At 41.2% G+C, this 57671-nt stretch carries 42 protein-coding genes and 4 CRISPR repeat arrays (1 of these 46 running past the window's edge); of the genes, 18 read left to right on the plus strand and 24 right to left on the minus strand.

The window, feature by feature from the left end; translation table 11 throughout:
* The 18 genes from G1O98_RS02600 to G1O98_RS02685 form a co-directional block, all read right to left on the minus strand.
* A partial coding sequence (locus tag G1O98_RS02600) for a RecQ family ATP-dependent DNA helicase (protein ID WP_163927038.1) occupies nt 1-3296 on the minus strand: 3296 nt, incomplete at its 3' end.
* Nucleotides 3297-3741: 445 nt separating this feature from the next.
* Nucleotides 3742-6004: a CRISPR direct-repeat array (repeat unit 37 nt; unit sequence GTTTCAGTCCCCGTGAGGGGATTTGGTCAATGGAAAC).
* 262 nt (nt 6005-6266) lie between these two features.
* Complete coding sequence (cas6, locus tag G1O98_RS02605) at nt 6267-7418, minus strand: CRISPR-associated endoribonuclease Cas6 (RefSeq protein ID WP_163927039.1); 1152 nt, start codon at nt 7416-7418, stop codon at nt 6267-6269.
* A gap of 149 nt (nt 7419-7567) precedes the next feature.
* Nucleotides 7568-10644: a CRISPR direct-repeat array (repeat unit 37 nt; unit sequence GTTTCAGTCCCCTTGCGGGGTAATAGGCTTTGGAAAC).
* Nucleotides 10645-10863: 219 nt separating this feature from the next.
* Nucleotides 10864-11157 (minus strand): CRISPR-associated endonuclease Cas2, encoded by a 294-nt coding sequence (gene cas2, locus G1O98_RS02610; RefSeq protein ID WP_163927040.1) that lies wholly within the window; start codon nt 11155-11157, stop codon nt 10864-10866.
* A gap of 25 nt (nt 11158-11182) precedes the next feature.
* On the minus strand, nt 11183-12160 hold the full coding sequence (gene cas1d, locus G1O98_RS02615) for a type I-D CRISPR-associated endonuclease Cas1d (RefSeq protein ID WP_163927041.1): 978 nt from the start codon (nt 12158-12160) through the stop codon (nt 11183-11185).
* Nucleotides 12161-12478: 318 nt separating this feature from the next.
* Nucleotides 12479-13078, minus strand: a complete 600-nt coding sequence (cas4, locus tag G1O98_RS02620; RefSeq protein WP_163927042.1) for a CRISPR-associated protein Cas4 — start codon at nt 13076-13078, stop codon at nt 12479-12481.
* A gap of 27 nt (nt 13079-13105) precedes the next feature.
* A complete protein-coding gene (gene cas6 / locus G1O98_RS02625; RefSeq protein ID WP_163927043.1) occupies nt 13106-14131 on the minus strand; it encodes a CRISPR system precrRNA processing endoribonuclease RAMP protein Cas6 in 1026 nt (341 codons plus the stop codon).
* On the minus strand, nt 14109-14876 hold the full coding sequence (locus G1O98_RS02630) for a hypothetical protein (protein ID WP_163927044.1): 768 nt from the start codon (nt 14874-14876) through the stop codon (nt 14109-14111). The genes cas6 (G1O98_RS02625) and G1O98_RS02630 overlap by 23 nt, the downstream gene beginning before the upstream one ends.
* The gene (locus tag G1O98_RS02635) at nt 14857-15819 is read right to left on the minus strand and encodes a DevR family CRISPR-associated autoregulator (protein ID WP_163927045.1); all 963 of its coding nucleotides are present in this window, start codon (nt 15817-15819) and stop codon (nt 14857-14859) included. Before G1O98_RS02635 ends, G1O98_RS02630 begins: the two co-directional genes overlap by 20 nt.
* Nucleotides 15812-17698, minus strand: coding sequence for a hypothetical protein (locus G1O98_RS02640; RefSeq protein WP_202985776.1), 1887 nt, complete (start codon nt 17696-17698; stop codon nt 15812-15814). Before G1O98_RS02640 ends, G1O98_RS02635 begins: the two co-directional genes overlap by 8 nt.
* Nucleotides 17699-17858: 160 nt before the next feature.
* Nucleotides 17859-19907 carry a CRISPR-associated helicase Cas3' gene (cas3, locus tag G1O98_RS02645; RefSeq protein WP_163927046.1) on the minus strand — a complete coding sequence of 683 codons (2049 nt, stop codon included), beginning with the start codon at nt 19905-19907 and terminating at the stop codon, nt 17859-17861.
* On the minus strand, nt 19888-20514 hold the full coding sequence (locus G1O98_RS02650) for a DEAD/DEAH box helicase (RefSeq protein WP_163927047.1): 627 nt from the start codon (nt 20512-20514) through the stop codon (nt 19888-19890). The genes cas3 and G1O98_RS02650 overlap by 20 nt, the downstream gene beginning before the upstream one ends.
* 237 nt (nt 20515-20751) lie before the next feature.
* Nucleotides 20752-23247: a TIGR03986 family CRISPR-associated RAMP protein gene (locus G1O98_RS02655; protein ID WP_163927048.1), complete on the minus strand. Its 2496-nt coding sequence runs from the start codon at nt 23245-23247 to the stop codon at nt 20752-20754.
* On the minus strand, nt 23237-23845 hold the full coding sequence (gene csx19 / locus G1O98_RS02660) for a CRISPR-associated protein Csx19 (protein ID WP_163927049.1): 609 nt from the start codon (nt 23843-23845) through the stop codon (nt 23237-23239). Before csx19 ends, G1O98_RS02655 begins: the two co-directional genes overlap by 11 nt.
* Nucleotides 23842-25392 (minus strand): RAMP superfamily CRISPR-associated protein, encoded by a 1551-nt coding sequence (locus G1O98_RS02665; protein ID WP_163927050.1) that lies wholly within the window; start codon nt 25390-25392, stop codon nt 23842-23844. Before G1O98_RS02665 ends, csx19 begins: the two co-directional genes overlap by 4 nt.
* The gene (locus G1O98_RS02670) at nt 25385-27055 is read right to left on the minus strand and encodes an RAMP superfamily CRISPR-associated protein (RefSeq protein ID WP_163927051.1); all 1671 of its coding nucleotides are present in this window, start codon (nt 27053-27055) and stop codon (nt 25385-25387) included. Before G1O98_RS02670 ends, G1O98_RS02665 begins: the two co-directional genes overlap by 8 nt.
* Complete coding sequence (locus G1O98_RS02675) at nt 27052-27744, minus strand: RAMP superfamily CRISPR-associated protein (RefSeq protein ID WP_163927052.1); 693 nt, start codon at nt 27742-27744, stop codon at nt 27052-27054. The genes G1O98_RS02670 and G1O98_RS02675 overlap by 4 nt, the downstream gene beginning before the upstream one ends.
* Nucleotides 27707-29389 (minus strand): hypothetical protein, encoded by a 1683-nt coding sequence (locus G1O98_RS02680; RefSeq protein WP_163927053.1) that lies wholly within the window; start codon nt 29387-29389, stop codon nt 27707-27709. The genes G1O98_RS02675 and G1O98_RS02680 overlap by 38 nt, the downstream gene beginning before the upstream one ends.
* Nucleotides 29386-30858: a DUF1887 family CARF protein gene (locus tag G1O98_RS02685; protein ID WP_163927054.1), complete on the minus strand. Its 1473-nt coding sequence runs from the start codon at nt 30856-30858 to the stop codon at nt 29386-29388. The genes G1O98_RS02680 and G1O98_RS02685 overlap by 4 nt, the downstream gene beginning before the upstream one ends.
* A gap of 115 nt (nt 30859-30973) precedes the next feature.
* On the opposite strand from G1O98_RS02685, the gene G1O98_RS41045 reads away from it, so the two are divergent.
* On the plus strand, nt 30974-32386 hold the full coding sequence (locus G1O98_RS41045; RefSeq protein ID WP_163927055.1) for a TIGR03985 family CRISPR-associated protein: 1413 nt from the start codon (nt 30974-30976) through the stop codon (nt 32384-32386).
* A 40-nt stretch (nt 32387-32426) separates the two neighbouring features.
* Nucleotides 32427-34236: direct repeats of the CRISPR family, unit length 37 nt; unit sequence GTTTCAGTCCCCTTGCGGGGTAATAGGCTTTGGAAAC.
* Between the two features lie 311 nt (nt 34237-34547).
* Nucleotides 34548-35946: direct repeats of the CRISPR family, unit length 37 nt; unit sequence GTTTCAGTCCCCGTGAGGGGATTTGGTTAGTGGAAAC.
* A gap of 238 nt (nt 35947-36184) precedes the next feature.
* Here the strand turns inward: G1O98_RS41045 and G1O98_RS02695 are convergent.
* Together G1O98_RS02695 and G1O98_RS02700 are read right to left on the minus strand one after the other, a co-directional pair.
* On the minus strand, nt 36185-37123 hold the full coding sequence (locus tag G1O98_RS02695; RefSeq protein ID WP_163927056.1) for a hypothetical protein: 939 nt from the start codon (nt 37121-37123) through the stop codon (nt 36185-36187).
* A 227-nt stretch (nt 37124-37350) separates the two neighbouring features.
* A complete protein-coding gene (locus G1O98_RS02700) occupies nt 37351-37677 on the minus strand; it encodes a helix-turn-helix transcriptional regulator (RefSeq protein ID WP_163927057.1) in 327 nt (108 codons plus the stop codon).
* A 211-nt stretch (nt 37678-37888) separates the two neighbouring features.
* On the opposite strand from G1O98_RS02700, the gene G1O98_RS39640 reads away from it, so the two are divergent.
* The 11 genes from G1O98_RS39640 (at nt 37889) to G1O98_RS02760 (ending at nt 47080) form a co-directional block, all read left to right on the plus strand.
* Nucleotides 37889-38797: a hypothetical protein gene (locus tag G1O98_RS39640; RefSeq protein ID WP_243458323.1), complete on the plus strand. Its 909-nt coding sequence runs from the start codon at nt 37889-37891 to the stop codon at nt 38795-38797.
* A 174-nt stretch (nt 38798-38971) separates the two neighbouring features.
* Nucleotides 38972-39298 (plus strand): hypothetical protein, encoded by a 327-nt coding sequence (locus G1O98_RS02715; protein ID WP_163927058.1) that lies wholly within the window; start codon nt 38972-38974, stop codon nt 39296-39298.
* Nucleotides 39291-39494: a hypothetical protein gene (locus tag G1O98_RS02720; RefSeq protein WP_163927059.1), complete on the plus strand. Its 204-nt coding sequence runs from the start codon at nt 39291-39293 to the stop codon at nt 39492-39494. Before G1O98_RS02715 ends, G1O98_RS02720 begins: the two co-directional genes overlap by 8 nt.
* A gap of 25 nt (nt 39495-39519) precedes the next feature.
* A complete protein-coding gene (locus tag G1O98_RS39645; RefSeq protein WP_243458324.1) occupies nt 39520-39918 on the plus strand; it encodes a hypothetical protein in 399 nt (132 codons plus the stop codon).
* 243 nt (nt 39919-40161) lie between these two features.
* Nucleotides 40162-41013, plus strand: a complete 852-nt coding sequence (locus tag G1O98_RS02730) for a hypothetical protein (RefSeq protein ID WP_163927060.1) — start codon at nt 40162-40164, stop codon at nt 41011-41013.
* A gap of 66 nt (nt 41014-41079) precedes the next feature.
* Entirely contained in the window at nt 41080-41316 is a 237-nt protein-coding gene (locus tag G1O98_RS02735) for a hypothetical protein (protein WP_163927061.1), read from the plus strand.
* Nucleotides 41313-41711, plus strand: coding sequence for a hypothetical protein (locus tag G1O98_RS02740; protein WP_243458325.1), 399 nt, complete (start codon nt 41313-41315; stop codon nt 41709-41711). Before G1O98_RS02735 ends, G1O98_RS02740 begins: the two co-directional genes overlap by 4 nt.
* Nucleotides 41708-42166 carry a DUF1392 domain-containing protein gene (locus G1O98_RS02745; RefSeq protein WP_163927062.1) on the plus strand — a complete coding sequence of 153 codons (459 nt, stop codon included), beginning with the start codon at nt 41708-41710 and terminating at the stop codon, nt 42164-42166. The genes G1O98_RS02740 and G1O98_RS02745 overlap by 4 nt, the downstream gene beginning before the upstream one ends.
* A 152-nt stretch (nt 42167-42318) precedes the next feature.
* On the plus strand, nt 42319-43050 hold the full coding sequence (locus tag G1O98_RS39650; protein WP_163927063.1) for a BRO family protein: 732 nt from the start codon (nt 42319-42321) through the stop codon (nt 43048-43050).
* A 34-nt stretch (nt 43051-43084) separates the two neighbouring features.
* The gene (locus G1O98_RS02755; RefSeq protein WP_163927064.1) at nt 43085-43684 is read left to right on the plus strand and encodes an alpha-ketoglutarate-dependent dioxygenase AlkB; all 600 of its coding nucleotides are present in this window, start codon (nt 43085-43087) and stop codon (nt 43682-43684) included.
* A 114-nt stretch (nt 43685-43798) separates the two neighbouring features.
* On the plus strand, nt 43799-47080 hold the full coding sequence (locus G1O98_RS02760; RefSeq protein ID WP_163927065.1) for a plasmid replication protein, CyRepA1 family: 3282 nt from the start codon (nt 43799-43801) through the stop codon (nt 47078-47080).
* 84 nt (nt 47081-47164) lie between these two features.
* On the opposite strand, the gene G1O98_RS02765 is transcribed toward G1O98_RS02760, so the two are convergent.
* Genes G1O98_RS02765 through G1O98_RS02780 form a run of 4 tightly spaced genes read right to left on the minus strand, consistent with a single transcriptional unit; the run spans nt 47165 to nt 52983 of the window.
* Entirely contained in the window at nt 47165-47905 is a 741-nt protein-coding gene (locus tag G1O98_RS02765; RefSeq protein WP_163927066.1) for a peptidylprolyl isomerase, read from the minus strand.
* Between the two features lie 42 nt (nt 47906-47947).
* Entirely contained in the window at nt 47948-49330 is a 1383-nt protein-coding gene (locus tag G1O98_RS02770; RefSeq protein ID WP_163927067.1) for an HlyD family efflux transporter periplasmic adaptor subunit, read from the minus strand.
* 37 nt (nt 49331-49367) lie between these two features.
* Nucleotides 49368-52397 carry a peptidase domain-containing ABC transporter gene (locus G1O98_RS02775; RefSeq protein WP_163927068.1) on the minus strand — a complete coding sequence of 1010 codons (3030 nt, stop codon included), beginning with the start codon at nt 52395-52397 and terminating at the stop codon, nt 49368-49370.
* Between the two features lie 25 nt (nt 52398-52422).
* Complete coding sequence (locus G1O98_RS02780) at nt 52423-52983, minus strand: helix-turn-helix domain-containing protein (RefSeq protein ID WP_345940519.1); 561 nt, start codon at nt 52981-52983, stop codon at nt 52423-52425.
* Between the two features lie 456 nt (nt 52984-53439).
* Between G1O98_RS02780 and G1O98_RS02785 the strand changes: the two genes are divergently transcribed.
* The 6 genes from G1O98_RS02785 to G1O98_RS02810 form a co-directional block, all read left to right on the plus strand.
* Nucleotides 53440-53643, plus strand: coding sequence for a hypothetical protein (locus G1O98_RS02785; RefSeq protein WP_163927069.1), 204 nt, complete (start codon nt 53440-53442; stop codon nt 53641-53643).
* Between the two features lie 64 nt (nt 53644-53707).
* Nucleotides 53708-53959 carry a hypothetical protein gene (locus G1O98_RS02790; protein ID WP_163927035.1) on the plus strand — a complete coding sequence of 84 codons (252 nt, stop codon included), beginning with the start codon at nt 53708-53710 and terminating at the stop codon, nt 53957-53959.
* Between the two features lie 56 nt (nt 53960-54015).
* On the plus strand, nt 54016-54231 hold the full coding sequence (locus G1O98_RS02795) for a hypothetical protein (protein ID WP_163927070.1): 216 nt from the start codon (nt 54016-54018) through the stop codon (nt 54229-54231).
* A gap of 127 nt (nt 54232-54358) precedes the next feature.
* Nucleotides 54359-55525, plus strand: coding sequence for an aminoglycoside phosphotransferase family protein (locus G1O98_RS02800; RefSeq protein WP_163927071.1), 1167 nt, complete (start codon nt 54359-54361; stop codon nt 55523-55525).
* A 44-nt stretch (nt 55526-55569) separates the two neighbouring features.
* Entirely contained in the window at nt 55570-56661 is a 1092-nt protein-coding gene (locus G1O98_RS02805) for a T3SS effector HopA1 family protein (protein ID WP_163927072.1), read from the plus strand.
* Nucleotides 56658-57671, plus strand: the 5' portion of a protein-coding gene (locus G1O98_RS02810; protein ID WP_163927074.1) for an aldo/keto reductase. The gene runs 3 nt beyond the window's last position; the window shows 1014 of its 1017 coding nt (coding positions 1-1014); its start codon is at nt 56658-56660; the stop codon falls past the right edge of the window. The genes G1O98_RS02805 and G1O98_RS02810 overlap by 4 nt, the downstream gene beginning before the upstream one ends.

A 57671-nucleotide genomic window follows, 5' to 3' on the forward strand; every position in this document is an offset into this window, starting at 1 on the left:
AAAATACGCTTCGGCTCAACTCGCTTAACCTTTACAAGATAAGCAATTCGGTGAACAATAGTTCTTGTTTTACCAGAACCAGGGCCTGCTATCACTGCCATCGCTGGGTCTGAAGCTAGAACAATTTCTTTTTGAGCAGGATTTAGCACTTCTAGAATACGCTTGTAATCTTCTGGAAGAATAGGTTCGATAATATCTTTTCCAGAAAATTCGTACTTTGAAATAAATTCTTCTTTATTTGTGCCAAAGTAATCACTAACGAATTGCTGACGTTGTTCTGCTGACTTTAGTTTTCCATATTGCACCATGTAATGAGTGCGACGAGTTTGTTCATCATAGTGAGCTTCAACTTCATGGTAATGGCGTTTTACTGTGGAAACACTTGCATTTTTTATGACACGGATTTTCAACGACTGTTGAAAGAGATTCAGCCCATCACTTAATCGAATGATTTTTCTCTGGTGCAGCCATAAAAGAATAGCTTCTAACTCTTCATTATTCCAGTCAAGTTGAATTTTTTGGGTAACTTCTTTAGCAAGTTTACCTAATTCATACTTCAAAGGTAATCTTGCCCCTGTTGTATCTCCCAATGCTTGATATAAAACTTCCAATACTGTAGTTGTGAGAATTTTATGCTCAGGTAAATGCTCTGCAACTTCCATTTCTCCTAAGCGAATCACATCACTAGAAATTCTACTTAACTTTAACCATTTTTGAGCAACCCAACCTTCCAAAATATCTATGATGTTGGATGCTCTGATTTTTTTACTGTTGTCTGGGTCAAGTCGAGAAGCAAGTCCCCGCAGATTTATTTGTATTTCGTTTTCATTACCAAATAACTCATTAAGCGCTTGGAGTAATTGATCTTCTAACTGGCGAATGCGTTCATGATTATTACGGGCATCTCCTCTTACACCCTTGGTAATCACAAGTGTAATCGGTATTTCAAAAGAACAGACTTCAGCCTTTTGCAGTTCACGGATTCTGGCAGTCAGGTCATGTAAGCTAATTCCAGCTTCATCACTGAGGCGGTCGAGGGGAAACGGTTCATCGTTGCTATTACAATAAGCTTTCGCAATGTGCATTGCTTGAATCAGCCGCTCAAAGTTGTCTGCTTCAAACCGGGATAAATCCTTCATCCGGCTGTATTCCTCAAACTGCTCTATAGACTCAGCAAAGGTATTATGGCTTAGTTCAAATTCGATAAAGCTTGAAAAGTTCTCGGCTCGTTCTAATAAACCAAATTTTTCTAAGTAATGCAATCCTGCTTTTATCTTAGTATTTTGTTGTTCTGATTCTTCACCAAATTCTTCATCAAAGTCACCCATTTGATAAATTTCATTGGTTGTCACCCAAAACCAATCATCTCTAGCACTACCAAACGTACACTTACGAATATGTCTGGTCGAGATCAAGACATTTTTTAAATCTTGTTCGCTCAGTTGATTCAAACTTTGCAAACGAAAAACTGTATCAGCATCTTTTGGATCAAAGAGTAAAGTACAAATTGATGGCTCTCCATCACGTCCTGCCCGTCCAGCCTCTTGGATGTAACCTTCTAAATTGGCGCTCATGCAATGGTGAATGACAGCGCGTACATCTTTACGGTTTATGCCCATGCCAAAGGCACAAGTTGCAGTAACTACATTCAATTTACCTGATTTGAATTCTTGCAAAACTTGTTGTTTTTGTTCTTTTGCAAGTTTCCCATGATAATATTTAGCTTCAATGTGACTTTGTTTAAGAGTTTCTGCTAGCTTTTGGGCATTTTTACGTGTAGTAGTGTAAATCAGTGTACTACCACCTAGTTTGAGAGCTTCTTTGACTTGATTCAACAAAACTTGCTCTTTATTCCCTGCTACTGGAATCACATTAAAAGTTAGATTATCTCTTGTTGTTGCCCCATCAATTGTACGATTAATATTTAGTTCGTGTTGGGCAAATAGCTCTTTAATATCTTCAATAACAGCGACTGTTGCTGTTGCTGTCATCAAAGCTAACAAAGGCATTGCAATCTGCCGCTCTTGATATAATTCATAAATAAATTTCGGGATGTAACGGTAATCTGGTCGAAAATCGTGGCCCCATTGGCTAACACAGTGAGCTTCATCAATCACCCAAAGAACCGGAGGACGCTGTTCTAACAATGCTCGAATACTCATTGACCGCAATTGCTCTGGACTGATATACAGCAAACCTTTGGAACCAGAACGCAGTTCTGATAATCGCTGACGACGTTCTGCTGCTGAGAGATTACCATTAATGAAGGTGGCGAAGAAAAACCCAGCTTGTTCTAAATCTGCTACCTGATCTGCCATTAATGCTTGGAGCGGCGAAATCACGACAGTCAGCGCTTTGTGCCTTTCGTGGAACATGAAAGCTGGTAATTGATAGCATAAAGATTTACCACCACCAGTAGGCATTAGAACAAGCGGACGCTCATTATTAATGATTGCTTGCACAGCTTCTTCTTGCAAAGGTCGAAAACTGGGAATTTCAAAATATTCCAAGTAAGAGCTGATAGCGAATTCATCTGTACTTAAAGGACGCAAATTCTCAAGTACAGCTTGAAAACCATTTAAATGTCTGAGCCAATCACAAAAAACCTGCTTTGATTCATTGATATTGCACTCATAGTTCCAAGCCAGTAATCCCGCCACGCATAATCTTGTCTCAAAATCATAAGTTTGTGGACTAGACCATACCTGCTGCAAATAGGATTGATTTATTCCCTTTAGCATTGTGTCTGGCAGCATTTCTATCGTAGGTTGTTCAATCTTCAAACCAAGGCGATCGCTGAAAAATTGTTGATATGCAAGGTCTGCATCTTCGTAACCACAAGTAAGGAGCCAAATATATACCTGTTGTACTTCATCAGGCTTTTTAAATAGTGCTTCTAATTGTTGACCAAGTAATAATCGAGTTGCCTGTGCGTCTTCTAGAGGATTATTACTTGAATATTCACTTTGCTTATAATCTTTATTTAGCTTATGCGAATGCTGTAGAGGGAAAGCGAGTATTGATAGTTCTAAAGTGTCAATTATGTGCCAAGAAGATAATTGGGGTTCTTGCTCAATCAGATAAGGGTAATCAAAGCGGCGGAAGTTGTGACCGCATACTGCTAAATTACTATTTTTCAGCTTCTTCATTTCTTCGTAAGCTTGATTTAGATTCTCTTGATAAAAATCTTTTGTTAAGTTCAGAGATACCAATCCGATGCGGTATATATTATTTTCACTATTAATTTCTAAGTCTAAATAAGCATAAAATAAGTCAATATTTGATAAATCTTGCATGAGAATCCCTGATTAGATTGCTTTTTCGCAATTTCATTTCTAAAAAATTACTAACTAAACTTACCCTGACTTTGTTCAAAGATTTTAGCAACAAGTACTTATTTGTCAATAAATAGTACACAAATACTATGAATTGAACTTATGTATGCGTTGCCAATTCTGTTATGTAATTTGTAGCCTTCGGCTGATGAATTACAATCAAAGTCTTCAAAACAGGGCCTTGTTTTCAGTTTTCCCTCAGCAGTAGCGTTTCTAACACAAAAGCTCCCAAACCTAATCCTCACGCTAGATTTCCTACCAATGCCACACATCAGCAGAACTTTCGGCAGTAAGAGAGAAAATCGATTGGCTACGCTTTGCTTTAAGAGCGATGTCTACGACGGGCTGTCCGGTGTCGCTACTTTCTCATCCCCGGATTTCCTTACTAGCAACCAGTCTGTCACCTGCCAAAGTCCCAGTTAGGGGATTTGGTCAATGGAAACCCAAGCTCCAGCGACTTCCAAACTTTTGCGATCGCGGTTTCAGTCCCCGTGAGGGGATTTGGTCAATGGAAACTGACAGACATACTGCTAGTTCTTCCGCCCTTGGCAATCCTTGTTTCAGTCCCCGTGAGGGGATTTGGTCAATGGAAACCCCATACCCATCATCTCGCAAGCCAGGAATAATTTTTATGTTTCAGTCCCCGTGAGGGGATTTGGTCAATGGAAACTTTCTACAATTTGATTTTTGTCGATGTACACTGTTTGTTTCAGTCCCCGTGAGGGGATTTGGTCAATGGAAACCTATCAGCTAGTTCATCTGAACAAGTAAACCCTAGAGAAGTTTCAGTCCCCGTGAGGGGATTTGGTCAATGGAAACCTAAAGCATTAATCTGTTTGAGCATAGTTTTCTATGTTTCAGTCCCCGTGAGGGGATTTGGTCAATGGAAACATTAAAACCTATGGTTAGTTACCTATCTGCCACCTCAGGTTTCAGTCCCCGTGAGGGGATTTGGTCAATGGAAACCTCTGTATGCCCTGCATGGTGAATAACGATGATTGTTACTCCGTAAGGTTTCAGTCCCCGTGAGGGGATTTGGTCAATGGAAACAGTCTGGAGAAGCGATCGCTCGTTTATCCGATTTAATGTTTCAGTCCCCGTGAGGGGATTTGGTCAATGGAAACCTGAGGAGAACGGTGTAGATGAAAAGGGTGAAAGAAAGGTTTCAGTCCCCGTGAGGGGATTTGGTCAATGGAAACTTCGCGTGGTTCCATCCCTAGCTCTTGGCGAAGTTTCAGTCCCCGTGAGGGGATTTGGTCAATGGAAACCTAGTAAAACCATTACTGCGAAACAGATTTGTAACGGTTTCAGTCCCCGTGAGGGGATTTGGTCAATGGAAACTGACTAGTCAGCCTTTGTTTGCAAATAACGACAATGTGTTTCAGTCCCCGTGAGGGGATTTGGTCAATGGAAACTCATGTTGTTCTACTTTGACGCATTGGATGCCATGTTTCAGTCCCCGTGAGGGGATTTGGTCAATGGAAACAACAAGGTAGTTAGCGGCTTCAGATTCTTTTATGAGTTTCAGTCCCCGTGAGGGGATTTGGTCAATGGAAACTTGGGAGGAATATTCGGGGAAAGTTGCGAAAATTATGTGTTTCAGTCCCCGTGAGGGGATTTGGTCAATGGAAACATTATAGGAGAACGACTCGCTGCTTTTCCACAATCAACGTTTCAGTCCCCGTGAGGGGATTTGGTCAATGGAAACGTTATAGCACCTTTAATCTTGGCTTGAGTTTCAGTTAGTTTCAGTCCCCGTGAGTGGATTTGGTCAATGGAAACCAGTCGTTATGTTCATAGTTAAGTCCCCTAATAGGGGAGTTTCAGTCCCCGTGAGGGGATTTGGTCAATGGAAACCTGGGGAAATTATCGGATGGATGTATATGCCTGAATGTTTCAGTCCCCGTGAGGGGATTTGGTCAATGGAAACAAAAACCTATGAATTTGTAGTGAAAGGAATTTATGTTTCAGTCCCCGTGAGGGGATTTGGTCAATGGAAACAACAGTTAATCTAGATATTAGGAAATACGTAGAAGAAGTTTCAGTCCCCGTGAGGGGATTTGGTCAATGGAAACTTTGACCGTTAATCCAAGTACCATTCCTACTTTTATGTTTCAGTCCCCGTGAGGGGATTTGGTCAATGGAAACTGGGTTTCGTAGGCTTCAAAGCCTGATCCCCCTATGTTTCAGTCCCCGTGAGGGGATTTGGTCAATGGAAACCTGAGTCAACTGTGACGGGAGCTTCCACAGGAACCCACACACGTTTCAGTCCCCGTGAGGGGATTTGGTCAATGGAAACTTGCAAGCATGGCAAAAAATTGAGACTCGCAAAGCAGGTTTCAGTCCCCGTGAGGGGATTTGGTCAATGGAAACTAGCTTTTGATGGCAATGGTGACTATTTAATATCTAGTTTCAGTCCCCGTGAGGGGATTTGGTCAATGGAAACCCACTTTTTATGTAAGTTAGGCGACCTATAAATGCAGGTTTCAGTCCCCGTGAGGGGATTTGGTCAATGGAAACCTTGTTGAGACTCTCTCCTGTTCCTGGGTGGGTTATCAAGTTTCAGTCCCCGTGAGGGGATTTGGTCAATGGAAACTTAGTCTTCTGTCTATTTCTTCTTGTGATTTTATATGTTTCAGTCCCCGTGAGGGGATTTGGTCAATGGAAACCGCTCGGTGCTGAAACTTAATCAGAGCAGGCTTCCTGGGAGGCTTTTTGGCAGATCGGAAAAAAAGGTCATTTTCAGCCGCTCTTATTGCAACTAATTTGCAACTTCTTGAATTGTTGAAACGCTGTAATCATTTAATTGTCTAGGTTCTGGCGATTTTGGCAGAACCCCTAGGGTTTTAGACCCCGCTTCGATTTGCCAAACATCAATTTGATTACCCAATCATAAAACAATTACTTATACTTGTCCACAAGTAAAGGTTTTCAACTATTATTTTCTTGTTTTAGGGATTTTCTGGCTAATTTCACGTAAGTTTTCACGGTCGAGATCGGCATCTCTAAATCTTCGGCGATTACCTTCAATGATTCCCCCATTTCCCGCCGCGCCAAAATCGTTGCCCAGGTAACAGCAATTTTATCTGTTCGCTCCCCTCCTGTCCGTTTGCGTTGTGCAGTAAATAATTTTATCAGTTCCTCAATTCGCTCTCCCAGCAGATTTGTTAGCAATTGTATCGATTTACTCGTTTCCTGCTCTACCCAATCCAAACGAGTTTGTCCTAGCCCAAAAGTAGTTTTATGCCCTGTGCCGCAGTAAGGAGCCAACCGTACTAAAGCATAAAACAACTCACTAAATTCAAAGTTCCCGAAAGCTGCTTTTGTTAAACCTAATGAGATTGCACCTGTGAAACCTGTGACTGACCCACGCTTCCCTGCTGCCACTTTCTCTGATTCCAAACGGTGTTGATGAATAACCACCCCTTCATCTATCCATTTGAGAAAAGATTCTTGTTCTGCTGGCATCCCTGAAAAATCATTCCATCGCCGCAAATAACTATGGAAAAGGTTTTCTGGCACCGGCAAAGGGAAATGATTTCCCTTTCGACGAAAGCTTGTAGGTGAAATAAAACTGAGACTGATTGTAAAAGGTCTATTTGTCGATGGTGAGAGTAGTTGTTTGTAAGTAGTTGGTGCATAGGCTATGCTCACCTGTTTTATCTTTAGAGATGCACCTTTTAAATCTAACCTTTCTGGTAGTTGAGTTAACCAGTGTTTGAGAAACTCTGCTACCCGTTGAGATAAAGCATTCACGTGCCAATAGTAAATTTGATTCGCTTCTAATCGTAGTTGTTTGCCACTGGCAACTAGTTGACCTGACAGCGCTGAAATATTAAAGGGTTTTTCTGACTCTCCATCATGAAGGTAAGCTGAAAGGTCTGGGTCGAATTGTCTTACCTGCTCCAGAAACCATGCGTGCAGCCCAATCGTGTACTGCGAATAAAGCAAAGCAGAAGCACTTGACTCCAGTTCAAACACTAATCCCACCAATTCTGTCTCATCTGCCCATGTCACTACAGAAGCTACAGATTTTTGCTTTGGCTTTGGTTTACGACTAGTAGATGATGCTGCTCTTGGCATTGCTTAGGGCTTCACAAATAATGCTCAATATTGTACGCAATTTCCATCCTCTTTGACTTAACAAAAGGCAAACAACAATTAATTCTCCTGGCGATGAGTTAATTGTCGAAAACTAATTTGAACAACTGCGATCGCAATTACTTTTTGAAGTTTCAGTCCCCTTGCAGGGTAATAGGCTTTGGAAACAGAACAAACTTAATTCATAGTTAGCGGTAAGTTATCTGTTTCAGTCCCCTTGCGGGGTAATAGGCTTTGGAAACTTGAGTGCAATCTCTGCCTGAGAGTCTTTCCATCTTTTTGGTTTCAGTCCCCTTGCGGGGTAATAGGCTTTGGAAACACAAGGACGTAAACAGTTTCCAAATCAAATAGTTGTTTCAGTCCCCTTGCGGGGTAATAGGCTTTGGAAACATTTAGTCCTTACTCTTTTATAAACAGTGCAGAAACGTTTCAGTCCCCTTGCGGGGTAATAGGCTTTGGAAACGGTAGTTAGTCAGATAGCTGTGCTAATGCTTCTGAGGTTTCAGTCCCCTTGCGGGGTAATAGGCTTTGGAAACTTGAGGGTCGGCGTGGGCAAGTAGCAGAACAAATAGTTGTTTCAGTCCCCTTGCGGGGTAATAGGCTTTGGAAACCCCATCTACCCTCATTTCCAGCAGATAGTCTTAAGTTTCAGTCCCCTTGCGGGGTAATAGGCTTTGGAAACCTGGATTTTCCAAGTACATATCTTCCAACTCTCCCAAAATGTTTCAGTCCCCTTGCGGGGTAATAGGCTTTGGAAACCAGGTGAGTCTAGACCTTTACCGAGTGCTGATGAAAGTTTCAGTCCCCTTGCGGGGTAATAGGCTTTGGAAACTCAACGCCAAATAGTAGGAGCGAATTCGCTAAAATAGTTTCAGTCCCCTTGCGGGGTAATAGGCTTTGGAAACTAAGGCGAACATTGGGTCTGTTGCTGGTACTTCTGGTTTCAGTCCCCTTGCGGGGTAATAGGCTTTGGAAACTAGCGATCGCTGGCAGTAGCAAGGCTGATTTAGCATGTTTCAGTCCCCTTGCGGGGTAATAGGCTTTGGAAACTAAATATGCCACCTAGACCTAAAGGAAGACAGAATAGTTTCAGTCCCCTTGCGGGGTAATAGGCTTTGGAAACCCTTATATTAAGTTCCCGGTAAGGAAGCTCTCCAGCTATGTTTCAGTCCCCTTGCGGGGTAATAGGCTTTGGAAACCTAATTGGGGTAAATCTTGCTCTTTAATTTTCCTATGTTTCAGTCCCCTTGCGGGGTAATAGGCTTTGGAAACCTGGTGATCTTCCTGCAACAAATTTACTCATGCTGGTTTCAGTCCCCTTGCGGGGTAATAGGCTTTGGAAACCCAAAGTACAATTATTTTTATACTTACTGTTCCTGAGTTTCAGTCCCCTTGCGGGGTAATAGGCTTTGGAAACTTGAGATTATTAATGTTGAGCCTGCTCAAGTTGATGAGCGGTTTCAGTCCCCTTGCGGGGTAATAGGCTTTGGAAACTTAATAAATGTTGCTTGCCCTGACTCCCCAACTACGTTTCAGTCCCCTTGCGGGGTAATAGGCTTTGGAAACGTGAGAATCATGCAGGTGACTTCGATGGATTTATCGAAGCGTTTCAGTCCCCTTGCGGGGTAATAGGCTTTGGAAACCCTCGCCCATTCCAACTAGATGAATTGGCGGTAGTCAAGTTTCAGTCCCCTTGCGGGGTAATAGGCTTTGGAAACGTCAGAGATACCAACGCCTAGGACTTTCCCAAGCTGTTGTTTCAGTCCCCTTGCGGGGTAATAGGCTTTGGAAACCAAACCATTCAAGCCGATGGCGATAGAGTTTATCCAGGTTTCAGTCCCCTTGCGGGGTAATAGGCTTTGGAAACGCCATTGATACCAACGCCTTCGCACTGGCTGCACCAATCGTTTCAGTCCCCTTGCGGGGTAATAGGCTTTGGAAACTTTAGATATATTTAGTTAACTTAGAGGTTTCAGATAGATGTTTCAGTCCCCTTGCGGGGTAATAGGCTTTGGAAACCCCAGTTTCAGTTTATTAAGAATATGCAAGCCCAAGGATTGTTTCAGTCCCCTTGCGGGGTAATAGGCTTTGGAAACCTTAGATGACCCGATTTGATCGGGTCATCTAAGATGGATGTTTCAGTCCCCTTGCGGGGTAATAGGCTTTGGAAACCTCAGTCGCTCATCGCTGATTTTTACTCAGATTAGAAGCAGTTTCAGTCCCCTTGCGGGGTAATAGGCTTTGGAAACCTCATGATGATAATTTAGTACTCATAAAAGATGAAGTTTCAGTCCCCTTGCGGGGTAATAGGCTTTGGAAACACTAAAAGGAAACGGGACTCCTAAGTAATTTTACGGTTTCAGTCCCCTTGCGGGGTAATAGGCTTTGGAAACTTTAACAACTTCCCTCTGCGCGGTAGATTGTTCAGGTTTCAGTCCCCTTGCGGGGTAATAGGCTTTGGAAACGTCATCGAAAAAGAGTTAATTGACGCAACTAAACTGGTTTCAGTCCCCTTGCGGGGTAATAGGCTTTGGAAACGATTAGTTGCGATCGCTAGTTAACCTACAATGAATCGTTTCAGTCCCCTTGCGGGGTAATAGGCTTTGGAAACGGCTACGTACTCTTACATAGAGACAGTAGCTTTGTACAGTTTCAGTCCCCTTGCGGGGTAATAGGCTTTGGAAACCTCGCGTGTTGCGAAGCATACGAAGCCTGGGCACAAAGTTTCAGTCCCCTTGCGGGGTAATAGGCTTTGGAAACGCTGATAGTTATCAGCATTCAATATAGAGAAGAGTTGGTTTCAGTCCCCTTGCGGGGTAATAGGCTTTGGAAACGTGCGGAAGTCTTGAAACTCACTCTTGATGTTATTGAAGTTTCAGTCCCCTTGCGGGGTAATAGGCTTTGGAAACACAATAATTGCTGAGGATTTCTGATGGACAGAGGAAGTTTCAGTCCCCTTGCGGGGTAATAGGCTTTGGAAACTTTTTACTATCCTGGCACTTTCCCCGTGCCACTGAATGTTTCAGTCCCCTTGCGGGGTAATAGGCTTTGGAAACTCTTCTTGGCGATTCAGCCCTAGAATTTTGCATTTACTCTCGTTTCAGTCCCCTTGCGGGGTAATAGGCTTTGGAAACTATTTCCTAATATCTAGATTAACTGTTTCTTGGGAAAGTTTCAGTCCCCTTGCGGGGTAATAGGCTTTGGAAACCGCTCCATCTGAAACTGTTACGGAGCAAGCTTCCTGGGAAGGTTTTTGACGGATCGAAAAAAAAGGTCATTTTCAGCCGTTCTTATTGCAACTAATTTGCAACTTCCCGAATTGTTGAAACGCTGTAATTATTTACTTGTCAAGGTTCTGGCGATTTTGGCAGATCCCCCGGGTTTTTGACCCCGCTTCGACTTGCCAATTATCAAGCTGATTACATAATCATAAGACTATTGTTTCCTCTTGTCGAGGAATTTCTGAACCATAAGTAATTGTTCGTTTAATTGCACCTGCATCAAGTATATACAATCGTACTGAATCCTCTTCAGGCTTAACCAGTTTTTCTATTTTGGTTTGGAGGGTAGCAAATTGTACTGCTGTTAAAAAACACTCAAAAACGCTGTATTGCGTCCATTTTCCGTAACCTGACAACATTTTATGTAGGCGAGTACGACGTTTATTTGCAGCTTTGTTATCAGGCAGATCGTAAATAATCAAATAAAACAGGGTAGTCATTGTCAAATTTTTGGATAAATGATAATTAGCGTAAAGCTAAAGCTTTATATGGAATCCCTTCTTGTAAATGGCGACCTAATAGCCGCGCTTGTAATTCAATCGCTCGTCTATAAGTGCATCTGTACTCAAAAACAGGATGTTTAAATTCATCATTCATTTTGCGCTCGAACGCCTGTAAAAAAGTTTTCCTGGCAGTATCCTTCAGGCGATATGCACCTAAACTTTCGTTAAAATCGTCAGGTTGAATTTCATGTTTGTGCAATACAGCTAGTACTACATTGTCAGAAATCAAAGCACGAAATTCTTCCATTAAATCCAGAACCATTGCGGGCTGACCATGATGGACTTCGTGTAAATAACCAATATAAGGATCTAACCCAGCAACATGAACCGCAGCTGTTACTTGAACTCGCAACAAACCATAGGCAAAACTGAGAAGTGAATTCACAGGATCAGTAGGTGGACGACGATTTCGACCAGTAAATGTCCATTGCTTTCCAACCATCCGTGGCCAGCAGGCAAAATATTCGCGTGCAGCTAGACCTTCAATTCCTCTGACCTGATCTATGGTTTTTTGGCTTTTAACAAGACTTTTACGCTCTTTAAGAGGATTATCTCGCTCATTGTGACGATACAAAACCTGATATTGATTATGAATTTTGGCTGTCACAATTGCTTTTACTAATTCTAAACGTCCGACGGGATCGCTATATAGTTTATATTGTGCTAATCGCAATTGACCATTGCGCGAATAACCAGGAAGTGCAGAACCCAGATATTTACCAAAGCTAGAAAGATAGTGAACAGGCATACCTAATTCCAAAGCATAAACTAGAGCATCACCTGTGACTTGAGGGTTGCCCATCAAGACAACTTGTTCAACAGTTTGGGCTGCAACAGTCTGTTTTTTCCAAGAACCATCTGATTGTTTAAGAGCAACATTAAAAGCTTCGTAATTCTTGCTCAAAACGGCATCAGCCTGAGTTACGTAAAGTACTGACATTTTAGAGTGCTGGTAATGAGTTATGGTTGAAGAAGAATTCAGCTATTCTCAATGGGCTAAACGCCCCGCTATCCATGTACAGGAGTCAGAATGAAGACACTCGTTCGTGAAAGTCTCCCCTTGGGAAAAGACTCGCTATGAGTGCGGGATTCAGACCCGCCACTGTCTTATTGACCACTAAATATGCAGATTTAGTCTGGGTGCAAGAACGCCCTGGATTCATCCACCAGTTGCACAAAATACCTTTCCTGTATTCTGGCTCCTGACTCCTGAATTCTGTTTCGATAAAACTTATTAATTAATTTACTCCCGATGAAATTAATCCTCAGTTTCGGGAGTCATTGAACTTCGTAACTGTTTAACTTCAAAAGGCAGACAAATCTCTTTTAAACTGCATGAAAGACACTTTTTCATGTTATCAATCGGTACAGGCATAGTTGTTTGAGATGCAAGTTGAGCAAGAACAATTGCTTGCTCAGTCATTTGTCGTAGTTGAGGTGTAAATGCTACTGTCTGTCTTCTGCGGTTAGTATGATAAAAAATCTCACCATAAGCAAGGCAGCCTCCAGTACGTTCTTCTAGACACAAAGCTGCTGCACAAAGTTGAAAATGGTCATTAAGATGTTGTGCCATCTTCCCTTTTTTATATTCCACAGGGACAAGCTGACCATCGCATTCTTCAACTGCATCAATGATACCTGCGATCTTCAAGCGATCGCTCCACACCCACTGCTGCTGATGAATCAGCATCTCTCCTTCTTGAAGTGTTCCTTCTTCATTAATATTGCGGTGTATGTGGCGACCCAAGATAATATGCTCGTTATCTGACATTTCACCCAAGACATATTCAAGGTAAAATCTGCGTGGACAATATTCCCAGGCATTGAGGTATGCCAAAGGTAAGTAATCTTCATTCATCTTTTCGTTTGAATACGTATTTTTAGTTCAGCCCCGTAAGCGGGATTCAACCAATCTGACTTGCCCCATTCCCATCGCTGTTTTGCGCCCAACTCCCGCAAATGTTGCAAAATGAGCTAAGGTTGAGGCTATTCTTGCTTGTTGAAAATCTAAAAATCGATACTTTACCCATCCTTGGGCACCAATTTCTGCTCCACCTTCCATTTTTAAGGCATGGGTTTTGAGGTCATAAGCAGAAACTAAACCATTCCACTCAACTTCGGGAAATTGCAGTTCTGGCGGAGCAAATGTGTTCCAACGGCGCAATAGACTGTTAAAAACCAGTTCTGGTAGGGGGAAAGGCTGCACTCCTCCATTTTGCTTGAAGCTAGTAGGTGAAAAAAAGCGCAACTCAATTACGTTTTGGGTTGTTACCTGTACTAGTTTTTCAAAACTACTAGCTTGCACGATATCTATCGACTTCCCCAATTGGCAAGGTATGCCTGCCAGCATGATTGACTCTCCCAGGTTGGTACTTAATCCCCAAAGTAAAGGTGCTAGCAGTTCTTTTTTCAACAAGGTAATTTTCAATTGCATCTTTTGTGGAGAAACATACTGCATTGCCACAGTTAACGGTAAGGTATTTTGTTGATGTAAGTGTTCAGCTAAGGCAGTATCGGCATTAGCAAACCACTGAAAACATTGAGCATGAATGGCTCGTCCCAGTGTTAGCAGGGGCGCAGCAGATGCAACAGCAACTTGAATTATATGCAACGCATGGGAATCTACCTCAACCCCAGTTAGTTCATAGGGTTTTTGCCACCACTCCACCAAGGTATTCTGAGCAATCTGCTGATAAATAGATTGCATCAGATTTGGATATAAAGCTGAGTTTGGCAATACAGGCATAATTTTGGTAACACCTTCCTTAATCCGTAAAGGAATCCAAATTGGTAAAAGCCGGGTTTCTGATAGCCAAGAGTTTAATGAAGTGGGGCTAATTGAAGTTTCTACTTGTTTGAGAACTACGCTAAGTCCAGCGAATGTGGCTTCAGTATCTTTGGTAGATGTCATAACGGGCGCTTGTAGCAACAAGTCGTAAAGGTAAAAATCCAGGTTTAATTACTCGGTCTTTATCCAGTTGTGCTTTGTCAGTGGAAAAAGGATTGATTCGGTTAAAGGTAGCCTTTTCACCCAAATCATCCATTGGCTGTGCTGTAAAGCCAGTAATCAGATTTGGTTGAAATAATGGTTCAGAAGTTTCTTGTTTGTATTCTGGAAGATATTGAAAAAAACAGCCTCGTTTCCCAAAGTAGTTAATTAGAGCAAACAGCCGCTCTAGTTCTGCCAAGCGATCGCAACCACCACAACAAATTTGTAGATGTCCTTGTAAATGCACCCATTCCCGAAAAACAAACCCACCCTGCATAGGTAGTGTCGTCCGGCTCTTATCTGCCTTATCAGCAGTTTGATCATAGTAGCGAAGTTTGTAGCCGTTGCGATTCACAACCAATTGCTCTGGTGGCCAAATGTAAATTTGTAAGTCTCGAATCCAGATAAATTCGCTTTTAATCCATTGATCAAAATTACTTTGATGCTGCCTTCCTTTACTTTCCAACAACACTTTCAGCAACGCCATCTTGATCGCATAAGGAGTTGGCACTAGATTTGACCGAGCCGCCATGCTCGTTGCATCGGAGCGTTTGAGAGAGAATAGACTAACGGGCTGATAGGTGACGGTTAACCATTGGTTGGAGCTTGCTTTCACCTGCTCCTGTTTGGACAGTGAAGATTTTGATTTATTCGATGGCTTCGGCATTGTTACTCTCCCAAGGTTGCGATTGTTCAATTAGGGTTTGAATTTGTTCAGCGAACTGGGCAATTGTCTCAAAATCAAAGCAACGAATTGTATTTGCACCATTGAGATTATTTAGGGTGTCAGCCAAGCTATGAATTTGGCGGCTGTAACTTGCTGATAAGGGACTGAGCATTGGTGCGGGACAACGGCGAGTGCTAACAGTAATTACACCTTCAAAATGGTCAGGATGGGGTAAATGGGTATTGCGCTTTGCACCATTAGGTTGCAGGTAGGTATAAAGCACACTTTTTAGTAGGACATCTAGCCGTTTTTTGCGCTCAATAGGATCAATGCTGTAGCTAAAATTATGGGGATTGTAGCCAATGCGAAAAGCTTCAATATTGAGAACAGTTGCATATAAACCGGAACTTACCTGTACATTGTAAGGAGTTGGGTTATCTGTTCCATATTTCGCATGGAAGTAGCTCTGGGTTTTGACTAAGGTTGGTAAACCCACAGCTGCCCCAAACTCAATTACAGATTCCCGTTTTAGAGTTTGTCCACCCTTAACTGTCACCATAAATCCCTCTAAGTCGCTGATTGTGCAACGCTGGAGTACTTGGTTAGTTTTGGCAGTCAAATCTGTATCTGACTGTGTAAAAACCGGAAGTCCTTTTTCCAAGTCATAACCAATACGGTCAGGATGAAATTGCTTTCCCCCTTCTGAAAGTGTTAGTCCTTCCTGAATCGCAATCCGGTGCAGATGTTCTGCTTGGATATGTTTGAGCATATCGCCGGAAACTCCATTAACATATTCAGGTTCAGTCATGTCTTTCTGAATAATATAGTAGCGACGCGTTAGCGATTGATTGCCCTCATTTCCTTCATTATTCAGAGCATGAAGTTGCCAAGACAATGTACCACTAACTGAAATTGAATGAACGGGAAAATGTGTATTAGTCATTGTTGGATTCTCCTAAATTTTCAGTTGGTTCCAAGTTGTTTAAATCTTGCTCGTCATTAATATCCGCATTCTCATCTTCTAAATCCACTTCCTTCGCCTTTGTCCAACGGGCATACCCATAGGCAATCAACAAATTAGCAACCAGTACTGTGTCATAGTTTTCAACCAATTCAACTAATCGGTCTAGGTCTTCTTTGGTTGTCCAAACTCGTCTTAGGGATTTGCCTTCCTTAAGAAGTTGTTCCGATAAGCGTAAATTTTCTGCTTGGTATTTCGCCAGAAAATCAGTAATTTCGCTCAAAAAATCCTTCTTGGAGCCAGATTGACTGCTCAAACGTTGTGCCAATCCATAGGTGCGTTGCCAATCTAGTTCTATAACACCCTGTTGAGTTTTCACCTTCCCTGCATATACTGTTGCTTGATTAATTGCTTTGGCGATGCGGAGAAAGCTGGGGTCTGTAGTAATTTTGGTGAAATCTGTGTCTTTTTTAGTCATAGTGTTCAGTCCAGCAATTGAAAATAAACGGGGAGGTTTTGCTTTGGGATCTGCCAAGCGTTTAACTATGTAATCGGCGTAACTGGCCTGAAAACGAAAAAACCTACGAAGATTTGTCCCAGTAATAAAATCTCGATATGCAGCTAACAGTTCGCTGTGTCCCTCTTCCGCCGATAGGCTACCGATCACAAACAGATGCTCATTTAGAACCTTCAAATAATCTGTCAATTCCTCAGAATTTTCTGGTCTAATCCACCCAGGAAGCCCCAAGGTAAAAACTTCTTTGACACCATAAACCTGCCCTTTCGAGCCAAAGTGAGTGCCTACAAAGTTGCTGACAAAATGGTTAATCGGTTGCCATAGGTCAAAGTCATCTAGTTCTGCATCAACTTGAGATGGGTGACTATTGAGCAGTTGTTGACAAAACCGCAACACCAACTCTGCATCAAACCGGGCAATCCCATGTCCTCCAGAAGGTGGGTTATATTTGCGTAACTTATCTAACACCTCCCGATATTTGCTCAATTGAATATCTAATGGTTCTAACGCTACAACTCGCCAGTCATAAACTCGTTCGGCAATCTTGACTCGTTCAGCAACCCCAAAGCTAAATAATCCTCCCGCAATCAGCCATAAGCTTAACCAATCTGCTTTTTGAGAATCTACTTTGTTGCTATCCGCCTTGATGCGGTTAACTCCCTGAACTGATGTAGGCAGGTAAACCTTGACAGCACTGCCCTCTTGAGGCAAATGGCGACCAGTTGCTTGTTTGAATAACTCCGCAACCTGCTTAGTTTCTCCATTCAAGCTAGAGTAATTCTCCTGGCTAAAAGCTTGGAAGAGGGTAACAAGCAAAACGCCGTAGTGATCCTTGTTCTGCCAACCCAATTGCCACAGTTCGTTATGATTGCGATCGTGGCGCATGGAAGTTAGGACTACACCATTTTGAGTACTAGGATGGGGTGGAGCTGGTGCATCTTCATTAAATTGAACTTTGCCCCGTTGCTGAAATACATAATCTCGGTAGAGTTTTCGCGCATCGCTTTGTTCTACTGTGTCAAAGATAACTGTTTCCTGAGATATTTTGCTGATATCTGTCTTTTTACCTTTGACTGGTGGAAACGGGTTTGTGTAACTTAGTTTACCTATTGGTTCTAAATTGACAGCCTTCTTCAACTGGATGCAGTAGCGTGTCCCTTCATCCACAAGCTGAATGTCGGTTTTTTGGTTAGTCCCTTTCAGGGCATATTCTACAAGCTGCACCAGACCTAGCATTAGAAAGGTGTCGGCATAAGTGCCGATTTTTTTAGTGACAAATAGGCGCTCTATCATCTGGCGTTTTACCCATGAGCGTTGTGTACTTCCAAAGATTCTATACCCCATTGGAAGAGGGCTATTCCAATAAAATATGTCAGACCTTTCCCAATACGAAGCCTATTGATTAGAGTTAGAGCAAACTGATGCTTCCTTTGCTGTACTTGTGATGGCATACCTGCGGGCACAGGCGATAAACCAAGACTTCACTGGTCGATTCCGGTGATAGCTAGATATTGTGAAGCTGTACTGAACGCTGATCGCAAAGGCGCAAAGCTCTGACTATTAGCAAGTAAAGTTGTAAATATTCAGTTTCGTCAGGTGTAAACCTATTTAAATCAAAGTCTTTTTTAATCGGGTAGACATCTTTGCTCAAGTTTGCTTTTGGTAAAGATAATAGCTGTGGTAGAAACCTATGAATACTCCGCCAACTATCAGCGATCGCTTGCTTTGCCCCTGGGTGTAACTCTATACTTTTAATCTTCGCCGTTGCTGCTTGATCCCATCCCCCTACCCAAGCAGAATGGTGACGACCCGCAGCCATGATTACTGTATGACAGATGTATTTAATTTGTTCTGTATCTGCCAAGAAATTATCTTGCAGTAGGGGTACTAACGATTGCTTAAGAATCTCTTGACCTAAGTAAGCACTTTCAACAGCATGGTTAGGACGCTTGTGTTTCTTTTCATAGTCTTTGAGCGCATCTCGTTGGTGTCTGTCTTCTGGGCTGTAGTCGGTGTGCGCTAGTAAATGTTTTCCGGGGTTTCTGCCAGAGAATGAAGAATGAGCCATCGCTTGCCATCCCCGCATCACTTCTTGCCATTTCACTTGTAGTTTCCCCAGGTCATGGGTAAAAATTGCGAAAAATACTAATGATTCAAATAAAGCTTCTGCTTCTTTCTCCTGCGCCTGCGGGAAAATTTTACCTCTGATAAATCGTCCACCAGCCGCTAACAGTTCATCACGAACACTAGTAAAAGTAGTTTCTTGGGACACTCCATTTTTTAATCGGTTTACTGTAAATGCTTCCCGCCAGCATTTCCACATCAATACTAGATGCCCTACATAATTGTCCATCTGGTAACGATACTCACTAGCGATTACACGTTTTGACTTATCAGGAGAAACGAAGTGATTCCCGAAAACATCAATGCCAATTAATAAGCCAATATGTTCGTCATAATGAACATAGCGAGGATTAACTAAAATCCGTATACTGCCAATCAGTGCCTCACGAGATTTAATTGGAGTGCAAACCGGTTGACTATATGTTTCTGCTTTCCCTTTTGGGTTTTCAATCTGCTTAAAAATCCAGTCTGCTCCAAATTCCATATTTTGAAACTCCCGCCACACTTTGCATAGCATGGAAACAGGTAGCGAAAAACTTAGCAGTTTTTGGGGGTCAACTACTTCCTCTTCAATATCAATTAAGCCATTTTCTTCCCAGATAAATACACTGCGGCTATCGATTGACCGAATCAATTCTCTCCCAGCAGATTGATCCCCTCTAAAAAACGCATCTTCAAAGCGTTGTTCAAAATTCATCCGGTTGTTAAGTCGTCGCTGTTGCTGTAGTAAGTCTTCTGTAGTGTGAACCTGATTTATCCATTGTTCTTCAGTACGAAATCCAACATTCTCATTGGACTGTACAGATTGACTGTGTTCCTGTAACACAAGCCATGTGAGTTCACAGGTTTCTTGAGGATATGGCAGAAAGCTTTGCTTTTTAGGTGCTGATTCTTCTTCTAGTTCTAAATCTGCGATCGCTATTTTACAAGAAGCTGCGTTAACTTCAACTGTAGGATAAATATAGACTTCTCCTTTTTCACCACCAAACCGAGCGCAACGTCCAGCCCGTTGTAAAAGCGAGTTCATTGGACAGAGTTGAGTATGCATGACTTGGCAGGTGATGTTGATTCCTGCTTCTATTACTTGGGTAGAAATCAAAACGTAGCAATTACCATCATCTTGCCAGTTTTGAGTAAATATAGTTTTCAGGTCAGTTTCTTTTCGGGCCCGATGTTCTGGGAGGAATCTCGAATGTAACAATGTAACGTGCAATATTCCCTCATCGTAGTTCAGTTCCTCTAAATCCCTAAATAAACCCTGAGCCTGGGAAACTGTGTTACAGATGACTATTACTCGTTTACGCCCATAAGCTCGAATATCGTCTAGGATTACCGAAGCGTTAAGAGGATGAGACACAGCTTGAAATGTACGACAGCGATCACCTTCTATGGCTTGTAAATCTGCATCTTCAACTTGAATAATTTCCATTATCTATCAACGTCTGTATTTGGGTTGCAAGTTCATTAGTTAAAGTCGCGGTCATTAGCAAAAATGGGGAAATGCCTTTGACTTGTTGTAAAACCTTCAGAACAGTAGCGAAAGAACGGTCTGGATCAAGCAAATGTAATTCATCAAATACCAGATATGAAGCAAAAATCGCTCCTGAGTTAACATTGGCAGAACCACGACCGACTGAGTAAGGAATATTCAGGAAGCTGCTTAACATTTGGTCAATGGTGCAAAAAACAATGTCACCTTCAAAGCGGGGATCTTCTGGGTTTTCTCCTGTTTGTAGGGTGACAGCTAGGGAACGTGATGATGGATAAACTTTTTCCCAGTTCGTAACTAATATTTCAGTCCGTTGGCGCAGGCCGTTGGCTAGGGTTCGTAGGGGGACAACATAGATAAGTTTATTGGGGAAGTCTATATTCAGAGCTTTGGCGAAGAGGAAGGGTGCGATCGCTGTTTCTGTTTTTCCTGATCCTGTTGGTGCGCGGAGAAGGATATCTTGACGCTGTAAGAGTTTGGCGATCGCTTCTCGTTGAAAGTTGCGCGGGGCGTAGGTCGTGAGGGTTTGGAAATATTCATCAATCATGAATTAGTTTGAGTAAGAGATTCCGTTCTTAAACATATCTCATGGTTGGAAGAGGGGTTTTCCGAAAAGTTATGACGGGAGAATGAAAGTACAAACAGGCGAAAACGAAATATAAATAGAACCATTATGGAGGTAAGAAAGATGATCCACCGATAAAATCCACAAATTATGGTTCTTGTTTCCATGTTTATGGAAAAAAACTTTAGTAATTGCAATCATTAATTTCGATGAAACTAATCAATCCAATAATTTGATATTTTTAATTTCTCTGCTATCTTTCAAAGCCGTAATTTTGACTTTAACTATTTGTCCTTCCTGTAGATACTTAGCTTTTTTATGTTCATCTGTAGTTCGCCTAATATCAACTAACATTTTATAAGTAACTTTAATACCTATGATTTTGATAACCTCGGCATCTAAAATTTGACCAATTTGAAATTCTTGAGATGGTTTAGATTTAGTAATTTCATTTTGGCGGTATGACTTTAAATTATCTGATTTTGGGGTTTGATGTCTTCGATTATCTGGCATATCCATTACTTGAAATGGAGTTGGCAGTATTAGACGGCATTTATACTCATTAACTGTTTTATCATCTTCCTTAACAGACTGACAGATGTAGTCATTTGTTGTTATATCTCGTTCTATTTCCATGTACCGTGTTCTATTTACAGGTGGAAAAATATCCCATCTCAGCATAGTTAGTAACATTTTGATACGTGGTACATCCTTTAGCTTCAATTTTGCATAATCTTGTTTGTCTGGATAATCTTGGGGAAAGTCAGCTTCACTAATGCGTGTAGTTACATATTCTTCAAACTTCTGAATAAATTCTTTATGCTCATCATAAGTAGCAGGGCGATCGCCACTTAACCAGTTATTATCATCAAATAGCTGTGTATATCGCTGCTGAGGTTCATTACGATATCGTTCATTAAGGGAAAGGTCATATTTTTCAATCATTACTGCACCCATACCTAATGGCTTTCCCATACCAATGGAAAGCCGATATTTTTCTTTGCTATCAAGACCAAGTAATTTGACTTTCTCTACATCTTCAACTGATAGGGTTAATACCCATAAAAGCGCACCCAGTTCTACATCACTGAGATTCTCAAAATAAATGGTGAACTCAAAAGAAACTCCTGATTGAATTGGTTTAATTTCCGTGTACTGGGATTGTTTATCTTTAATTTCAGCTTCAGTTGCGTTGGTTTTAATTCTGTCTATGTCTACATTTCCCTTATGCCAATATAGTTTATGTCCCCGAATTCCTGTGTCTTGAGTGGGTTGACTAGCATAGTGCTTCAGGTTTTTCTTTTCGTGGCTTTTTTGGACTAAGTAGTGCTGAAATGTTGTTGGTTTAGGAGTAGCCAGAATTTGTGGTGTAATGGTGTCATCAGTCAGCCAGATACCATTTTCTTCACTTTTATATTGAGCATCACTGAAAAATATACGTCCAGCACGAGATTTTTCCTGTTTTTCTTTTTTATTTTTATCAGAACCTTGTTCTTTGTTCTCGTTTTTACGCCTAACAAAGCCAAAAATGGCATCAGCTAAGTCAATTTTGTCAGCTTCACCTACTTCTTCAGGGATAAAATCAACTGCTGATGCGGCTTTACCATCATTTTTAGGAGAATAAGGAATACGAAAGTTAGGACTTTGACCAAATAACCTAACTACCTGTTTGGACTTGATTTCACAGTATGAGAACATTTCACTGTAAAAAATAGGTCTGCCAGCTTCCAAAACCCCCATATTTTTATCAAATGGTTGCTGCTTTTGAAAATCTGTAAGTGCGTCACGGTAATGCTTGATAGCAGCATCATCAATTTTTAAAAGTTGAGTTCCGGTTTTGTCTTCAGCTAGCACAATGTAGTGATTTTGCCGATGAGATTTACTGCTGTCACCCTCTTGCTTCATATTTCCGCTAGTTACAAGCCATCCTCTATATTGATAAGTGTTTGGATTGGCACTAATATTCTTGGCAAAAGTGCGTCCATTCTTTGAATAGGTAGTTTCAAAGCTTACCTCTTGATATTGTGGTAGATAACCTGCTTGATTTAAAGTAATAAATCTAGGAGTGAACTGATTAGCAATTGTTCGGATATCTTGTTCACCAGCTGCTCTTTTTGCTCTTCTATCCTCTTTAACCCAGACAAATGATGTATTATTATTTCCCGTAACTGTTTGGGAAACTGGACGAATAAACCAACCTTCTTGAGTTTCGACTAGATAACCAGCTTTTACACTTTTCAGCAAATCTTTATACAGTTCGTCCAAAGGATCTTGCTTATCAGCAGCAACTGCACGGAAGAAAAATTTTGAAGCATCTGAGACTCTTTCAATCTTGCCAAAGCTAACAATTTCAACTAGAGTTCTCACCATTCCACGCAAACTGCTACCAGGCAAAACGGGATACTGTTTTGAAGGATGCTGAAAGAATTCAGCCTTTTTTTTGCGTTGTTTTGGTGTTAATTCTTCGTTCGACTTTTCTCCAAAATCAGCAAAATCAGTCGGTGTTAAACCACAACGAATATATAAAAGTGATTCAGTTTTTAAGGTACATACAATTTTGCCAGTGTGGCGGTCAGAATAGTAGCGATTGTTATCGCGTAACTTACCATTAAGTTCAAGTTTTGCTTTAACTACTTTTTCTGGTAGTTCTATGAAGTTGTATGGAGCGACTGCTTTCCGTTCATCAGGCACTTTTTTTAGATGTTTAGGATTCATAAATTTTTTCTTTTGTGAGAGATACAAGACGACTGAGAAAAATACGAGCTACTCCATCTTGGTCATAATAAAAATAGTGATGTACTTCTAGTCGAAGCGGACGATACTGTTTCTGTTTATCCTGGCTAAAAGTAATCCCTGTGATGGGAGCAGCATATTTAAGCCCCTGAGAACCATCTGAAAGTAAGGTAAAGTTACCGTTTGCTTTTCCTTGAGTACCCCAGAGAATTTGTGATTCTGGTATTAAACCTATTTTTTCTTGTTCAAGTAATTCTGATACTTGGCTTTGTAAAATTAGCCGCGATCGCCATTTCCCATTACTATTCCATAGTAAAACTTCACCAGCTTCTCCAAATATCCGGCATTGTTGTAATGTTGACAGACGTAATGTAGGAAAATCATACTCAGGAAAAGCTTGCTTAGAAGTTTCTAAAATGCCGCTTTCTACTTCAAAATATCCCCAGACAACTCCATCCTCTGCATGAGCTAACACGTATCGTAACTGATAATCTGTAGTAATTGCTTGTTGCTTTAACCAATCCTGAAGTGATAGTTCAATTGTTTCTGTTGAAACTTCCTGACACAAATCTTGATTCATGGTGCTTGCTCCAAAAACTTTTTAACAAACTCTTCCATTTCATCTTTATCTTGTTTGCTGATTAGTAATTTCCGATTCTCCTCAGAGATTACCCACTTGTGTTGTTGCCAAACTATAGTTACTTCAACTCCCTGCAAACGTCCTCTCCCAATACTGCTAGTACCACCTATTGGTAAATCACCCGTCCATAAATCTTTAAGTAGCAGCAGAAGTAACCCAATTTCATATCCCTTTGGTTGACGTAGTTCCAGTTCTAGTTTTATATGCGCTGTGTTACTACTTATATTGCTACTTTTTTTTAATTTACCCTTAACTTTATTAATTTTTTGAATATCCTCTTTTTTAGAGATACTAAAAACAGGTTGCTCCTGAAACAATGCTCCGTTATATGCTCCGCCTGTAAAACGGTCAATAGCAATTCGGCTTTGTACAATGTCAACTGTATTTTTTATCAAGCTTTCATGAATAACTAAACGACTAGCCTTTGCTTGTTTACTTTCTTCTTTAACAAAGCCAAATAGGTCATACACAATTTGTAAATTCTTATCTAAAGTATTCACTATTCTCTCGGCTCTATGCCACAGCACTCCTGCTAAACTTGTACCAGAAACAACTGGCTCAGGTTTGTCTTTTCTATAGGAGTGCAAATGTACCATATCGGGAGAACATTTGTTTTGAATTAAATCTTGACCAGAGCGAATGAGTAAGGGACTGGCTAGTTGAAATTTGGCAGTGATGAAAAGGCGATCGCGCTTATCTAGCTGATCTACCTTTAGCTTCTGGAGGTGTATATTACTCAATAGTCTGTCGTTTGGTAATTTAGTAGCATAAGGCTTACCCCAAGGTCTTTCAAATATTAACCAAGCAATGCGATCGCTATGTTTAGTTAAATCAAATTCCCAAACTTGCCACTCATCTACATGACAGCGACCAAAACCCCGCCGCTTTTTCATTCCAATAGCAATTTCACCATTCTTTAACCCTTCTAAAGCTAAAGCAAGTGCTTGTTTTAATTCATCCTCATTTTTATCTTTATTTTTTTCAATTAACAACTCAAAGTTCAAAGGAAACTTAGTCCCTGCTGGCAAGAGTTCTAAGTCGTATTTTGCTTTGTCAGATGCAGTACCAGTTGCACCATCTATTTTGACTCCATTTCGTATTTCAACATTGTGAATAGTGCTACCTATTGCATCATGAATAATTAAAGGACTTTGACTATCTTTTTCTCTTAATGCAATTTTCTCTGCTTCATTTTTATTCCTTTCATCCTTGTAAGCAAATAAATCACCAAACAACTTTGCAGCTATATTATCACGGCTTTCACTTTTCGTGTAATCACACTGATATTCATGTAAATAATTGCGTAAAGCACCAGCAATTGATGAACCTGTTAGTAAAGGGTTATGACTAATACTGTCAAGTAACAGCATTATATCTGTAGCACCTTCAGCATCACCATTTCCCAAACAAGTTGGCGTATCCAGAACCAAAACACCGCGTACAATGATGCGCTTAATAATATGTCGTCCTTCGCGTGTTCTATTCATCTTGTTTATCCTTTATCGCTTGTTTGGCAACCGCAATAATTAGCCGTAGCGTATATTCTAGCTTCAGTTTTTCAACTAAGTCTGGTGGAACTGACTCACCAGCAATAGAAAATTTTAAATTATCTGAATCTAACCATGTACTTGAGTCTTTTAACCAGTCACAAATCTGACCTTTGAAAGATTTACGATAAACTTTTGTGTCTTCGAATTGACTATTGGCATTTTTAGTTAGATTTTTCAAAAAATCACTAACTATTTTTTTTCTTTCTTCTAATTCTTCAACACCTGATTTTTTAATTTCTTGTCTCAAACCTTGTGTTGCTACAATCATTAACCTGGAAAGTTGGCTATTGCTGAGTTTGTTGGGTTTGAGTTTATAATTATCAACCTTTTCTAAAAGTTGCCTATCTAGCTTTTGTTCCAATATTCTCTTCGCCATTTTTTGAGCTAGTTGACTACCTTCTGAATTTGGTAATACCTGTGGCTGATCCCAATCAGTTTTTGTCTCTGGCAAACGAGCATAAAATTTAGCTTCTTCCTCTAGCCAATTGATAGCAATTCTTCCAAAACCATCAACCCGCCTTTCACCAATACCTTGATTTTCTACTAAACGAATTTTTTCTGAATCTAGTTCTCCATCTTTTTCTTTATACTTAAATACAAAAACGCTACCTGCTGCTAAAGCTGGTACTTGCGGTAAAGGTAATCCCCATTTACGGTTAAATCCCCCAACAATAAGACTACTGGTATAACTAGATTCTGGTTCTAACTTTATATCTAATAATTCTTCTAATATCTGAGTTAATGACTCAACTTTTTGATTAATTTCATCTCCTGTTGAGTTTGGTGGCGTGGCAACATAATGACCCCATTTATCCCGTAAAATTAGATCGCTGAGAAGATTAATACGGATTAGTTCTCTGTCGTTACGGTCTTCAGGCTCAATTCCCACTTCGTCCCAATAATCATGCTCTTCATCCTCTTCTATAGGAATAATCTGAGTATGTCCATATCCCGCACTTTGAGAACCACCTAACCACATTTCTTGTGGTTCTAGTAACGGCTTAATTTTTTCTATATCGTCAGGATCATCACAGAGAATTACAGCCTGGAAATATTGTTCGGCATCTAAAGCCTCATAGCGAAATATTGCACCATTATCTTCATTACCTCTGCCTTTTTTGCGATTTCGCATATTATGAATGTTGATGCGTCGCTTTTCGTTATAAAGCACTATATCTTTATCATCTACAGTGCAAAAAATCTCATCTAGTGATTTGTATGAAATATCTTCTTCCGGTGTTTCGTAACTGAAATCATAAACAGTTATCTCGTCTAAATTGGAAATGTCATCACCCTTTTTCTTTAACCAAGAGCGCGGTACAGGTAGAGTGCGCTTTTGTTTTTGTTTATCATACAAATAAGCATTTAAATATCGGGTATTACCATTAAAGAATAAACGCTTTATATCTGGATACTTTGATTCATCTAAAATATCATCTGTACTTTTTAAAGTGTGATGGTGGAGATATCGACCAATCAACACTCCCCGAATCATGCTACCTGAAATATAAGGAAAAGATACATCACTGTTCGGGTCTCCCTGAAGCGAAGTTGCTAACAATGGTTGTTTAGTGTGCAGTAAAAAAGTAATTGCTTTCATCCCCTGGTTTCCTGCTCAAAATAACGAAAATGTTCTTGGGTAATTTCTTCATCAATTGAGTCATGTAGTAGACAACGAACATGACCCCGACCCCGGTTACGTCCGCTACCAACTCTTTGCAGTGCTAATGTGCTGACTGCTAAGAGTGCTAGCATATCTGCTGTTGTTTTTTTTTCAAATAACAATGGTGCAGTGAAGCATAAATCTCGCAAGATAACCCGACTAGAGCGTAAGCTATGTTCCACGGGTGCGCCATCTTCAGGGTCAATAGCAGTTTGACGGCGAATAGTAGTAAGAGAAGCAAGAACGTCTACTTCTGTGAGTCTTCTTTCCTGACCTCTACGTTCTCTTTCCTGTTCTTGGTCAAGTTGAAGTTTTACAGCCTTTCGCAAGTCTTGGGGTAAACAAGCATCGCCAACGTGCATCTTGGAGATAGTTTCCAAGGTGCTACCAGGTATGCCAAATAAATGTTCGGCAGCTTCTTGCCAACGGGAAGGCGGTGGTTCAGAAAGCACAGCAATCAAATTGTCGCATTCTTCACTCAACAAGCCTTTTAAAGTACGTCCACGTAAGTAGGGAAATCCGTTAGCGTCATGCTCTACTTCTTGGTCGATTAAACCTGCTACTCCATCACCACGCCCAAAGGTTGTATCACTCAAAAGCAGCATTTTCAGGTAATAAATCTCCATCGTTTTTCTCCTTTAAAGGAATATGAAATTCAATTGCTTCAATGGCATCAAAATAACCACAAACTCTTGTATTTGTTCTGGGGTCTTCAGTCCAACCCGATTGATATAAGTTGTCATATTTCGATTTACTAAATTGGGGTAAATAGTTCTCATTCAAACCGTAAACTTGTAAAAACTGTTTGGTTTTTTCTGAACCTTGCCGTAACTGTTCTCGCAAAGCTATCACTTTATTACGGCGATTTGTCCAGTCTGGGTGTGTATTAAATTCATGAACTACCTCAGAAAAATCATCCCAGTTGCGCCAATCACTATCAGAGTGCAAGTACAAAGGTCGCATGGTGAGATTTCCTTCAGCAACTTGATATTCTCGTTGACGGATATCGCTGATTGAACCCAATAAGCCGCTAGGAGCAATATGCCAATCAAGTGCAGAAAAATCCGATATTCTCAGTCGTTCTTTTTCAGAACGCACAAAGTTTTTAGCTTTTCTGCACAGCGATTCACTTAATTGATACGCTCTAGCAAATGGATAATGTGTTTTGACAATAGCTATTCCTGCACAGGCTGTTAAATCTTTTCCATCTGCTACTTGTTGATCTGCAAATTCTTTTAGGTAAAGTGCTGCTAACGATAATCCCAATCGTCCATCACATACAAATGTAACGTCATCACCGCCATAAACTATTGGACGAAAAGGCAGATACTTTTCCCCATCTCTTTCTGTAATTGCAAACTGCTCCTGTAATTTCCCATCTGCTAATTGGATAACTCTTTGGGCAACTTTTTTTAAAGCATTAACACCTGCCTGATTCACAGTTTTAGATAGTTCACGCATGGCAGTAATATACTCACGGTCTGTTTTACATTTCCTACCATGTTCTTTAAAGCGACCGCCCATCCCGTTACCATCAGCGTGAACTATAGCCATGTAACTACTTTTACCCTCTGTGCGACCTAAATCATCAACATCATAAGGGACTATATAATTGCCTAGCAGTAAATTTTTAAATATAGTATCTTTTAGTTCTTGATTGGCTGGAGCTTTATTTTTAGGGTCAACGGCTCGGAGCTTTTCAACGATTTCTCTGGAGACTGGATAGCTAGTGGTTACACTGTAGCGATCGCTAGTAGCTACAGCAGATAATCCAGTAGAAAGACAGTTAGCTGTAACTCCCAGACCTAGCAAAGGGACAGAAGGATTGTATTCGCGTTTTTTTCGCTCTAATTCTTTCATTAAACTATCAACAATTCCTGATAGCTTGTTTCCCCACTCAAAGGGTTCACTGTGAGCTACTACAATTTTTAAGCCTGGTGCTTCTTGCAATACTCTTTTGCTCAATCTTTTAGTAAATTTAATAGCACTTTCTTTATCTTCTCTGTCTTTGAAAAGAATAACTGCATTACCACCTCCGGTATAGACTAATTCAGCATCAAGATTATCGCGTTCAATACATTTTTCTCCTTGTTCCGGTTCAGGAATATACACATTTTCTCCAAATATTTGGCGTAAAGCGCACTTAATCCAACCATTTGTTGCTTGTTCTACTAAATACGATGCACCTATATTTTCTCGTAAACGATTACTGCTAAAAATATATGGTTGTATTCCTGTTGTATCAATTACAGTTCCTATGTATTTACTCATGGTGCGTAATAGCGATTATTGTCTTCAATCCAATCTTTTATATATTTTTGAATATTATCGAGATGTTCACATCCAAAAACAACAATCTTTGGATCTTCTTTTTTTACTTCAGTATCAACTTTAAGTTCTGCTTCTAGTTCTTTGGGTTTGTCGTAGCAACATACTAAAGCTACTCGCGCCTGTTCTCCACCTAATTGTTGCGCTCTTATATAAGCTTCAAATAGTTTGGATTTGCATAAAGATTTGCTAGCATCAGTAGTACAAGATAATGCAAACAACTGATAGCCCTTCATAAAGGCAACATCGAATTCAAATTTATCTTTTCCCTCTTCTTGTTTTTTCTTATCTCTGACTTTAAATGATAATCCTATATCATATATCAACCCAGGATTTGCTTGAGAAACCTCTTTAATTTGTTGCAATACGTAATGCTCTAACCAATTTCCTTGGAGCCATTCACAAAGATGTTTTAACTTTTGAAAACCAGCTTTATCTGCTGCTTTCTTAAGTGCTAACTCAGTTAGTGAAGCGTCTAAATACTTTCGAAGTAAATCACCAATTTTTTCTATATGCTGTGCATGAACTAAATCCCAAAGAGCATTCCAATAATCACATATTTCTTTAATTTTTTGAAAGTTATCTTCTTTAAAATTTTCTAAGAAAGTCTTTCCTTCTTCCTGAGTTTGTAGTTTATCCAATTTTCCATTTAAATTATAAATGGCGATGTCAGGAGTTAAAGGAACTATTAAATCCTCTTTAATTTTATGAAGTTCTGAATCAACCTCCTTCTTCCATTCCCATTCAGGTGGTTTATTAGACTTTTTCTGCAATACCTTTGTCCCAGGCTTTAGCACATTATCACACCACCAGTGCCACGCAATTACTACTTTTTTATCAGTATGTAGTTTTGCAAATCCCATTGCTAATTCAGGTAGTACTGGGTCAGTAATCGGCTCTGTTTCCCAGCGTAAATCATGCAAATCAAAGATTTCTTTTAAGGAAAGTTTTATATCTACTGCTTCAGCTTTAGGAGAATCATTGTCCCTATCGATGAGCATTTGTAAACTTCGAGCATCCAGATAACTAAATACAGGATTCTGAACTCCTGAAGCTTCGAATAAAGCCCGATAACCGTGAACGGACATTGCCTTTGTTCCACCTGTATAATTCAAACCAAAAGTATGCTTTGGATGGTTTGTTAAGATATTTTTTACTTCAGTTTGGATTTTATTTTTAATAACATATGAGTTAGCCTCATGTCTGACCAATGAGATTGGTTTGACATTTACACCCTTTAAATTTCTTTCCAAACAAGCAGCTTTACTAGTCGTATCTGTGCTGTGTACCAAGTAAAGAGTACCATCCTCTTTCAGCAGTATTTGAGCTGCAATGTAGTTGGGCAGAGGATTTTCACCAATCAGCAAAAACAGGTGGTCTACTTTGTACGGCTCAAACTCGGTTGTACTCATGTGGTAGATATATGTGGCTTCTTAGATTGCTATACCCAGTATTACATAGCATCGGAAATACCCCTTTCCAATACCTGCTAATTTAGTAATAAGACTTCAGACACTCTAACTGATCGTGAATGTAATCGTCACTAACTACCCACACCCCACACTTTTACAACATCTAGCCAACGGCTCTCTCGACCAAAGCCATAATCTCTCTCGCGCTATACGGCTATGGGCATTATTACGTTGGCTATATAGTGATAAAGCATACGCTACTTTAGATGACAGCTTTACCTATAATGACTGGCGGCAAGCTTTTTTTACTGAAACTCACAAGGATGAAAAGCTAGCAGACATTTTCAACCATCAAAATCCAAACTGCGCTTGTCTCAAAACAAGTAAACAATGGTTTTTAGAATGGGAAGTACCTATAGAACAGTGGCAGAATTTGTTACAAAAATATATAAATAGATCAGATTCTGAGATAGACGAGCTTTTGAATGAACCTTTATTTGCTCAAGTCCGCAAATCCCTTCAAAGTGATTTAGATTTATTAGTTACTCGGAAATGCCTTCAATTGCTGAATAACACATCTGGTAGAAGTAAGCATTATTGTCGAGTAAATCAACTACCAAATTTTATTACTTCAGAAAATATTGATAGTAGATTAACGCTAGAAAAACAAGCCTATTTAGCTGGAGCATTAGGTATGTTTAGTTTTCTCGATCCTGCATATCCTTTATTAGCTGAGGAATTCTCAAGAGAAGTAGATGAAGATAATCATCGTGTTTTTTTATATGTTGATTACGTTGTACCAGAATCAAGTGATGTTCAAGATGCAGTGGATGAAATTCAAAGTCAATTGCAGGAAATCTGGAACGCAGGAAATATCCAACCTCTATTATTGACATATCACAGCGCTCATCGAAATCAAATTAAGGAATGTGTTGTTTATCCAGTTTGTATTTATTTCATGGAACGCGCTAAATACTTATGCACCTATGGCAACACTCCAAAAGGCGATATTCACTGGTATAAATATCGCTTGGATAGAATTATTTCTAAACGTCTAGAGTTTTTAGACTGGGAAGACCCCCGTGTTCCTCAATTACTAAGAGAGAAGTATCAGGATAATAAATTACCAACTCCTAAAACGGTTAACACTCAATTAAAAGAAGCATGGGGGTGTGACTTTTATAAAGAAAAAGCAGTAATGGTATTGCGGTTTGAGCAAGATTTTCACCAACGCTATATTAATGGCATCAGTATCCATGATACATTTACTCGAATTAGTTATGAGCAAACTATCAATTTAACTCAACAATACACACTAAACCTTAAACATCGAAAAGCTATTTTAGACATTATTAAATTTCGTCCTAGTACGGATGCTTATTACCAAGTGGATTACCGAGTAACTGACTACTATGTTGTTAGATGGTTGCGTGCTTTAGGCTCAAAAGTAGAAGTTTTACTACCTTGGATAATGAGAGAAGAAATGGCTTTAGAAATTCAAAATACTTGGAATTTGTATAAAACTTAATTTTAAAGATTTGCGATGCTGTCACTGGTTATAAAAAATTGTTCCAGTCCCCTTGCGGGGTAATAGTCTTTGGAAACTTGTCCAAGATGTCAAAGCAGCACTTCCACCATCTAGTTTCAGTCCCCTTGCGGGGTAATAGTCTTTGGAAACGCTCGGAGTACATTAATAAAAGTGTGCATATTATTGGTTTCAGTCCCCTTGCGGGGTAATAGTCTTTGGAAACCTGCTGGAACAAATGCGATCGCAAATGCCGCATCTTCTTTTTGTTTCAGTCCCCTTGCGGGGTAATAGTCTTTGGAAACTTAAGAGGTTTAGCATGATATCGGAAATTTTTAAATGTTTCAGTCCCCTTGCGGGGTAATAGTCTTTGGAACCAATTAGCAGCAGTTCAACTGACGACGATATTCAGTTGTTTCAGTCCCCTTGCGGGGTAATAGGCTTTGGAAACGAATGTTTGCCCCGACGCTGGAGTAAATGCTGTTCTGTTTCAGTCCCCTTGCGGGGTAATAGGCTTTGGAAACAATAGAAAAATTTGTAATTGAATATCCAAAAGATAACGTTTCAGTCCCCTTGCGGGGTAATAGGCTTTGGAAACCCAAGAGCGTAAGAATTGCCAGGGATAATAAAATATTGTTTCAGTCCCCTTGCGGGGTAATAGGCTTTGGAAACTACAGATTCTCCGTTTCCAGTATTAGAACTTAGCGTAAGTTTCAGTCCCCTTGCGGGGTAATAGGCTTTGGAAACCTGCCGTTAATAAAATTGAAGTAGGGGCAAAAGTTAAGGTGTTTCAGTCCCCTTGCGGGGTAATAGGCTTTGGAAACTTGGGGCGATGTTGATCCATAAGCACAAATTATTAAAGTTTCAGTCCCCTTGCGGGGTAATAGGCTTTGGAAACTTAACATCTACGTATATTTACAGAATCTTTACAGTTTCAGTCCCCTTGCGGGGTAATAGGCTTTGGAAACTCAGGTTCTTCCATTTGTTCGGTGGCACATTCTGCAGTTTCAGTCCCCTTGCGGGGTAATAGGCTTTGGAAACTTATCGTAATATTTAGAATCAAGTGAAAGATGCTTGTCTTGTTTCAGTCCCCTTGCGGGGTAATAGGCTTTGGAAACGCCAGGGGTTTCGACTATCTGTGGCTTTCTTTCCGGGTTTCAGTCCCCTTGCGGGGTAATAGGCTTTGGAAACGTTGGCGTTTGTGCTATTTAGGTAGAGATATTTTTCTGTTTCAGTCCCCTTGCGGGGTAATAGGCTTTGGAAACCAGAGTCGTCGATTACTTCTGTTGGTAGTAACAAATGTTTCAGTCCCCTTGCGGGGTAATAGGCTTTGGAAACTCTGCTATCAATTTCCCCTTTACTAATCAAATAGGAAAGTTTCAGTCCCCTTGCGGGGTAATAGGCTTTGGAAACAAGTTCTTGGTAAAGTCTGATGTTGGCTTCTTCTAGTTTCAGTCCCCTTGCGGGGTAATAGGCTTTGGAAACAGATGCCGTTAGGCGTTATTAAAACGATCCTCTTTTGTTTCAGTCCCCTTGCGGGGTAATAGGCTTTGGAAACCTCAATCAGTCTGCAAGGGGTAATCTCCCCGTTCACGTTTCAGTCCCCTTGCGGGGTAATAGGCTTTGGAAACTTGATGGCGGATAACTTCATCAAACAGCGACTAGAGTCGTTTCAGTCCCCTTGCGGGGTAATAGGCTTTGGAAACTCATTGAAAAGCAGCGACAATTCACCCATTCTCAAAGTTTCAGTCCCCTTGCGGGGTAATAGGCTTTGGAAACTTGTAAGCTATCTCTTCTTTTCGGAAATTCTTTACTTGTTTCAGTCCCCTTGCGGGGTAATAGGCTTTGGAAACCGCTCCATCTGAAACTGTTACGGAGCAAGCTTCCTGGGAAGGTTTTTGACGGATCGAAAAAAAAGGTCATTTTCAGCCGCTCTTATTGCAAATAATTTGCAACTTCCCCAATTATTGAAACGCTGTAATCATTTAATTGTCGAGGTTCTGGCGATTTTGGCAGATCCCCAAGGTTTTTGACCCCGCTTTGACTTGCCAATCATCAAGCTGATACAGCAATAATATGTCGATTACTGAAGTTTGTCGAGTATTTTCTTGACTATGGTTATTGGAAACACTTTCAGAGGAGCTAACAGAAGGGAGCATCGACGTTTTAGCCCCCGTGAAGGCGATTTGGTTAATGGAAACTTGCAATCCCAAGCGTCCTTGGGGTAGCTGTTATCAGCGTTTCAGTCCCCGTGAGGGGATTTGGTTAATGGAAACGCTAAAAAAAGCTGATATCTAGATTCTGGGTCTAAGTTTCAGTCCCCGTGAGGGGATTTGGTTAGTGGAAACCGGCGGCAAAACTGCGATCGCAATTAACTTCATCATGGATTGTTTCAGTCCCCGTGAGGGGATTTGGTTAGTGGAAACCCCAATCTTCCTCTTCCCCACAAACTTGTATAGCTTTTGCTTGTTTCAGTCCCCGTGAGGGGATTTGGTTAGTGGAAACCCATAGTTAACGGCACGAGCTAGAGGTGAGTAAGCATGTTTCAGTCCCCGTGAGGGGATTTGGTTAGTGGAAACTGCAAGTGCCGCATACTCACGAATTTTGTACAAAGCTTGGTTTCAGTCCCCGTGAGGGGATTTGGTTAGTGGAAACCTTGGACATTGTTATAAGCTTCGGCAATTTTAGTAATTAGTTTCAGTCCCCGTGAGGGGATTTGGTTAGTGGAAACAATATGCCTTTTTTCTCAGTAGTCTCGGTTAAACCAGCGTTTCAGTCCCCGTGAGGGGATTTGGTTAGTGGAAACTTGGCAGCTTCTAATAATAATGTTAAAGGTATCTTTAGACGTTTCAGTCCCCGTGAGGGGATTTGGTTAGTGGAAACTTTAACTCAGCATCTAAAGCAGACTGCGTACGAACGGTTTCAGTCCCCGTGAGGGGATTTGGTTAGTGGAAACCTAAACTCTCAATGTGGCGAACACATATACTCATTGGTTTCAGTCCCCGTGAGGGGATTTGGTTAGTGGAAACTGTATTCGACCTCAATGGGTGTGCCTTGAAAATGTCCCCAACTGTTTCAGTCCCCGTGAGGGGATTTGGTTAGTGGAAACCTAGCAAATTCTCTGTTTGCTGTTCATCAAAATAAATAGGGTTTCAGTCCCCGTGAGGGGATTTGGTTAGTGGAAACTGGTAGATACCGCGAAAAAGTTCTCTGACAATCTTGGTTTCAGTCCCCGTGAGGGGATTTGGTTAGTGGAAACCCCGAATCGCGGGGCATTTTTCCCGTGGCAACCCAAATTAACGTTTCAGTCCCCGTGAGGGGATTTGGTTAGTGGAAACATTCTTGCTTAAGGGAAACTAGTTGAATAATATTTCTGTTTCAGTCCCCGTGAGGGGATTTGGTTAGTGGAAACTTCAAGTGCGATCGCGTCAGCACTTAAACGAAAATCAACTGTTTCAGTCCCCGTGAGGGGATTTGGTTAGTGGAAACTCCCGTAGTTACGAGATTAACAAATGGGAAAACAAAAGTTTCAGTCCCCGTGAGGGGATTTGGTTAGTGGAAACCGCTCGGTGCTGAAACTGTTACAGAGCAAGCTTCCTGGGAAGCATTTTGGCAAACCTCAAAAATAGGTCGATTTCAGCCGCTCTTATTGCGACTAATTCTCAACTTCCCTTAGCACTGAAACTGTGAAACTATTTACTTGTCAAGGTTCTGGCGATTTTGGCAGATCCCCAGGGTTTTTGACCCCGCTTCGACTTGCCAAATATCAAACTGATTACCCAATCATAAGATGTGTATTTATTATTGTCTATGAGTTTGTGGAGATTGATCTATAAGCCTGTATTCTCGCTCAATCAAACTCAACAATTTCTCTTCCACAGCAGTAAGATAAGGTCGATTCAGCTTCCCCAACGACTGCAACAGACTTTTGACTGTCTCCTCCAGTAAATCGGAATACACTTGACTGATGCGATCGCTGATTAATTGCATCTGCTGACATTCTTCGGGCAGGTAGTTGAAGGACTTCAGGTGCTGCAACCCAATTGTGTACTCACCATCCCACATTTTCACCGTGCAACTAAAGTCATTCACTGCGCTGACAATAGCCCAACAGCTACCTTTGCCTCTCAGTTCGGGATTGTCCTTAGCAAGAATTTGGCAGACTTCGCCTAACTGGTAGGTGTTTGGTATTTGGGTTCGCTCCATAATCCTTTGCACCACATCTTTGACGATTCTACCAGTTGGCACTTTCCCGCCAGCAACTTCTACTGCTCTTAGCCATGCTTCCTGCTGCTCCTGGGGTTCAAGCTTTGTCATGGGTCGAACTTGTCCCTCTGCTGTGGGCAATTTGTGATCAAATTGATCACAAATTTCAACCAAGTTATCAAAAACAACAGCCGCATCCATTAAAAGATAAGACTGGCGACGACTATGCCCAAAGCGATCGCGACAATAATCCTCAAACGTGTGGTGACTTGAACGGTAAAGCCGACGATCGCGCAATTCTGCCAGTGCCTTACCTGCCTCAAAAAACGCCCGCTCCACTTTCCTCTCCAGATGTAGGCGATCGCTTTGCTCCTCTTGGGTCAACTCTGTTACTTCAACAGCGCTAACTGTAATTGTTGCTGTAGCTGGGTTTTCTTCTTGGGAGATATCTTCAAGGTCTTGATCATCTGGCGGTGTGCTATCCCTGGATGTGGCAGAGGTGGCTTTTTTGCGCTTAGAGGATGGTTTAGTCATAATTCCACCTCTTGAACAGTACTTGAAGAGTTAACTTTCAGGCTCTTGTCCTCATTTACCTCTTCCCATAGCAGCTTCCAACCATACTTGTTTTCCATATTGCGGCACTTCTCTTTCCTCTGTTGCAGCGTGCCGCGACTCTAGTTTTTCTTGGTACTCATGCCCTACTCCACTTCAATAGAGCAACGCTAATGATACAGGCTTGATTAAATTTAAAGCGATTGCACTCATGCTGCAATCATCCCACTTGCATTTATGCTTTTTGAATTGAGTGTGCTGATTTTGCCTTCTTTGACTTCATCAGCTACTTGAACTACTTTTTGTTCCTTCTCAGAACTTCCACCATCCTTATCAGGTACACGAACTAGTAGATCGCCAACTTCACACTCCAAAATCTGGCATAACTTGTCTAATGTCTCCAAAGGTATTGATTTGGCTTTGCCATACTCAATTTTCTGAACATTAGCCAACGACATTTCAAGTCTTCTTGCTAGCTCATTCTGCGAAATTCTTCTTTCGTTTCTAATTTCTTTAAGTCTTACTTCCACGGGCATGAGTTGAATTCATATAAATAGATTAACCTACTTTTAGTAGTCTATCTATCAATAGTATTTATTGTAAGTAGCTCAATAGATAACTAACTATCATATAACTATCTATTGTCTTACCTACTAATAGTAGGTGTTATAGTAATAACAAAAGACGACACCCCAAGCCTGGTAAGCAAAAGCGTCGTCTTTTGAACCCTTTACAGGAATCTATATCATGACATATCCAACCTATACACAGCAAGCGCTCTCACGCTATAATCTCCCCCGCCTCAAAAGAATCGCCGCCGAACGTGGCGTAACACCCACTGGGGACAAAAGAGCGGCTGACACCTGGGTAAACGCAATCATTACCTACCAATCTACCCAGCTTCAGAAAGTTGACAACCAAGCCCTCGCCCAAGCCGAACTCGACAACTACATCGCAACCCAAGCCCAAGCCATAGCTCCCGAACTCTTCACAATAGTCGAAATCTCGTTTGACTATCACGAATATTACGCTGATGACAAACTGGTAGCCAGCATCAGCCATGACGATAATCTAACCCAGCCTTGGGTAGTCATGGTCAACGATAAAGAATTATTTCGTGCCAACACTCTAATGCGTTGCGATCGCTTCATCTGCACTCACTACAAAGACGGTTCATTACCTGTGCAAGAAGAAGCAGAGGGGCAGGGGGCAGTTAGCCCAATTCGCAATTCGCAATTCGCAGTTCGCAGTTTAGAGAATTGCGAATTGCGAACTGACAATTGCGAATTGTTGCAGCGCCCCGCACCCTGCTCCTTGTCCTCTTCTACGACTGAAAACCAAATCATGGCGCATATCTTCAACGAGTGCCAGAATTACGGGTTTGAAATTCTCGATGATGGCATTTACAACAACAACGGCGTGAAATTGGGGCAAGTCGGATGCACTGACGGTAACTGGTGGGTGAAGAGGCGTTATTCAGTCCAGCAGCAGTATTCTAACTCCGTGCTTGATGCAGTGCGCTCATTGTCAATGATGGACGTGTCTACTGATGGTAAATCCATTTTTGAGGAATATTTTTTAGATCAGCCGTTAGAACAGCTAACTGGCGATAAATTGCAACGGCTGCTGGAGAGAACGGAGTTAGTCACAGCGTAATTAAGAAGTCAGCATCCAGGAGTCAGGAGTCAGTAAAGAAACAAAGAGCAGGGTGCAGAAGTTAATAATATCTGCCTTCCTTTCTCCTCTTTTTCCCACCTCTTCCCGAAATTCTGACTTCTGAATTCTGACTCCTGAATTCTTCTCTCATTTTCCCTTCATTCACCAATCAATATGCAACCCACAATCTCGATCCCTCAACACTGGCCCTACCCTCGCTTTAACTTGGAACAGCGTACACAACAGGGCATCATCTTGGGACTTTATTACTATCCTTTGGGTACAGAGTTGGCTGAACAATTTGATGAAGGATGGCGTTATGCGCTGATGCCTAACAAAAATTCTGATGAAATATCTTACTTGCAAGAGAATCAAATTCAGCCGCTCACACCAGAAGAATTATTTCAGCAAATTACCGCAGAGATTGACTTTTACCAACAGCAGATAAACATTCTCAACCGACAGTTAACCGTATTAACCAGAGGTGCAAACAATGGCTAAGGAAGCAAACAACAGTTTTGACCGTAGAGCCAATCATCTGCTGCGTTCGATTCGACTTTGCGGTGGTTGTGTTCCATTACATCGGTTGCAATTCCAATTCTCAGATTCAGTTATTCAAACTCTGCTGGATAAAGAACTGGTGCAAGTGCAGAACACGGGACGCGGCTTTTCGTTGGAGATTGCTGAAGATTTTTAGGTTATTAATCCCAGGGGATACAATCATGAAACTTTACGCTAAAACCATTGCACAGACTTTACCCGATTGGGCAACTGTCGTTACAAAGGGTGCAGACTTATTTGAGATTGAAATCAACGATGAACATCCGAATTTCCAATCTTTACTTGAAGAGTTAGCGACGGAGATTGAACCAGGAACAATAGGAGTAAAAGCAGAGGATTTATGTTCACGTCTTGGCATTGAGATGTCTAACCCAAATCTGCACTACTTAGTTGAACAAGCCCAAGCCCTGATATCCCTTATTGCTACACATCCAGACTACAAACAACTACTGAAGTTGGGATATCAACCTGACTTAAACATTGCCGATGCTAGCACTGCACTCACCTATTTGCAATGGGAGTTAGACCGGAATCAAGAGGAGGAAAAGGGGAAGGTTTAAAGGGGAAAGGGAACATCCATATTTAAAATGCTTGCTCTGTACTGTATTGAAAAAAGTTTTCCTCCTCCTTCTTTTACCCCTTACCCTTTCCTCCTCCAATTCACACCTTTCTGATTAATACAAAAGCGTTCACCTGAAGGAATGCCATTACTTCAGATGAACGCACGGAAGTTTCTCTTCCGCTACAGAATTCTCATTATTGCACACGAAATACTAATCAATGAAACATTAACCGAGGTGAACATGGTTACTGAAATCAAACTAGGTTTATGCAACCCTCCCGAACCCATCTATTTATATGTCAAAAACGCTGAGTTAGGTGGAGAATCTTACCTGTGGTATCACTACGATATTGAGAGGGAGAAAACCATCCCTGTTTCCCAAAGAGCATTAACTGGTTATCTGTCTGAACTGCGATTTACGACTAAAGAGTTCAAAGGGAAGGATAATTTCAAGCTGGACATTGTAGTGAGTGCTGATGAAGTTTATGTCATCAGAAGTGGTTTTGAAACAAACTTCACCAAAAGCTTTCTCTTGGCTGCATCAGGTGTACAGGATTTTTCTAAGCCACTGATTATTGCTGCTAATGCTGGTGAACAAAATACGGTTTTCTGCAATCTATATGATGCAGTAACTAAAACCAGAATTGAAAGAGAATGGAATAAAAATGCTGACTGGGGAACTCTCATTAATGACATTCAATCTCGCTTAGGTGGCACATCCTCAACTATTCTATCTGTAGCAGAAACCCCAGTAACTCCAGCAAAACTTAGCGTAGTCCCTCAACCAGTACACCTCCAAGATTTGCGAGTTAAAAATATTCGCACCTTGCTTGATTATCCACTTGATTTGGTCAAAGAATGGCTGCAATTTCAGGATGTTGACCGCCCAAGTCTACTTGATATTAGCCAGATTAATGAGCTAATCAAAACCATGTGTTTGGCTTGGGCAGCAAATAAGTGTGAATATCCTAACCATGCCGAGTCTTCGTATCAAAAACAGGTTGTTGATGCTGTTGCTAGCGGTGCAGATGAGTTAACAGCAATCAGCGCATGGATGCAACAGGTGCAAACTGCAAAAGCTGGAGCAGTGTAAATCAGCATACAGGATTCAGAAGAAGTTTTATTTCTGAATCCTCAATTAATCAGATAGGAATTAACCATGAGAATCATCGTCACAGTTGTTGAAAAAATCACCAGCGAAGCGCACATCGATATACCTGATGGGCTGAATCAATCCGCAATTAGACAGCACATCGTAAACCGCTACAACACTGGGGCAATGTCCACAGATATGAATATTTTTCAGGTGGACTTTGAATCAATCAGCGCTCAAATTGTACAAGGACGGGCAGATACCAATTCTATCTCTGCATCAACAGGGGAGGTGAGATTATGAGTATAAAATGGACTGATGAAGAACTCGCAATTATTGAGGCGAAAGCTGAAGTCTATACAGTCAAACAAATAGCTTCAATCCTAAAAAGACGAGGATATCAACGCACACCAATTGCAATTTATCTGAAGTTAAATAGCTTAGGTTATTCAGCCCGTCCTACTCTTGATAACTATTCTTGTCAAGAAATTGCTCAGGTTCTTCAATTGAATTTCTCAACTGTCACAAGATGGGTCAAAAGAGGATGGCTCAAAGCTACAAGACGCTCTGTCAGACATTACCAAATTCGGAGATGGCATCTCAAACAGTTTTTTGACAACCCACCCCAATCAATTAAAAAACGTATTGCTGCTCTTGATGTTGAAGCGATTAATTACTTATTAGGGAGAAAAGCATGATTGACCACATTAACGCACTTCAAACAAGCTGGTATCTCTCTCCACCTTGGCGCGGAACAATTCCACCGATTGCAGTTAATTTACTGGAGAGAGTATACCTCAGAACCACAAGAACGTTCGGCTATTGCTGTGGGATGCAATGGAAACACGAATGTTGGATTTATTCAATTGATTGCGGAAAAGAAATCCTCCACGCTACACAAAATCAAATCATCGCAACTGGAGAATTAGAAGCCATCAAGGTGCATAAACCTGCTTTTGTTCTGGGTGAAAGAGTGATCCTCTGTTCTCACGATAAGGGAACAAAACAGCGTCTCATTTTGGGGATTGCGCTGGTGCATAATTCTTGGTTTTACCTTGTTGAATTGATGTCGCCAACGTTAATTAAGACACCAACTATATCGAATCGTTTCTCATTAGTTGGTGAAAAAAGTTTAGTGCGGGTAAATGTTTAATTCTCTCTAATCACGCAACGAAAAAAAAGTTATGTCACAAATTGAAATCGCCGAAATCATCGAATAAATAAAACAAAAGATTCAGATCCACCCACAGTAAAAGGCAAATAGCAAAGTCGGTTCACATAACATATCAAAAACTCAGAGGAAGTATGGATGCAATTATAAAGCGTGAAAATCAGCCCAGCCCATTTGACCAAATCAAGCAGGTTGATACAGATGGCAATGAATATTGGTTAGCTCGTGAATTGATGCCCATATTGGGATATCAGCAATGGCGACAATTTGAGGATGCCATCTCTAGAGCTTACGCAGCTTGCTCAAACATAGAGCAAGAGAGCGAAAAACACTTTTTGCGTCTGACCGCAAAAAGTACTGGAGGTAGACCTAGAGACGATTTCAAACTCACTCGCTATGGTTGCTATTTAACCGCAATGAATGGTGATCCACGAAAACCAGAGATAGCAGCAGCGCAAAGTTATTTTGTTGTGAAAACGCGAGAGGCTGAAACCCAAACCCAGTTAAAAGCCATGACTCAAATACAGTTACTCGCTGCGATTGCACAACAATTAGCAGAGCAAGAACAGCATTTACTCCAACAACAACAGCAACAAACTCAAATCTTGGCGAGACTCAAAGCAGTTGAAGTTGAGCAAGATAGGGTGAATACACCATGCGGCCATAAATATAGTGTTGTTGGATTTGCCAATCTTCAAGGTTTAGAAATATCGGTAAAAGAAGCGGGTACTAAAGGTCGAAAGGCAAGCGCATTATGTCGGAAGCAAGGAATAGAAATCGAACGCATTCATGATCCACGTTTTGGAAAAGTTGGTTTATATCCAGAAAGCGTGTTGATTGAGGTTTTCTCTACTGGTCAAAACTAACAGCAATTACGTTCTTTAATTGGAGAAAACTACCATGCAACAACTCAATTTATTTGCTGAATCAACCCCAGTCTTACCAGTCACTTATTACCCCGATTTCTTAAGCCTTGAACAAGCCAATGAACTTTACCAACACTGCTTGAAACTGGAGTGGCAACAGAATCAAATCAGAATCGCGGGTAAAACAATGACCGTCCCCCGCCTTGAATGTATTTACGGAGACTACGGATGTGATTACCTTTACTCGAATAGCGTATTTTTGAAACCACTATGGTGGACAGAAGCTCTGTCTAGCTTGCGCGATCGCATCACTGGACTAACTGGCTACAAATTCCGTATCGTCATCGGAAATCAGTATTGCAGTGGCCAGGATTCGATTGGCTGGCACTCCGACAATGAGCAATCAATGGGTATAAATCCAGCTATCGCATCAGTGAGTCTGGGATCATGTCGCAAATTCCAAATCAAACCGAGAAATGGCAAAGCAACGGATTTCTGGCTGGAACACGGCAGTTTGTTTGTGATGCACCCCGGTTGTCAGTCTACTCATCTGCATCAGGTTCCTAAGACCAACAAAGTGGTTAGGACACGTATTAATCTGACGTTTCGACCGCATACCGGGGGGAACAAATAACCCCTGGCTGGCTTAGTCAGGATTTCGTAGCCAGCACAAGCTCTCACAAAAAATTGAATCGGCGGCATGGGTGCAATGCCGCTTCATTTCCATGCGTCAAAAAACAGAGGAAATATGCGTATAATCGAATCTGATTCTCACTTCAAACATTTACAAGAATGGCGAGGCAGCGGAGTTGACGAAGAAATTTTTCACTTGAATGCGCGATCGCTCTCCGGCACAACACCTTACGAATATCTGCTCTACAGTCCCAAAATCTCTCGTCGCAACGATGGACGACTTAGAGATAGGGACTTGAAGAAATACCAGCACATTGAACTAGGCGGCTGGTGGTGCAATGGAGTTGACCCGCTCAACAACTACGTCCTGATGATGTGGGGTTGCTTCAAACCCGACCACCCCAGACGTGACCGCCAGAAAATCCACAAGTTCATCAAGTACGAGCATCCATACAGAGACGAGACACGCGCTTTCTTCCTCTTAGTGCCGAATCGCATTTGGGTGAAAGTTTCCAATCGTAGCGGCATTCCCATCACAGAAGAAGACTTACAGCATCCCGGCGGTTTCTGGCACTGGGTTTGGAGGCATAATGTGCCAGTGACAATCGTGGAAGGTGTCAAGAAAGCGGGGGCATTACTGACTGCTGGTTATGCTGCGATCGCAATTCCTGGTGTTAACGCTGGATACCGCACACCCCATGATGAGTACGGTAATGCTATTGGTAAGCCCTCTCTGATTCCCGACTTGAAACATTTTGCAACACAGGGGCGACAGGTCAACATTTGCTTTGACCAGGATAATAAGCCCGAAACTGTACAGCGAGTCAGAACCGCCATCAGTCGCATGGGATGGCTACTGGTAAATGAAGGCTGTTCGCTGCGAGTGATTGATTTACCGCTAGGGCCAAAAAAAGGGGTTGATGATTTTATCGTTGCTCACGGTCAGCCAGCATTTGACGCACTCTACAACACTGCCGTTGCACTGGAGTTGTGGGAGATTAAGCTTTTCACACTGCTGACTTATCCCCCGTCCATCGCTCTCAACCAAAGATTCTTGGGCCAGCTTCTCGTCCCCGAAGGTGAAAAACTGATTATCCTCAAGGCTCCCAAAGGCACTGGTAAAACCGAATGGCTGGCAACTGAGGTGGCCAAAGCACATGACCAGGGGAGACGGGTATTAATCATCACCCATCGTATCCAACTGGGTGAGGCACTGTGTAATCGCTTTGGTGTTAACTATGTTACCGAAGTCCGCACGAATGAAACAGGCACATTACTAGGATACGGGGTGTGCGTTGATTCGCTGCATCACGAAAGTCAAGCCCGTTTTAATCCCAATGACTGGTCAAATGATGTAATTATTATTGATGAATGCGACCAAGTATTCTGGCATTTGCTCAACTCTGGTACTGAAGTGCAGAAGCGTCGGGTATCTGTTCTCAAAAACCTCAAACAACTGTTACAAAATGTTTTGGGCAGCAATCAGGGAAAGATTTATCTATCAAGTGCCGATGTTTCCGACACAGATGTGAAATACGTTCTTTCTCTTGCGGGAGAATGTCGGGTTAATCCGTTTGTCATCGTCAACAACTATCGGCACGTAGCCGGAAACTGTTACAACTATTCTGGGAGTAACCCGAAAAACCTCATCGCTGCACTCGACAAAGCTATTGCCAAAGGGGGTCATCATCTATTGTGCTGCTCTGCTCAAAAGGCTAAGTCCAAATGGGGAACCCAAGCACTTGAAGAACGGTTTCGCCGCAAATTCCCTCACTTGCGAATCCTGAGAATTGACAGTGAATCTGTTGCAGACCCCTCTCATGCGGCTTTCGGTTGTATCGCTCACTTGAACGAAATTCTCACCCAGTATGATTTGGTTATTGCTTCTCCAAGTCTTGAAACTGGGGTATCCATCGACATTCGAGGACATTTTGATGCTGTTTGGGGAATATTTCAGGGAGTGCAGCCGGTTAACTCCGTGCGTCAGATGTTGGCAAGGGTTAGGGAGACTGTTGACCGTCACATTTGGGTCAGAGAGTGGGGGATGTCGGTTGTGGGCAATGGTTCCACAACGATAGGAGGATTGCTCAGAAGTCAACACGTTGCAACACAGGCTAACATTGCGCTGTTGTCGGCGGCGGATAATGATGACTACAGCTTTGTTGATCAGAATTTTCAACCGGAGTCATTGCAGACTTGGGGTAAGCGTGGTTCTGTCATCAACGTTGAGATGCGGCGCTATCGAGAGTCTGTTCTTGCGGGTTTGGTCGAAGATGGGTACACCGTTATTGATGCCTCGGATGCCGATGATGATGAGAGTGGGGCAATAATCGAGTCGGTTAAGGCGGCTAGTCAGGAATTGTATACTGCTGAGTGTCAGGCGATCGCGCAAGCTGATGAACTCTCACAGGCTGAACTCAAGAAGCTGCAAGACAAAAGGGCGAAAACGAAAACCGAGCGACATCAGCAGCGCAAGGCGGAATTGTCCCGTCGCTATGAAATTGATGTTACCCCTGAGCTTGTGGAGAAAGATGACGACGGCTGGTATCCTCAACTGCGGATGCACTATTATTTGACGCTGGGGCGAGAGTTTCTGACGAATCGTGATGCTAAACGAGCAAAAGCGCAGTTAGAGGCTGGGGAGAATTCGGTTTGGAAACCAGATTTTAACAAGGGGCAAATGTTGCCATCGGTGCTGTTGTTAGAAGAACTGAATCTGTTGCAGTTTCTTACACCAGACGTTCAGTTACGTGGCAGCGACGAGAAAATGGCGGAGTTTAAAGCGCTGGCTGTAACGCACAGGCACGTTATCAAAAATTATCTGAATGTGACTATCTCGGAAAAACTGACTTCCATAGCGATCGCACAGAAACTACTTGCGAAGATTGATTTGAAACTGGATTACGTCGGTCGGTTGGGTAAGCGTGAAAATCGGGAGTGTGTTTATCGGTTTGTTGCCCCTGATGATCAGCGTGATTCGATTTTTCGCCAGTGGTTAAATCGGGATGAAGCATTTTCAAGGGAATCGGTGTCAGTCAGTAATAAAATAAGTACAACTACACCAGTAACTGACACAACATCACTATCCATATCGCACAATACTGAAGTGGTGTCAGGCACTAATAATATAGTCTTTGCAACACCACTCAGTGACACAGCACCACATACCCCAAAAAATATCGCGATTCTTGGATGGAAGGGGCTGATGGTGAAAATGCAGCTTGGGCTAAATAGCGCTGGCTCGTTCTACAGTGAGTTAATCTCCCAAGTTGGCTCTTCTGTTGGGGTGGCTGATGGTGAGCCTTACTGGAATGGCTATCTGGGGCAGTGGCAGATTTGGGTTAACTTTGCAGACGAGTGTAGGTCTGTGGTCTGTGATTGGTTGGTGAGTGTGTAGGTGAAAGAGAGAAATTCAGAACAGAATTTGTATATTGATACAAACTCATTACAAACCCATAACCAATTGAGTCACCAGTTAAATTCAGCAGATATCCTCGACTTCAATTTTAGTTTTCTCAAATTGCTGGTTCAGCCATTCGGAAAATAGGTGAGAAATAATCTTTAAATGTAAAGTTTTATTTAATTGAGGTATGATAATTTCCTCAACATTAATAAAATGTACCCCCTTAGAGGTAACAATTGGTTTAAGAAGCTGAGGTGGAGTTGCTGCAAATACAGCTGTTGATATTTCTGGCTTCAAATTTATACGGCTCAGTATTCCCTTGTATCCTCCACATCGGCGTATCTCATCATTCTGAATATATTGATGGGCAACTTCAGGAAAACTAATCTCACCCTCTTGAATTGCGTAAAACATTTCCATTGCCAAGTCTAAATCATCGAAGACAACTTCGTACATGACTATTTGAGCATAATCCAATTGATTTTCAACAAAGAACTGTTCAACTTTGTCGGCGAATAAATGTTCTGCTAGCTTTGAGGAGAGAACATTATAATAAACTAACTCTTCAAAATCATCTAAAGAAAGACCGTGTTTTTGTAGCCAAGACCAAGTAACTTCAGCATTCTCAAGTTTGTTCATCATCCGCAAGCTATCTGCGGCTTCTTGAAGTTCTTCTGTCTCAACTTTTATACCTGTTTCTTGGGCTACATCTATAATAATCCTACGGTTGATAATACTCTTGACAATAGTAGGGATTTGGCAGGAAAGTTTGATTTCATTAATAATGTCGTCTTGGGAAACAGCAAGAAATTTTGACATAAATTAACTCCTTAGTAATAATTGATTTTTTCTCGACTTTTCCTAAAATTCTAAACCGCCTTTTTGCAACTTCTTAAATGGGTCTAATACAAAGTCAATAATGCGACGCTCCCTAATAATTACCTCAGCAGTTGCCGTTTGACCTGGTGCTAATAAAATCCGGTTATCATTAGTTTGGATATAAGTTTTTGGCAATTCAATTTCTAGTTCAAAATTTTCTACCTTGCCTTGGGCAGTCTCTACAACTTTAGAGTCTGGAGAAATCCAGCGAAGTTTGCCTTCAGTTACTCCATAATCTTGAAAAGGATAAGCATCAAATTTCAGTTTTACAGGCATTCCTACCTGAAGAAAACCACTTTCTTGACTGGGCATTTCGGCTCTAAATATCAAAGGCACTCCTTGAGGTGCAATTTGAGTAACCATTTGCCCTGGTTGTACAACTGCTCCGGGATTATTGATAGATAACTGAAAAATTGTGCCATCTGTGGGAGTACGAAGAGTTTGCTGTTGTACTTGAAATCGCAAAGACTGAATTTGTTTTTTGGTTTGGTTAATTTCTGATAGTACATCGACAACTTGAGATTGAAGTTCTTTAATTTGTTTTTGACTATCTAAAAGTGCAAGTTCACCTGTACGACTGATGCGTTGATTGGTGCTTTGCTGCTTAATAATTTCGGTAGTTGCTTGTTGGATATCTGATTGAGCTTGTTCTAGAAGTCCCTGACGTTCAAACATAGCGCCTTCTATTTCTTCTAATTTACTTTTAGAAATAGCGCCTTTTTGCCAAAGATATCGATAACGTTGTCTTTCATTATTAGCTAATTTCAGGCGACTTTTTTCTAGAACATATACTTGTTGACTGGAATTCAGCCGTTGCTGAATTTGGTCAAGTTGAGCAATTTGCTCAGACTCTTGGGCTTGATTTTGTAATTGCTGAGTGCGTAAAGACATTGTGAGTTGATTTTTTAATAACTGAAGCTGATTTACGCGATTTTGTTGACCTTCTAGCTTGGACTGAGTTTGTTGTAGTTCAGTACGAGTTAAATCAGACTCTAACTCCAGTAAAATTTGTCCGGCTTTGACAGTTTCTCCTTCTTTAACCTTGATGGCTACAACTTTTCCGGTAACAGGTGCATCCAATCTTACAGTTCTTCCTTGAGGTTCAAGTCGTCCTCTAGCACTACCTGTTTCGTCTACTTTAGATAGCATCGCCCAAGGTAAAACGATCGCAGCAAATATTACTAGCCAATATAGCAATCCGCGTGTCCAAATTCGTGGCAATGTATCAATTAATTCTTTGGTTAAAAAAGACCAATCTTCACTGAGAGATATAGAAGATTTTGACTGAGGTTTTAAGTCCAGTTGACTACTAGGATAGTGACTATTCTGACTTAATTGCTCTTGTGTCGGAAATTCGTTTGTCATTGTTAGTTCTCTAATTAATTAACGCCAAATAATTGATTTAAATTGCTACAGTCAATTGTTGTTGATTTAGGTAGAAATAGTGACCGCGTTTAACCATTAATTGCTCGTGCGTACCACTTTCTACTAACAAGCCTTTATCTAGTACCAAAATTTTGTCAGCATTGCGTACTGTTGAGAGCCGATGTGCAATCACCACTGTTGTTCTATCTTGGAGAATTGTGTTGAGGTTAGTCTGAATAATGCGTTCAGATTCAGCATCAAGACTACTGGTAGCTTCGTCTAAAATCAGTAGTCGAGGATTTCCTACAAGGGCGCGGGCGATCGCTAACCGTTGTCTTTGTCCACCCGAAAGAGTTCCTCCACCCTCACCGACAAGCGTTTCGTAGCCCATCGGTAGTTCTTTAATAAATTGATGTGCGCCTGCTTGTTTAGCGGCTTCTATGACTTCTTCTAAAGAGGCTTCAGGATGACCTAAACTAATATTTTCCCGAATTGTACTGCCAAACAGAAAGGTATCTTGGTCAACGACACCAATTTGCTGGCGGAGCGATCGCAGCGACAAACTAGTGATATCATAGCCATCAATCAAAATCTTCCCTTCTGTGGGCGGATACAGCCCCAATATCAGCTTAGATATCGTTGTCTTTCCCGAACCACTGCGTCCAACAAGTGCGAGCGTCTCTCCTGGTTGGACTTCAAAACTGATATTTTCTAAGGTGTTTTTATCACTTTCTGTGTGATAATGAAAAGTAACTTTATCAAAGCGAATGTAACCGTTAATTGGTGGTAAATATTGATGAGATTGGTGTTGTAAATCTTCTTCTGGTTCAGCATCAATCACATCATTAATTCGCTCAATAGCAATTAGTACTTCTTGCAATTCATTCCACAGCAAAATCAGCCGTTGAAAGGGATTAATCACGTTACCCAGCAACATATTAAAAGCAATCAATTGCCCAATGGTGAGTTCATTTTGGATCACTTGCCATGCCCCAAACCACAATAACACTGCCGTCACTACAGCTTCAATTCCAGAGCTAAATATTTGCAATGTATTGCCAATTACCTGCCCAGAAAAAGTCTTTTTCACTGACTTACCAAAAAGTTCTTCCCAATGCCAGCGTACTGTCTGCTCAACAGCCATAGACTTAATCGTGCGGATGCCAGTGAGAGACTGAATCAAATACCCAGTTTCTTCATTATGTGCACCAAAAATCTCGCGGGAAACACGTTGTAAAAAAGGTGTAGCAATCAGCGCCAATAATACAAATGGTGGCACAATCACTAAGGTAAATAATGCCATTTTCCAACTATACCAAAACATCAATCCTAGATAGACGAATACTGTTAGTAAATCGAGAAAGATAGATAGTGCTTCACCAGTTAATAAACGTTGAATTTTGCGGTTTTCCTGGACGCGAGAAATAATATCGCCAACGTAGCGAGACTCGAAATATTTCAGAGGTAAACGGAAAGTATGGCTAATAAAACCTACAATCAACGCTAGATCCACTCGGTTAGCTGTGTGGTCTAAAAGGTATTGTCGTAGTCCAGTTATGGCAACTCTAAAAAGGCTAAATATGACCAAGCCTAGACCTACAGCCGTTAATGTCAGTTCACTACGCTGCACAACTACTCGGTCTAACAATAATTGCGTAAATAGTGGTGTAATCAGACCAAAAATTTGAATGAGGATAGAAGCAATAAATACTTCCAATAACACCAGCCAGTGAGGTTTAGTTAATTCAAAAAACTGCCAGAAAGCAGTGCTAGCTTCTTTTGTTTCTCTGAGTAGGGCTGTAGGTTGAAGTAATAAAGTATAGCCAGTCCAACCTGCTGTAAATTCTGTATGAGTCAGGGTACGCTGACCAATAGCAGGATCTCCCACGATAATGCGATCGCCTTTAACTTCGTAAACAACAATGTAATGTTGCCCTTCCCAATGCACAATAGCCGGGAGGCTTTGCTGGGCTAGTTTATCGAGACTGGCTTTTACAGGTCGAGTCGAAAACCCGATGCTTTCTGCTGCGGCTGCTAAACCTCGCAGCGATGAACCATTCCGGTCAACGTTGGCAACATCCCGCAGGCGATTGACGCTAAAACGCTTACCCCAGTAAAGACCAACCATTATTAAGCAAGCCGCACCACAATCAGATGCACTTTGCTGTTCAAAGAAAGGATAGCGTCGAGTTATCCGTTGCCATAGATGACTGATTTTTACGGTTGGGTTAGGGAAGTAGGCTTTATTAATTCTTTTCTGGGACTGGTTTTTTGGCTCAACAGTAAATTGGGGAAATATAACAGGCTCAGATGCTGTAACTGGGTGGTTGTTAGCATCGAGTTCAGCCATTTGTGGTACATATTCCAGTGCTGTTCCCCAATGCGAACGGCTGAGGCTGTATAGTTGCGTTGGTTGAGTTACCTGCCAACCACGTTCTTGAGGTAACTGAGACAAAGCGTAAATATTGCCAGCAGTGAGTTTGAGTCCTGATGTGTGCAGTAGTTCGCCGCGACGCAGTATCCAAAGTTGCTGGTCTTTGAGTAAAGAAGATGGAAGTTTGTTAATTTGGAGATTGTGCTGCTCTAGCAATGGTTGTATTTGCATGACACCCTCGTAAGCAGCATTATTCAGCGCCGCATTTTGGCGAAACAACAGCAGCAAATCCCAAAGTACAGCTTGATGGTGAAGATGCTGCCCAATAGAAGGATATTTGCGAATGAGCGATCGCAAACAATTTCCGGGAATATAACCAACTTTAAGATTTACCGAAGCCCTAGCAGCATAAGGTTGAAATTGTTCTTCTGGAAATAGCGTTAGTTCACCGAATGATGTTCCCGTACCCACAGAAGCGATTAAATTATCGGTGCGATCGAGCAATCTGACTTTACCTGCCAGAATTATATAAATGCCAACACTTGCGTCTGCTGTCTGCCAGAACAGTTTGCCTGCACTTGGTTGGAGAATTTCAATTTGTTTGATGCAGTCTGAAAGTTCCTGTTGTGTAAGAGTCTGACCCAAGGTTTGGGCAAGCTGTTGAGTGGAAAATTCTGTTTTGTTCTGAACCATGATTTGTTGGGGTTTAACCGCAGAATTAGTTGCTTGTTTTAGCGAAATTCAATGACCAGCGAAAATCAGGCTCTGGATTTGGTAGCAGGTTGCCAATAGTAATCCGAGAATTTTTTGCGTTATCAGTTTCGTTCTCGACAGTTTTGCGTGTCTGTCGAGTCGAAAGTCCCATTTCCTTGAGCAAGCGGTTAATGTGGCAAGCGCTAACTTTCATCCCCATCTCTTTTGTCAGATGCTTACTTAACCATTGCCCTGTCCAGCGTTCAAATGAATAGCCATACTCACGCGGACTATGGCTTGTCAGTTCTTGCAAACGAGCCAGATATTGCTCATTCACAGCCTTAGGACGACCCATCGGGCGATCGCTCCAATGGTGAGCTTGACCTGTTTGGGCGATCGTCATCCAGTGCCGCGCTGTCTCCTGAGAGCATCCTAACGCTTCACAAATTTGAGTCTGAGATTGGCCTGCATCTGCCAACAACATAATTTCAATCCGACGGCAGTATTCTGGACGTAAATCTGCTTCTAAACTCTTGAGCAAAAGCTTACGCTGAAACACTGTTAAGTATAGACCTTGCTTGTCCACAGCAATTCCTCCTGGTATAACTTGCAATGCCCAAATAGAAATTAATCTGGATATTTCCTGAGAACCTCTGTTACTTCTCTGAATCAAAACTCCGGGAATTCCACATCTCGTTACAAAGCTTTACAAAAATCTGGTAAACACTCACAAGTGTGGCTTTTCAGGCTTTGGTGGTCTGACAAACTAAAAACAGCACCATCTATAACAAAAAACATAGCTTCAGTTTCAAATTGCCTGATTCGGAGTAGTGACGCGCTATTGCACTGTAATTTTTCAGATAAAAGTACTTTTATTTTTGAACATTCAATATTTGGATAATTAAAACATAAGTCAATGACTTATGCATAAACAATAACTTTTTAAGTATTGAAATTATAGATTGAATCTCCGAAGATTGAAATGTGATTAGGCAATACACAGCTAATCCAATTCAAAGCTAATCATTTAAGAGAAAAAGCAATGGCTACTATCAATATTTCTGATCTACATCCTACTGGTTCCGATCTTTTTTCTGATTCTGAGAGCTACATTAATGAGCTGGGTGATGGCGAACTTGATGCTACCTACGGTGGTTCCACTCCTATAATATGGTCGGTTCGTGCGAGTGTTGTGCTAACCATCGCTGCTGTAACCTTATTTACTAATCAAGGAGAAGCTAACTAATCTGTAACAAAGCAGTTTACAGATAATTCAATTTCAAGCAATTTCATTCAAGAGGAAAACTACAATGGCTACTATCAATATTTCTGATTTGCATCCTGCTGGTTCTGATCTATTTTCTGATTCTGAAGGCTATATGAATGATCTGGGTGATAATGAATTTGACAGTATCTACGGTGGTTTGCTACCAGCACTCCTTTTTTCTGTAGGTAAACTTGTTGCTCAACGTTCCTCAGCTGTATGTGCTAAAAAAGCAGCTCAAGGAATCGCTGTTGTAAGTGGTGCTGTTTCCAGTTGGATCGCTAGTCCCGATTTTTAAGTGAAATCAATGACAACTAAGTTAATGAATTAAAGTATTACTTGGATAAATAAACCATGTCAAACATTACGATCAACGATCTCAATTTACCAGGATTTTATCTACTTTCAGGTGAAGAAAGTTATCTGAATGAAATCAATGACAATGAGTTAGATTTGACTCGTGGGGGATTCTTATTTACACTAATAACTCTATTTGGTGGAGGTGGTACAGCATCTGTAATTGCTAGGAAAATCCATGATTATAACAGGGGACCAATAGCCCATTTATAGATTGGCAGAATAATACAAAAGTCTTATTAAAAAGTTTTTTGCTTAAGAGCTTAAGCTTTTATACATCTTTTTAATAAGATTTTTAAAATTTTTGACTGCATTATTTTGATTTAAGGGAGTCCCGAACATGAGATTTTTTCTAAATACTAAGAATGTATTCAGTTATTTAGTTGACCGGAAAATATGTGAATATGAGGAGCAATATTTAAGTCAACCTGAGCTAAAGCCTGCGAAAAACTTCAATTTGTTACTCAGTTATCCAGATGGTCGTAAACTCCTTGTTAAGCAAGAACGCTATAATCGAAAAGGCAAAACTTCCGGTGAATTCCTGAATGAATGGCGAATTCAAGAGTTTTCCCGACAATTTCCAGAGCTTAGTTATGTTCGCCCATTGCTCCCAGAAGTAGTTGATTTTAATGCAAATGATTCAGTCATTGTTTTTAACTACCTCAATGACTATTATGATTTAGCTGAATTCTACACAAAAGAGAATGTTTTTCCAACTGCGATCGCCACTTCAATCGGCGCAACTTTAGCTACAATTCATCGCGCTACATTCAACTGTCAAAAGTATCAAGAATTTTTCTCACAAACATCTGAAGATACATCTATTAAACAAGCTTTTAACTTTAATCTTGGGTTAGAACGGATTAGTCCTGAAGTTTTCGGTCAGGTTCCCGCAGATGGTATTAAATTCTTTGCTCTCTATCAGCGATATGACAGCCTCGGAAAATCGATCGCACAACTCATCAATCAATCTGTACCTTGCTGTCTAACGCATAACGACCTGAAGTTAAACAATATCCTCTTACATAACAATTGGCAAGAAGTCCTAGAAGAACCAACTAACAGTATTATTCGACTCATTGATTGGGAGCGAGGCGCTTGGGGAGATCCTGCATTTGATTTAGGAATGCTCATCGCCAGTTATCTACAACTGTGGCTAAATAGCTTAGTTGTGAGCAAGTCTATTAATGTCGAAGAATCTTTGCGATTAGCGATGACACCACTCGAACAACTTCAACCTTCAATTGCAGCTTTGACTAAAACTTATTTGGCGAACTTTCCAGAAATTTTAGAGCATCGCCCTAATTTTTTGAGACGAGTTGTGCAGTTTTCTGGTCTTGCGATCGTTCAACAAATCCAGGCAATGATTCAGCATCAAAAATCTTTTGGGAATATGGGTATTTGTATGCTTCAAGTTGCCAAAAGTTTGTTGTGTCGTCCAGAACAATCAATGCCAACAGTTTTTGGAATTGTAGAATCGGAACTCATACTAATTCGTAATTCGTAATTGTGCGAAGCGGTACTACCTTTTTCTTGTTTAAATCAAATATTATGCAACTACTAGATTCTCCTCAAAATTCACTATCAACTCGTGTGCTAGATTCTTTACAAGACATAGCCAACAATATTGAAATCAAGTCCGACTTTTGTATTAGCCATCCAGCTTACAAACCTTTTGAAATTCCTGCTGAAGTAGTAGCCCGCTTTCAAAGAACACCTTTGAATCTGCAAAATAAGTATTTGAGTTTACAATTGCAAAGTTTTCTCTACGGTATCTATTACAACGGTTCTATGCGAGATGCTCTAGCAACAGATACCAACTCATCTGAATTAGCATTGCATCAGAATTTAGAGAACAATACTTTTCTAGGAGTAGATGTAGAGTTTTACGATCGCCTACACAAAAGCAATAGTGGAGAAGGCTACTTTGACCCCGGTTGGTCTGTGTTGCGCCAAGAAAGTGATGAGAGTCTGGCTGTCACCAAAGGCGGTTTGACTTTGCATATTGAACGCGATCACCATTTACAACCCGCCGAACAATCTGCATCTGTAGGCAACTTAGTCGCTATCCGTATGCCTCGTAATTTAATTCAAAACGGATTTTACATGGCCGTAAGCGATGCTGGGTCAGACACTCATCCTCAAACAGTCAGAGTTTACTTGAACTTGACACATGAAGGTGCAGTTGCTGTCATGGAAAGCCTGACGCAACAATTAAACCAAATCAGAATTCCCTTCACTTTTAAAGTGCTATACAACCCTTCTGATTACGGACGCTATGACAGTGGAGTTCTTTATTTTGAGAAAAGTAATTATCAAGCAATCTGGCAAGTTCTAAAAAGCGTTTATGCAGAAAAGCGATCGCATTTCCGCACAGAAATACCTTTATTTACAAAATTACTTGCCCCTGGAATTGCTCTAGCAGAAGAACCAGATTGTAAATTTGCTGCTGTAGAGAGTTTTGGGATGAATCGCTGTCAAATTGTTGCCAATGGCTTGCTAGAAGCGCGGCAAAAAGGTGATGAATCGCCTCACAAACGGATGGAATCTATCTATCAGCACTTCTCGCTGCTAAAAATTGACTGGCAACATTCTTATCTGAATGCCAACTCGGAAGACATATACACCCCGTTAGACCAATGAAACTAACCGATCTTGCATCGCCTCAAGTAGCCTCAACCAGCAAAGTTAGTCATGTCACAAATAAATTCCCAGAGTCTGACTTAGCGTTTTACCGCAAACTAGGACGAACTGATTTAACAGTCAGCTGTCTCGGCTTGGGTGGTGGTGGTAGCATCTCAAGTGAAGATACCCTTTACGCTTTTGAGCGTGGAATTAACTACTTTTTTTACTCTAGCGATTTGCACCACTATATTTACAGTTCCATGTCTGGGGCGCTGCGCCAGATGTGTAGGCGTCGCTCCTCAGTCCGAGAGAAAGTGGTACTCGCAACCGTGACTTATATCAAAAGTCCAGAAATGGCGCTAGCTGCTTTATTAGATCAATTCGTAGAGCTAAATATTGATTATATTGATGTGTTGTTCTGGGGCTGGATTGGTTCAAATGATGGGGCAGCTTTACAGAATTGCTTGCAGCTTTCTCCTGATTTAAGAGGTACTAATTCTGTCTATCAGCGCACCATTGAAAGAATGTTTGGTGCTTCCGAAAGACTCAAAAAAATGGGAGCCGTCCGCTATATTGGTGCTTCGTTCCACGATATTAATTTAGCGCAACAGTCCTTGTATAGCGACTTATTAGATGTGGTGATGGTTAGACATAATGTTGCTCATCGGTCTGCTCAAAGTCGAATATTTAATCAATTGGAAGTACAAGACCGATCTCGACCAGGTATTGTTACCTTCAAGTCTACAGGTTCTCACTCAGGCGCACTTTGGGATGTTCCGAGTAGTTTACCTGAAAAATGTTGGCGACCTACTGTTCCTGACTTATACCGATACTCGTTAACACAGAACTGTGTTGATATTTGCTTAACAGGCTTGACTAAACGTGAAGAAATTGATGTAGCGATCGCAGGTGTTCAGCAAGGTAAGTTAACGACTGCTGAAGTTGAATACATGAATCTTTACGGCGATTTACATCGTAATAAATTGACAGTTCCTAAAATTCCCTCTGAAAAACTAATTTATCGCAGC

It is taken from the genome of Nostoc sp. UIC 10630, from assembly GCF_010747425.1.
Taxonomy (GTDB): domain Bacteria; phylum Cyanobacteriota; class Cyanobacteriia; order Cyanobacteriales; family Nostocaceae; genus Nostoc.

Excerpts from the sequence above, each read along its gene's own strand:
- G1O98_RS02715 (WP_163927058.1), top strand. The coding sequence starts at position 38,972 with ATGCAACCCACAATCTCGATCCCTCAACACTGGCCCTACCCTCGCTTT.
- G1O98_RS02640 (WP_202985776.1), bottom strand. The coding sequence starts at position 17,698 with ATGGGGTATAGAATCTTTGGAAGTACACAACGCTCATGGGTAAAACGC.
- G1O98_RS02770 (WP_163927067.1), bottom strand. The coding sequence starts at position 49,330 with ATGACAAACGAATTTCCGACACAAGAGCAATTAAGTCAGAATAGTCAC.
- G1O98_RS02680 (WP_163927053.1), bottom strand. The coding sequence starts at position 29,389 with ATGAGTAAATACATAGGAACTGTAATTGATACAACAGGAATACAACCA.
- cas3 (WP_163927046.1), bottom strand. The coding sequence starts at position 19,907 with ATGGAAATTATTCAAGTTGAAGATGCAGATTTACAAGCCATAGAAGGT.
- csx19 (WP_163927049.1), bottom strand. The coding sequence starts at position 23,845 with ATGAATCAAGATTTGTGTCAGGAAGTTTCAACAGAAACAATTGAACTA.
- cas4 (WP_163927042.1), bottom strand. The coding sequence starts at position 13,078 with ATGAATGAAGATTACTTACCTTTGGCATACCTCAATGCCTGGGAATAT.
- G1O98_RS02735 (WP_163927061.1), top strand. The coding sequence starts at position 41,080 with ATGAGAATCATCGTCACAGTTGTTGAAAAAATCACCAGCGAAGCGCAC.
- G1O98_RS02805 (WP_163927072.1), top strand. The coding sequence starts at position 55,570 with ATGCAACTACTAGATTCTCCTCAAAATTCACTATCAACTCGTGTGCTA.
- G1O98_RS02655 (WP_163927048.1), bottom strand. The coding sequence starts at position 23,247 with ATGAATCCTAAACATCTAAAAAAAGTGCCTGATGAACGGAAAGCAGTC.
- cas1d (WP_163927041.1), bottom strand. The coding sequence starts at position 12,160 with ATGTCAGTACTTTACGTAACTCAGGCTGATGCCGTTTTGAGCAAGAAT.
- G1O98_RS02775 (WP_163927068.1), bottom strand. The coding sequence starts at position 52,397 with ATGGTTCAGAACAAAACAGAATTTTCCACTCAACAGCTTGCCCAAACC.
- G1O98_RS02745 (WP_163927062.1), top strand. The coding sequence starts at position 41,708 with ATGATTGACCACATTAACGCACTTCAAACAAGCTGGTATCTCTCTCCA.
- G1O98_RS02695 (WP_163927056.1), bottom strand. The coding sequence starts at position 37,123 with ATGACTAAACCATCCTCTAAGCGCAAAAAAGCCACCTCTGCCACATCC.
- G1O98_RS02685 (WP_163927054.1), bottom strand. The coding sequence starts at position 30,858 with ATGAGTACAACCGAGTTTGAGCCGTACAAAGTAGACCACCTGTTTTTG.
- cas6 (WP_163927043.1), bottom strand. The coding sequence starts at position 14,131 with ATGACATCTACCAAAGATACTGAAGCCACATTCGCTGGACTTAGCGTA.
- G1O98_RS02670 (WP_163927051.1), bottom strand. The coding sequence starts at position 27,055 with ATGAAAGCAATTACTTTTTTACTGCACACTAAACAACCATTGTTAGCA.
- G1O98_RS39650 (WP_163927063.1), top strand. The coding sequence starts at position 42,319 with ATGGATGCAATTATAAAGCGTGAAAATCAGCCCAGCCCATTTGACCAA.
- G1O98_RS02700 (WP_163927057.1), bottom strand. The coding sequence starts at position 37,677 with ATGCCCGTGGAAGTAAGACTTAAAGAAATTAGAAACGAAAGAAGAATT.
- G1O98_RS39640 (WP_243458323.1), top strand. The coding sequence starts at position 37,889 with ATGACATATCCAACCTATACACAGCAAGCGCTCTCACGCTATAATCTC.
- G1O98_RS02740 (WP_243458325.1), top strand. The coding sequence starts at position 41,313 with ATGAGTATAAAATGGACTGATGAAGAACTCGCAATTATTGAGGCGAAA.
- G1O98_RS02765 (WP_163927066.1), bottom strand. The coding sequence starts at position 47,905 with ATGTCAAAATTTCTTGCTGTTTCCCAAGACGACATTATTAATGAAATC.
- cas6 (WP_163927039.1), bottom strand. The coding sequence starts at position 7,418 with ATGCCAAGAGCAGCATCATCTACTAGTCGTAAACCAAAGCCAAAGCAA.
- G1O98_RS02800 (WP_163927071.1), top strand. The coding sequence starts at position 54,359 with ATGAGATTTTTTCTAAATACTAAGAATGTATTCAGTTATTTAGTTGAC.
- cas2 (WP_163927040.1), bottom strand. The coding sequence starts at position 11,157 with ATGACTACCCTGTTTTATTTGATTATTTACGATCTGCCTGATAACAAA.
- G1O98_RS02630 (WP_163927044.1), bottom strand. The coding sequence starts at position 14,876 with ATGCCGAAGCCATCGAATAAATCAAAATCTTCACTGTCCAAACAGGAG.
- G1O98_RS02795 (WP_163927070.1), top strand. The coding sequence starts at position 54,016 with ATGTCAAACATTACGATCAACGATCTCAATTTACCAGGATTTTATCTA.
- G1O98_RS02755 (WP_163927064.1), top strand. The coding sequence starts at position 43,085 with ATGCAACAACTCAATTTATTTGCTGAATCAACCCCAGTCTTACCAGTC.
- G1O98_RS02790 (WP_163927035.1), top strand. The coding sequence starts at position 53,708 with ATGGCTACTATCAATATTTCTGATTTGCATCCTGCTGGTTCTGATCTA.
- G1O98_RS02730 (WP_163927060.1), top strand. The coding sequence starts at position 40,162 with ATGGTTACTGAAATCAAACTAGGTTTATGCAACCCTCCCGAACCCATC.
- G1O98_RS02665 (WP_163927050.1), bottom strand. The coding sequence starts at position 25,392 with ATGAATAGAACACGCGAAGGACGACATATTATTAAGCGCATCATTGTA.
- G1O98_RS02635 (WP_163927045.1), bottom strand. The coding sequence starts at position 15,819 with ATGACTAATACACATTTTCCCGTTCATTCAATTTCAGTTAGTGGTACA.
- G1O98_RS02785 (WP_163927069.1), top strand. The coding sequence starts at position 53,440 with ATGGCTACTATCAATATTTCTGATCTACATCCTACTGGTTCCGATCTT.
- G1O98_RS39645 (WP_243458324.1), top strand. The coding sequence starts at position 39,520 with ATGAAACTTTACGCTAAAACCATTGCACAGACTTTACCCGATTGGGCA.
- G1O98_RS02650 (WP_163927047.1), bottom strand. The coding sequence starts at position 20,514 with ATGATTGATGAATATTTCCAAACCCTCACGACCTACGCCCCGCGCAAC.
- G1O98_RS02675 (WP_163927052.1), bottom strand. The coding sequence starts at position 27,744 with ATGGAGATTTATTACCTGAAAATGCTGCTTTTGAGTGATACAACCTTT.
- G1O98_RS02720 (WP_163927059.1), top strand. The coding sequence starts at position 39,291 with ATGGCTAAGGAAGCAAACAACAGTTTTGACCGTAGAGCCAATCATCTG.
- G1O98_RS02760 (WP_163927065.1), top strand. The coding sequence starts at position 43,799 with ATGCGTATAATCGAATCTGATTCTCACTTCAAACATTTACAAGAATGG.